Here is a 55379-nt window from a genome sequence, read left to right as displayed (position 1 = left end):
ACCTCCGGCCCCTGCCTCCCGAAGGCAGTGCTCTACCAGGCTGAGCTACTCCCCGACGGAGCTTCGGACGACGGGTCGACCGACATGCTTGGACGGGTGTCCTTAACCAGCGCGCCCGAACCGCGCAAGCGTCATGCGCGCGCGCCCAGCAACGCTTTCACGCTTACGAACTTCTCACGCGGCGATCCGGGCCGCGCGGCGGCCACCTCCGCCTGATCGATCCGCCGCCAATCGCGAAAGGTGACGACCTCGACGCCGCGCCCGGCCAATAGCTCGTCTAGCCCGGCGCGGCCCCGCTTCCCGCCGTCCGTGCGGAGGTCCGCCACGACATGGTCGATGATCATGAAGCCGTCGGGCCGGTTGGTGCCGATCGTGCCCGTTGGTCCCCGCCTTGCCCAACCGACCGCATACAGCCCCGGCGCGATCCGCCCCTCGTCGTTGGCGAAGCGGCCCAGCTTCGCGTCATACGGAACGCCATCGATGGGTGGCGTGCGATAGCCGATGCAGCCCACCACCAGATCGGCCGGAACGGCGTAGGTCGCCCCGGTCGGCACGACCGCGCCGTGCGCGTCCAGGCGGGTACGCTCGACCACCACGCGCTCTGCGCGTCCGTCCCCCTCGATGCGGAGCGGAGACGCGTAGAAGTCGAACACCAGCCGGATCGGCTTGCCACCGATCCGGGTCGCGAACCGACGCAGGTGCCCGACCGACTTGCGCTGCCCGGGATCGAGCGCCGCATCGGCTTCGATGGGCGGCAGGTCGGCGGGATCGACCACAGGAATGGCGCGGGCAAGGTGATCCAGCTCGCCCAACTCCTTGGGTGTCATCGCAATCTGGTGCGGCCCGCGCCGCGCCAGGATCGTGATGGTTCCGAAGCCGCCGACGCTCAACCGGTCGAGCGCATGCCCGGCGATGTCCGATCCGCCGAACTCTCCTTTGGTCTTCGCCAGGACGCGCGCGACGTCGAGGGCGACGTTGCCCGCACCGACGACGACCGCGCCCAAGCCGCGCAGCGGCGGCGCCAGATCCGCGTGATCGGGATGACCGTTATACCAACCCACGAACGCCGCCGATCCCACCACGCCTGGAAGATCGTCACCGGGCAGGCCGAGCGGCTTGTCCGATGGCGCGCCCGTCGCGAGCACGACGGCGTCGTACTCGTCGCGCAGCTCGGCCACAGTCACGTCGCGACCGACCGTGACATTGCCCACGAAGCGTACATTGTCCGACAGCGCCGTCGCTTCGTACCGCCGCGATACGCCCTTGATCTGCTGATGATCCGGCGCGACGCCCGTGCGGATCAACCCGTAAGGAACCGGCAGACGATCGACGATATCGACCCGGACCTCGTTTCCCCAAAGCTTCTGCGCCGCCTCCGCGGTGTAATAGCCCGCCGGCCCCGAACCGATGATCGCGATGTGACGCATAGGCCGCTTCTCCCGTCGCGCCCGACCTTACGCCGCCGGGAGTACGAGTCCATGCTGCGGCACCGGATGCGTGCCACGGCGTCCACCGACGACCGCCCGCGCCAGCCTGTCGTAAAAGGCGCATACGTCATCCATCTGTTCGACGGATGGAGTGATGTCCTCGCCGAGGTCGTATGCGTATCGTTGCCGCGTGTTCGATCCCGCCTCGTTCGACCACCCTGCCGTCATGGACCCGCGTCCGCGCCGGTCGGCGTGATGAGCGCGGCCGTCATGGCGACGTAGGCAAACCGTCGATCGCAGCAACGCGCGCAGTCGTCCCTGGTCCCGATGCTCTCCACACAAGGCGGCGATGCCGACGGAGTTATTGCGCGACCGGGCGGGAAGCCTGATCCCCCGATCGAGCGCGACCTGCCTGATAAGGACATGCAGAAGCCGATCGAGTTCGGCCAGCGTATTGCCCGTTACCCTGGACGGCATCGTCGACCGGCATCCAATGGCTCCGGCCCGGACGAAGGACGTGCCACGTCGCAGCGCTGCGTAGGCGTCGGGTGCGCCCGACCGGCGGATCAGCCCTGCTCGGCCGCGCGTGCGGCCATGGCCTGCTCCACGGCGGTCAAACCCTCGGCGCTGGCGACCGCGAGGTCGAGCGGACGACCGCCCAACGCGTCGTCGTGCGTGTTCAAAAAAGCCACCACCGCATCACGATTGCCCAGCGCGGTCCAGGCACTGCGCGCGATCTGACCTTGACGATCGGCCTGTTCGGGCGACAGCTTGACCGCATTGAACTTGCTGCGGAAGCGCTTGAATTCGGGCTTCTTGGCCGTCGTCGCCGGCTGATCGGTGTCCAAGGACATTCCCCTCTGACGTAAGCGGGCGCTCAAGGACCCGCGGCCGTCGGCGCTTACGGAAGCGGAGCCGACGATGTCACATATATGGTGACCGTCGCCCGGATAGCCAGCTTGCCGCGACTGGGCCCCATCGCGTCAGGGCGGAGGGGCCGAGCGCTTGCCATCGATGACGAGCGTGCCCCGGACGAGCCGGTCGCGAAAGCGCGAGCAGGGTTTCGGGCGGATCGGCATGTCCCTTGATCGGGCGCACGACTAGCACCCGGCTCCACCCTGGGCTAGGCGCGGGCGATCATGACGACACCGCTCGATCGCATCCGCAACTTCTCCATCATCGCCCATATCGACCATGGCAAGTCGACGCTGGCGGATCGGTTGATCCAGGAGACGGGGGGGCTGACCGCGCGCGAGATGTCGGCGCAAGTTCTTGACAACATGGATATCGAGCGCGAGCGGGGGATCACGATCAAGGCGCAGACCGTTCGGCTCGATTACAAGGGCTACGTCTTGAACCTGATGGACACGCCGGGGCATGTCGACTTCGCCTACGAGGTGTCGCGAAGCCTGGCCGCGTGCGAGGGCGCGCTGCTGGTCGTCGACGCGGCGCAGGGGGTCGAGGCGCAGACGCTGGCCAACGTGTACCAGTCGATCGAGCACGACCATGAGATCGTGCCCGTCATCAACAAGATCGACCTGCCCGCCGCCGAGCCGGAGAAGGTGCGCGCCGAGATCGAGGAGGTGATCGGGCTCGACGCGTCGGAGGCGGTGCTGGCGTCGGCCAAGACGGGGATCGGGATCACCGAAATCCTGGACGCGATCGTCCGCCGTATCCCGCCCCCCAAGGGGGACGTGACCGCGCCGCTCAAGGCGATGCTGGTCGACAGCTGGTACGACCCGTATCTGGGCGTGGTCATTCTGGTGCGGGTGATCGACGGATCGCTGAGGAAGGGCCAGGAGATCCAGTTCATGCAGGCGGGCACCAAGCACCTGGTCGACCGGGTGGGATGCTTCCGGCCTAAGATCGAGCACCTGGCCGACCTTGGGCCGGGCGAGATCGGCTTCATCACCGCGCAGATCAAGGACGTGGCGCAGGCGCGTGTGGGCGACACGCTGACCGACGCGAAGAAGCCGGCCGCGCAGGCGCTGCCGGGGTTCAAGGAGGTGCAGCCGGTCGTGTTCTGCGGGATGTTCCCGGTCGATGCCAATGACTTCGAGAAGCTGCGGGAGAGCATCTCGAAGCTCCGGCTGAATGACGCGTCCTTCTCGTTCGAGACGGAAACGTCGGCGGCGCTGGGCTTCGGGTACCGGTGCGGGTTCCTGGGGCTGCTGCATCTGGAGATCATCCAGGAGCGGCTGACGCGGGAGTACGACCTGGACCTGATCACCACCGCGCCGAGCGTGGTGTACGAGATCGAGCTAACGCACGGAGAGGGGCATCTGGAGCTCCACAACCCGGCCGACATGCCCGACCCCAACAAGATCGCGACCATCGCCGAGCCGTGGATCGAGGCGACGATCTATGTCCCCGACGAGTATCTCGGCTCCATCCTGAAACTGTGCCAGGACCGGCGCGGGATCCAGAAGAACCTGACCTATGTGGCGGGGCGGGCGCAGGCGACATACGAGCTGCCGCTGAACGAGGTGGTGTTCGACTTTTATGACAGATTAAAGTCCATCAGCCGGGGTTACGCCTCGTTCGACTATCACCAGATCGGCTACCGCGAGGGTGACCTGGTCAAGATGGGCATTCTGGTCAACGCCGAGCCGGTCGACGCATTGTCGATGATCGTCCACCGGGCGACCGCCGAGATACGTGGGCGGGGGATGTGCGAGCGGTTGAAGGACCTGATCCCGCGCCATCTGTTCAAGATCCCGATCCAGGCGGCGATCGGCGGCAAGGTGATCGCGCGCGAGACGATCGCGGCGATGAGAAAGGACGTCACCGCAAAGTGTTACGGCGGGGACATATCACGCAAGAAGAAGCTGCTCGACAAGCAGAAGGAAGGCAAGAAGCGGATGCGGGAATACGGATCGGTGCAGATCCCGCAGGAAGCCTTCATCGCCGCGCTCAGGATGGGCGACGACGCCTGAGCATCGGCCGTTGAACCGGTCCCGTATACATGCCATGTCCCGGGCATGGCGACGAGGCTTTGGGACTTCTGGCGGACTGACGGTGCCGTAGAGCGCGCCGAACGCGCGGAGTTGAAATCGTTGATGGCGCAGTTGGAGGAGTCCGAGCGCGCGCGTCGCGCGGTTTTGGACCGCATAGTCGCAATGGCGAAGCGCGAGAGCGTCAAGAGCGCCGAGCTGAAGCGGCAGTTGCCCGACCTGTTCGACTAGGTGCCAATCGAAAGCGTCGGGCTGTGGATCGTCAGGACGGTCGGCGGCCAATTCTTCAAAGAGCTGTTCGCGCGGAACGGACTTCGGACGCAGCTGCGTTCGATCAACAAGGCGTTGGTCGACAGTCAGGACGAACGGGAGCGGCTGGCGGGCGTCGAGACGCTTTACGCCAACATCAGCGCGGAGCGCGACCAACTTCAGGCGGAGGTGATACGTCTGCGCGTCGAGAACGTCGCCCTTCGTCAACGGCTGGACGGCGGGAAATAGGATGGTTGAATCTTTCAAGCCGCTGCTGGAGCGCAGCTTCCTCCGCGCCGAGTTCGAGTTCGAATACCAGGCGTTCCGGGGCGGGGACGACGAGCGGTCGCTCCGCGAGCGGCTGACTGCGTGGGCGGCGCGCAGCACGTTGGGCGAGACGGAAATCGAGGGCGCGTTCATCCAGACGTTCTTCCAGGAGACGTGGGGGTACCGGGCCGACTGCAGGGGGCCGAGCTGGACGTTGAAGCAACAGTTCGCCGTACCGGGCGCGGGGCAGGGCGGGCAGGGCGGCAGCGCCGACCTGGCGCTCGGCAATTTCGGTGAGGGTGGGACGGCCGTTCCGCAGGTCCTGTGCGAATTCAAGGGGATCGGAGCCGATCTGGACAAACCGCAGAACCGGAAGGGCAACGATCGGTCGCCGGCGCGCCAGGCGCTGGACTATCTACTATTCGCGAGACGGGGCTTCTTCGACGGGGTGGCGGTGCTGCCGCGTTTCGCGATCGTGACCGACATGAACCAGTTCCGGCTCTACTGGTACGACCGCGCGCCGCAGAGCTATCTGACGTTCCGGCTGACGGGAGGCGACCTGTTCGACGGGTCGTCGCTGCTGAGCGACAGCGAGGAGGATCGGTTCGACCGGTTCCTGTTCTGGCGGTTGTTCCGACCCGACATGCTGCTGAGCGAGTATGGCCGCACCCGGCTGGAGCGGCTGATCGAGCGGCAGGGGGCCAACCAGAAGCGGTTGGAGGACCGGTTCTATGACGAATATCGGGACTATCGCGTCCGGCTGTTCAACGTCATCAAGCTCCAGCCACTGGAGGGGGTGAGCGAGCGCGACAAGCTCAGGGTGGCGCAAAAGCTGCTCGACCGGCTGATCTTCGTGATGTTCACCGAGGACATGGGCGGGCGCGTGGCGTTTCCGCCGCATCTGCTGCGCGACATGCTGAAGCGCGAGAGCCTGGACCGGTTCTTCGATCCCGAGGACACGCGCATCTGGTCCAACATGAAGCGGCTGTTCCGGACGATGGACGCGGGCGGGACGATCGGCGAGGACGCGATCCACCGCTTTAACGGTGGCTTGTTCGAACCGGATCCGCTGATCGACCGGCTGGAACTGCCCAACCACCTGTTCTGCCGGTTGCGGCGCGGGTTGAGCGAGCGGCTGTCCACCTTGTCGCGGCGCAAGCGGCCGCATGAGTGGTTGTTGCCCGAAGTCCGGTCGAAGCGCGAGATCGAGGCGGACGCGCCGTCCCGCATGACCGCCGAGGCGCGGCGACGGCACGCCGACAAGCTGCAGGCGGAGCAAGTCGAGGCGGCGGTCGCGCGGGTGGACGAGGCGCTGCGCGTCGACAGCCGCCTGGATGCGCGGTTCGAGGACGGCGAGCTGATGCTCCTGATCGACGGCGCGCCCGCCGCGCGCGGGATCTATGCCGACGCCGACCAGGGAGCATTCTGGCTGGCGCAGTGGCTGGCGACGGCGCTCGCCTTTGAACCCAACGGGCGGGACAATGGCCGCCGGTTGATCGACGCCCTGCGCGCGGTCGCGGACGAGGCCCCGCCGTCGGTGCGCGCGCAGGTGATCGAGCGGCAGGAAGCGTTGTCGGCACTGGCGGCGACGCTGCGCGCGGGCGAGGCGGCGCTGCACGAGATCACCTGCCGCCTGTTCGCGCTGACCCCGGCGGAGCGGCGGCTGGTGGAGGCGCGGTAGGAGGTCGTCCAACATTCGTCACCCCGGGCTCGACCCGGGGTCCCGCTCCTTCTCGGGCTAGGTGCGGGTCCATGCGTAGCGAGACCCCGGATCAAGTCGGGGGTGACGAGGGGGTTCTGGTGGCGAGTTGGTTGGGGTGACGGGGCGGTGGTCATGGCAATGGAACGGATTGCGGGGCGTGGTCGATCGTCGCACTATGCATGCCATGCCTAGCGCCCGACCAGACCCCCGCGACCGCGCCGTCTCGGCGTTACTGTCGGCCGGGTTGGTCGCGTTGCTCGGCTGGCTGCTGGTGATCGGCTTGGCGGTACGGATGCCGACGGTCGGCGAGTCGCCGCTGGCGGTGTTCGAGGTCGCGCCACCCTCGCCACCGCCACCGGTGCGGATCGTGCCGGAACGGACGCGGAACCGGCGGCCGGAGGGGGAAGCCGCGCCGCCCAACCTGCGGTCGCGCGCGACCCCGGTCGTCGCGCCCTTGCCGATCATCCTGATCCCGACGCCGTCCCCGGTGATCGCCGCGCCGGTCGCGGGTCCGGGGAGCGATCCGTCGCAGGGGGCGGCGGCGGTGCCGGGGCCGGGAACGGGCGCGGGCGGCGTGGGGAACGGGACGGGGAGCGGTGGGAACGGCGATGGCGACGGTGGCGGCTGGGAGGACGAGACGCCGCCGCGGCGGATACGCGGACGACTGCGCGATTCGGATTATCCGGAAGCCGCGGCGGAGGCGGGAGCGTCGGGCGTGGTGTCGGTCCGATACGCCGTCGAGGTGAATGGGCGGGTCTCGGGATGCCGGGTGACGCGGTCGAGCGGGAACGCGGCGTTGGATGCGACGACGTGCCGGTTGATCACCGAGCGGTACCGCTACCGCCCGTCGCTGGACGCGGACGGCCAGCCGGTGCGGGTGACGATCGTGGTCGACCATGAATGGTCGCTGCAGGCGGTGCCGGCCGAGCCGACCGGATAGGGCAGGGTCCGGCCGGTCGCGCGGTCAGCGGCGCGTGCGGGTGGCCGCGTGACGTTCGGCGCGGCGGTCGGCCAGGCGCTTCTTCTCCGACTCGGCGAACGCCGCCTTGTCCGCGTCCAGCCTGGCCCTGACCGCCTCTTCGGAAAAGTCGTTCGACCTCAAGGCGGCGGCCGCCGCGACGCTCGCCTCCACGCTCGCCACGGCGGCGGCGATCTCGGCGGATCGGTCGGGTTCGTGGAGCGACTCCCAGCTATTCTCGCCTTCGGAAAGCGGGACGAAGTCCGTCACCAGGTCCATCGAGGGTTCGAGGGTGCCGGCATAACCGTTCGCCGTCTCGATCTCGCGGACGAAGGGCACCGTTGGGTCGTCCTCCGGCAGGGCGGCGGCGTTGCGGGCGGCGCAGGCCTGCAGCAGCGCCAGCATCTGCCCTTGCGCTTCCGCGTCGAGCGGCACGCCCGCGAAGTCGGCCAGGGTGGCGGCGGCCTCGGCCGGGGCGGGTAGCGCTGCGTGGCGGGCGTCCTCGATCACCGGGTCAGCTGCGTCCTTGGCGGAAAAATAGTTCAGCGTGACGCGCTTGCCGTTGGCGTCCTGGCCGTAATGGCGAAGCATGTACATGAGTAGGCGATCGTTCTTGACGCGCTTGTAGCCGATGACCTTGCCGGCGCTGATGACCGGATGGAGCTGGCCGTTCATCGCGCGGTCGAACGCCTCGTCGCGCAGCCGCTCGACGCCGCAGCGGAGCGCCGCTTCCCAGGCGCGGGCGAAGGACGACCCCTGCGCGTGATGACGCAGCGCATAGGCGGTCGCGAGCGACATGTTGACCATGCGGCAGGCGGTCGCGGCGGAACCGGTTTCCGCCAGCGCCTCGATGAAGGCGCGCTGGCGGTCGGGCGTCCAGCCGTCATGGCGCTTGCACAGGCGGGGGACGGGGGTGAAGTCGGGAGCCGGGCTCTGCTGGGCGGCGGCGGACGGGGCGGGGGTTCGGTTTCTCATCGGGCAGCGTGGAACAGAGCGCGCGCTTGTAGGACAGCGGAAAATCGTGTGGTGGGGCGAAGCGTGCGACCGCTCGTTGGACGCGCTGGATGGTTTCGGGAGCGTAGGCGTGAGGGCAGGGTGGTTGCTGGCGGTGATGTTGCTGGCGGGGTGCGGATCGACGGAGCCCAAGATCCCCGGCGCGGCGGAGCGCGCGGCGAAGGCGGAGCAGGCGAAAGCGCGGCGGCTGAAGCGCGCCTGCGGGTCGGCGGAGACGTACGACCGGCTGAAGGAGGTCGCGTTCGAACAGGCGGCGCGGGTGCGCAAGGCGGGTTCGCCCTCACTCGACAGGCTGGCGGCGCGAAGCGTGGTACGGATGGAACGCCCGGTGGTGAAGAGCCGCGACGAGGCGCTGAACGTGACGGTGTGCAGGGGACGGCTGGTGCTGGAACTGCCGCCGGGCGCGGAGGACGCGTTCGACGGCGACCGTCGCCTGGAGGCGGATGTGGAATATGCCGCGCAGGAGGCGGTCGACGGCAGCGGACTGGTGTACCAGATGGATGGCGCGGAGCCGATCGTGTACCGGCTGGCCGCGGTTGGGCTGGCGCGGGGCACCGGCCCGGATCAAGCCGAGGCGCGGACGGTGGCGGCGGCTCCGACGATCGCCGCGCCGGCCGTGGACGCGCCCGCGGAGCCGGTCGTTCGTACGCCCGCGCCTCGACCAACCCCACCGGTCGAGGCGGCGACCCGCGCGCGCGCGGTCGTCCCGCCCCGGGTCTTGCCCGCGCCGCGCGAGGTGGAGGCGAGGCCGCGCCCCGGATACGGCCGGCCGGCGGCCCCGGTCCGCGCGGCGGCGCGACCGAGCTTCGGCTGCGGCGGCAGGCGAAGCCGGGTGGAGCGGATGGTATGCGGGAGCGATGAGCTGGCGCGCGCCGATCGGGCGATGAGCTCGACCTTCTACGCGGCGCTGGCGGAGGCGGACGGGGAGACACGCGCCGACCTTCGGGAAAGCCGCGACCGGTTCCTGCGCTTTCGCGACCGGTGCGGGAGCGAGGCCTGCGTCGCGCGGGCCTATGCCGACCGGACGGCGGAGATCCGCGACATGATGGACGGGTACTGACGCGCGTTTCGGGTGGCGCTCGGCCGATGGCCGGGGCATGGCGTCGGGGGTGACAGGGGCGACCTTCGAGTTCACGTCGGGGGCGACGCCGACGGCCGGTCCGGGACGACCGCGCGTCGCGCTGGCGAACAGGGCGTTGCTGCGCGCCTGGGACAAGGGCTGGTCGCCCGTGCCAGTGCTGGAGCCGGACGCGCTGGTCGCGGCGGCCCGGGTGTCGACGGGGCTGCACGATCTGGGTGATGCGTCGGTCTGGCGGGAGCGGCTGGAGGTTCTCTGCCGTTCCTTGGCGGAAGAAGCCGAACTGTCGCCGCTCGGGCGGACGATGGCGTGGGGGCAGTTGACCGCCGCGCTGCGCGACCGGTTGCGCGTGCATGCGCTGTGGACTCGGCATCCCGAGATCGCGGACATGCCGTTCCACGCGCCGGTGCTGGTGCTTGGGCAGATGCGGTCGGGGACGACGCGGATGCAGCGATTGCTGGCGTGCGATCGGCGGCTGGGCTGGACGCGGTTTTATGAGAGCTGGTGCCCGGTACCCGCCACGCGCTGGCCGGTGGACGATCGGCGGGTGCGGGCGGGCGCGATGCTGGCGGCGATGCGCGCGCTCAATCCGGAGTTCACGGTCATCCATCCGGCGAGCGTCGCGGGGCCGGACGAGGAGATCGGGCTGCATGCCCTATCCGTTCACGGGTCGGTGTTCGAGGCGCAGTGGCGCGTGCCGAGCTTCGCGCGATATTGCGAAGGGGCGGACTCCTCGAGGGTTTACCGTGAGTTCCGACTGTTGCTTCAGACCGTGGCTTGGCAGCGACGGGACCGGACTGCGCGGCCCTGGGTACTGAAGGTGCCGCAGCTGACGCAGGACCTGGAGGCGGTGCTGGCGACGTTTCCCGATGCGCGCGTGGTGCGGGTCGAGCGCGAGCCGGTGGCGGTGGTCGCGTCGGCGGCGTCGCTGGTGCGTAATCAGATGCGGGTGCAGTCGGACGCGGTCGACGACCGGTGGATCGGGCGGGAATGGCTGCGCAAGGTCGTCCTGAGGCGCGCGCGGGTCGAGGCGGGGCTGGCGGCGCGGCCGGACGTCCCGCAGGTCACGGTCGCGTTCGATGCGATGAACCGCGACTGGCGAGGCGAAATGCGACGCGTTTACGGGGTGTTGGGGCTGGGACTCGACACCGGGTTGGAGGCGCGGATGGCGGCATATCTGGCGCGCGCGCGCAGGGGATTGGAGCGGCACCGCTACGGTGTCGAGGAGTTTGGCCTGACGCCTGCGGAGATACGGGCCGCGGCCTAGAAGACGGCGGCGACGAGCTGTTCAAAAGCCAGGGCGCGGTGGCTGACGCCATGCTTATGGTCGGGATCGATCTCGCCGAAGGTCTCCGTCATGCCGTTCAGGACGAACATGGGGTCGTAGCCGAAGCCCAGGTCGCCGCGGGGCGGGTGGACGAGCGTACCATCCACCCGCCCCTCGAACGATTCGGCGTGGCCGTCGGGCCAGGCGAGCGAAAGGACGCAAATGAAATGCGCGTCGCGGGAGGCGTCGGGGCCGGTCGCGGCGATCGCCGCCTCGACGCGGCGCATCGCCTCGCCGAAGTCCTTGTCCTCGCCGCCCCAGCGGGCGGAGAAGATGCCGGGGTCGCCGCCCAGCGCCTCGACGCACAGGCCGCTGTCGTCGGCGAGCGCGGGGAGCCCGGACAGGTCGGCGGCCGCCCGCGCCTTGAGCTCGGCGTTGGCCACGAAACTGGTGCCAGTCTCCTCGGGCTCGGGCAGGTCGAGCTCGGCGGCGGAGACGGGCTCGACGCCGTGAGGGCCGAGCAGCGCCCTGATCTCGCGCACCTTGCCGGGGTTGTGGCTGGCGATAACGAGCTTGCCGGGCTGGAGCTTGCGGACGGTCTGTGGGCCGGGGACGTCGCAGGTCATCCCAGCGCGCGTGCCTGGGCGGCGAAGATGTCGGTGCAGCCGATGCGGGCGAGGCGGAGCAGGCGGAGCAGCGCCTCCTCGTCGTAGGTCGCGCCCTCGGCGGTCGCCTGCGCCTCGGCGATGTGGCCGTTCTCGAGCAGGACGAAGTTGGCGTCGGCGTCGGCGGCGGAGTCCTCGGGATAGTCGAGGTCGAGGACCGGCGCGCCCTCGAAGATGCCGCAGGAGACGGCCGCGACCTTTTGGCGGATCGGGTCGGCGGTCAGCTTGCCGCTCTTGAGCAGGCCGTCGACCGCCAAGCGGAGCGCGACCCATGCGCCGGAGATGGAGGCGGTGCGGGTGCCGCCGTCGGCCTGGAGCACGTCGCAATCGAGCGTGATCTGGCGCTCGCCAAGCAGCTTCATATCGGTGACGGCGCGCAAGGATCGGCCGATAAGGCGTTGTATCTCCTGGGTGCGGCCCGACTGCTTGCCCTTGGCCGCCTCGCGGTTCGAGCGGGTATGGGTGGCGCGGGGAAGCATGCCGTATTCGGCGGTGACCCAGCCTTCGCCCTTGCCGCGCAGGAACGGGGGCACGCGCTCCTCCACCGACGCGGTGACGAGGACGCGGGTGTCGCCGAAGCCGATCAGGACGGATCCCTCGGCGTGGCGGGTATAGCCGGCCTCGATGGTGATCGGGCGCATCTGGTCGGGGGCGCGGCCACTGGGGCGCATGGGAAGGCTCCTGTTGTTCGGGGCGGCCCGTAGCTGGGTTGTCCGGCACGGGGAAGGCTTTCGCTCGCGCGCGCTACCTCATAGACATCTTCTGGTGACCGCTTCCGTCCCCGAACTGAGCGACCGCGCGCGGGAGATATTCCGGGCGGTGGTGGACGGGTATGTGGCGACGGGCGGCCCGGTCGGGTCGAAGACGATCGCGTCGGCGTCGGGAATGAACCTTTCGCCCGCGTCGATCCGGAACGTCATGCAGGAGCTGGAGGAGCGCGGGCTGCTCAGCTCCCCGCATGTCAGCGCCGGGCGGATGCCGACGGACCAGGGCCTGAGGCTGTTCGTCGACGGCATGATGCAGGCGCTGGAGCCGTCGGCGGAGGAGCGGGCGGCGCTGGAGGTCGGGATCGGGGCATCGACGGCGGGTGGGCGCGGTCCGGTCGAGCAGGCGTTGGCGGCGACCACGGCGGCGCTGTCGGGGCTGTCGGCGTGCGCGGGGCTGGTGATGGTCGCGAAACGCGAGGCGCGGTTGCGGTCGATCGGCTTCGTACCGCTTGGCGACGGGCAGGCGATGGCGGTGCTGGTGAGCGAGGACGGGGCGGTCGAGAACCGGGTCATCGCGCTGTCAGGCGGCATGACTTCATCCGCGCTGGTCGAGGCGGGAAACTACATGTCCGCGACGCTGTCCGGACTGACCCTGGCGGAGGCGCGCGCGCGGATCGAGCGCGAGTTGGCGGACGGACGCGCGGCTATCCAGGGCGCGGCGCGCGACCTGGTCGAGCGCGGCATCGCGGTCTGGAGCGAGGATGGCGACCGGCGGCCGGTGCTGATCGTGCGCGGTCAGTCGCGGCTGATCGACGAGGGCGCGACGGCGGACCTGGACAGGGTGCGCGAGCTGCTGGACGACCTGGAGGGCAAGCAGGAGGTGGCGGGACTGCTGGAGGCGGCGCGGGCGGGCGACGCGACGCGCATCTTTATTGGGGCGGAGAACAAGCTGTTCGCGCTCAGCGGCTCCTCGGTGATCGCCAGGCCCTTCCGCGGGCTGGACGGGCGCGTGGTTGGCGTAGTGGGGGTGATCGGGCCGACGCGGCTGAACTATGCGCGGGTGGTGCCGATGGTGGATTTCACCGCGGCGACGCTTGCGCGCTTGATGGGTCCTTGAAGCCGACCTAACTGTGGCCGCCATGGATGACATCAGCCCCACCGACGCCGAGGCCCTGCGCGAGGAAACCGCGCAGGCCTCCCCCGAACTCGCCGAGCACGACCGCGCGGCCCAGCTGGAGGGCGAGCTGGCGGAGGCGCGCCAGGCGACGCTGTACGCGCAGGCCGAGGTGCAAAACGTGCGCCGCCGCGCGGAAAAGGAGGCGGTGGACGCGCGCACCTATGCGGCGACGGCGTTCGCGCGCGACATCCTGTCGGTGGCGGACAACCTTGCGCGCGCGCTCCAGTCGATCCCGGAGGAGCTTCGCGGCGACGATAAATTTAAGGGGCTCGTCGTCGGTCTCGACGCGACCGGGCGCGAGATCGAAAGCGTGTTCCAGCGGCACGGCATCACCAAGATCGCGGCGATGGGCGAACCGCTCGACCCCAACCGCCACCAGGCGATGCTGGAAATGCCCAGCGACGCCGCGCCTGGGACGATCATCCAGGAGATGCAGACGGGTTACATGATCCGCGACCGGCTGCTGCGTCCGGCGATGGTCGGGGTGGCGCGCGGGCCGGAGTAGGCGTGATGAATCCGAACGCCACCGCCGATCGCCCGACCTTCGTGTCGCACCTGGAATGCTCGATGACGGGCGAGCGATACGAGGCCGACGCGCTTCACGGCCTGTCGCGCGTGGGGCGGCCGTTGCTGGTGCGGTACGACCTGGACGCGGTTGGGGCGGCCCTGTCGCGCGACGCGCTCGGAGCGCGGAAGACCGACCTGTGGCGGTGGCGCGAACTGCTGCCGGTGCGGCGGACGGAGTCGATCGTCTCGCTCGGCGAGATCGAGACGCCGCTGGTGCCGATCCCACGGTCGGGTGGACCGAACGTGCTCGTGAAGGACGAGGGACGGTTGCCGACGGGCTCGTTCAAGGCGCGCGGGCTGGTGATGGCGGTGGCGATGGCGCGCGAGTTGGGCGTGACGCGGATCGCGATGCCAACCAACGGCAACGCCGGCGCGGCGCTCGCGGCCTATGCGACGCGCTGCGGGATCGAGACGATCGTGTTCTGCCCGGAGGAGACGCCCGAGATTAACGTGCGCGAGATCGCGGCGCAGGGCGCGCGCGTGTGGCGCGTCAACGGGCAGATCGACGATTGCGGCGCGATCGTGGGCCGAGGGGCGGCCGAGGGGCGGTGGTTCGACTTCTCGACGCTGAAGGAACCGTACCGGATCGAGGGCAAGAAGACGATGGGGCTGGAGCTGGCGACCCAGTTTGGCTGGGAGCTGCCCGACGCGATCTTCTATCCGACGGGCGGCGGCACGGGCCTGATCGGGATGTGGAAGGCGTTCGACGAACTGGAGCGGCTTGGCTGGATAGGTCCGAAACGCCCGCGCATGTACGCGGTGCAGGCTTCCGGCTGCGCGCCGATCGTGCGCGCGTTCGAGGCGGGGCAGGAGCATGCCGAACGTTGGGAGGACGCGGCGACCGTCGCGGCGGGCATCCGGGTGCCGCGCGCGGTCGGCGACTTCCTGATCCTGCGCGCCGTTAGGGAATCCGGCGGTCGGGCGCTGGGCGTCGGCGACCCGGCGATCCTGCGCGCGGTGGACGAGTGCGCCGCCCAAGACGGGTTGTTGATGTGTCCGGAGGGCGGGGCGACGCTGGCCGCCTACGGGCAGGCGGTGCGCGACGGGCTGGTCGACGAGGAGGAGCGAGTGGTGCTCTTCAATTGTGCGACGGGATTGAAATATCCATTGCCGGAAGCGCCCCAATGGCTGGACCGGCACGGAACGATCGACTTCGACCTATTCAACTAACCCTCTCCCGCGAAGGCGGGAGAGGGTTGGGACCTCGGTCGTTGGGAAAGAAGCGGTCGACGACGCTCGTCGCCAGCCGTGCGGGACGGAGCGTTCGGGCGTCGAGGCAGCACCAGCTCGACTTGACCTCGGCCAGGACTTCCTCGCCGCGGCGGATGATCGTTTCGTAGAAGGCGCGTGCGCCCTGCACCTTTTCGAGCAGGACGGTGGCGATCACGTCGTCGCCCGGGAAGGTCGGCTTGCGGTAGATGATCTCGTGCTTGAGCGCGACCCAAAGGTGCGCGGCGACGGCGTCGGCGGGGGCGATCCGTTGCCAATGATTGATCACCGCCTCCTGCACCCACTTGAGATAGCTGGCGTTGTTCACATGGCCCATGAAGTCGATATCGGCGGGATCGATGCCGATCCGGTAGCTGTGCGGGGGGCTGGCGGTCACGCGGTCGCTCGTACCATTGGGCGCAACGACTGGAAACAACAGAATAACTTGCCGGGCCGGCCGATCCGGTTCACCGCATTTCCGTTGCGCAGCAGGAACAATCTAGCGGGGCCCATCGTTCGGGAGCGCAGATCAACAGGAGGATCGCGATGACGGACTATCGGGGTAACGGAACGGGTAACGACAACGGCGCGCGCCGCGTGGACGGCCGCACGGATCATGTGGTCGGTGAGCGCAAGCGCGGCGGGATCGGCCGGACGCTGCTGATCCTGCTGGCGATCGCCGCCATCATCGCGGCCATCCTGTTCGCGACGGGCTTCTTCCGCGCCGACATGAACGGCGGCGCGCTGCCGAACGTCGATGTCAGCGTCAAGGGCGGCGCGCTGCCTGATGTCGATGTCGATTCCAAGAGCGTCGACCTGACGACCGAGAAGGAGACCATCGAGGTTCCCAAGCTGAAGGTCACCGAGGGCGCGAGCGACAAGGACGGCGCCGACAAGAACTGATCGGCTCGCCTTTCGGCGCCGTGAGGAGAAGCCGTCGATCGGGCCCCGTGGCGCTCGATCGACGGCTTTTTTCGTTTCGACTGTGAACGGCACCGCGCCGCTCAGAGGGTGCGGAACGGAATCAACGTGTCATATTGCGCGAGCGCCGGAGCGGCCGCGACGGTCGCGCCTCGATGGAGCAGGAAGGCGTGGCGGACGATCTCCGCTTGCTGCTCGAGACCGTAGCGCGCGAAGGCTTGGCCAGGTTTCAGGCTGTATCGGTAGCGGCAGAAGGGGTGGCGGGCGAGGGGTAGACAGACGCCGCGCTGGTGCTGCCAGACGTGCGTCATCTCGTGGATGAACAGCCCCTGGTCTCCGAGCGAGGCGACCGCGAAATCATCGCGCCACAAATCCCCCTTCGGGTGGAAATGGATGCAGCCGAGCGGGGCCATGACGACGCGGCGTGGCTGGAAGAACGCCCATTTGGTGCGGGACAACGTCACGGCGGCGTAGTCGACCGCGTCACCGAAGACGGAGCGGGCGAGGTCGGTTTCGCCGGGGGTCAGCGGGCGACGGGCGGTCGCGTAAACGTTGCTCACCCCGGAGCCGGATCGCCCGGCCCGATGATATAGGCCTTGCGGTACAGGCGTTCACCGTTCTCGAAGGTCAGGGTCAGGAGCGTGCTGGTGCCGGGCTTGGCGCGTGGATCGAGGTCGTACAGCATGAGATGCCGGCCGCCGGGCGTGAAGGCGACCTCGTCGCCGGCGGGAACGGGAACGGAGGCTAGCGGGCGCATCGTCATGCGACCGCCCGTCGTCGACGTTTCGTGCATCTCCGATCGAAGCGCGTAGTCGGCGGTGACGCGGACGAGGGTACGGTCGGTGGCACCGCCCCGGACGGTCAGGTAGCCCGCGCCTGGACGGCCCGGCGCGGCGGGCAGGCGGACCCAGGCGTCATCGACCGTCACCTCGGCGGGTCCCGAACAGCCGAGCAGCAGCAGCGCCGCCGATCCCGAAACGATCCGTCCTCGCAACGCGCACGCACTCCTCGAGCGGGGCCGTCGCTCGGCGACCGCGCCTAGCCCCGCCCAAATCTTGTCGCAAGCCGAACCCAACCTATATCGCCGCCGTCATCATCGAAGGTTGCGCCTCCGTAACGGGGTGCGATCATGTATTTAATATCCAGGGGCATTCAGGAAACATGGCTAAAGTCATCGGCATCGATCTGGGCACCACCAACAGCTGCGTCTCCGTCATGGAGGGCGGCAAGCCCAAGGTGATCGAGAATGCGGAGGGCGCGCGCACGACGCCGTCGATCGTCGCCTTCGCCAAGGACGGCGAGCGGTTGGTCGGCCAGCCGGCGAAGCGCCAGGCGGTCACCAACGGCGACAACACCATCTTCGCGGTGAAGCGGCTGATCGGGCGGCGGTTCGACGATCCGATCACCAAGAAGGACACCGAATTGGTCCCGTACAAGATCACGCGCGGCGGCAACGGCGATGCGTGGGTGTCGGCGGGCGGCAAGGATTATTCACCGTCGCAGATTAGCGCCTTCACGCTCCAGAAGATGAAGGAGACCGCCGAGTCCTATCTGGGCGAGACGGTAACGCAGGCGGTGATCACCGTGCCGGCGTACTTCAACGACGCCCAGCGCCAGGCGACCAAGGACGCCGGCCAGATCGCGGGACTGGAGGTGCTGCGCATCATCAACGAGCCGACGGCGGCGGCGCTGGCTTATGGCCTGGAGAAGCAGGACGGCAAGACGATCGCGGTCTACGACCTGGGCGGCGGGACGTTCGACGTGTCGATCCTGGAGATTGGCGACGGCGTGTTCGAGGTGAAGGCGACCAACGGCGACACCTTCCTGGGCGGTGAGGATTTCGACAACAAGATCGTCGAGTTCCTGGCGGAAGGCTTCAAGAAGAACGAGGGCATCGACCTGTCCAAGGACAAGCTGGCGCTTCAGCGGCTGAAGGAGGCGGCCGAAAAGGCGAAGATAGAGCTGAGCTCGGCCGCGACGACCGAGGTCAACCTGCCCTTCATCACCGCCGACCAGAACGGGCCGAAACATCTGGTCAAGGCGATCAACCGCGCCGACCTGGAGCGGTTGGTCGACGATCTGATCAAGCGCACCATCGAGCCAATGAAGAAGGCCCTGGCCGACGCCGGGATCAAGAACGACGACATCAGCGAAGTGGTGATGGTGGGCGGCATGACGCGCATGCCCAAGGTCCGCGAGGCGGTGAAGGCCTTCTTCGGCAAGGAGCCGCATACGGGCGTCAACCCGGACGAGGTCGTCGCCATGGGCGCGGCGATCCAGGCGGGCGTGCTGCAGGGCGATGTCAAGGACGTGCTGCTGCTCGACGTCACGCCCCTATCGCTCGGCATCGAGACGCTGGGCGGCGTGTTCACGCGGATGATCGACCGCAACACGACCATCCCGACCAAGAAATCGCAGACCTATTCGACCGCCGAGGACAATCAGGGCGCGGTGACGATCCGCGTGTTTCAGGGTGAGCGCGAGATGGCGGCGGACAACAAGATGCTTGGCCAATTCGACCTGGTCGGCATCCCCCCCGCGCCGCGCGGCGTGCCGCAGGTCGAGGTCACGTTCGACATCGACGCGAACGGCATCGTCAACGTGTCCGCCAAGGACAAGGGCACGGGCAAGGAGCAGCAGATCCGCATCCAGGCCTCGGGCGGCTTGTCGGACGCGGACATCGACCAGATGGTCCGCGACGCCGAGCGCTTCGCCGAAGAGGACAAGAAGCGCCGCGCGGGCGCGGAGGCGAAGAACAACGCCGAGTCGTTGATCCACACGACCGAGCGCCAACTGGCCGATAACGGCGACAAGATCGACGCGTCGCTGAAGGGCGAGATCGAGGCGGCGATCGCCGAGGCCAAGACGGCCGTAGAGAGCGGCGACGCGGACCGCATGTCCGAAAAGTCGCAGGCGCTGGCAACGGCGGCGATGAAGATGGGGCAGGCGATCTACGAGAAGCAGGCCCAGGATGACGCGTCTCCCAAGGCCGACGGCGAAGCGCCCAAGGACGACGTGGTCGACGCCGAGTTCTCGGAAGTCGACGACAACCAGAAGGCGTAACCTCCTCCCCCTCTCTCCTCGGGGAGAGGGTCGGGGAGAGGGACCGGGCAGAGGACGGCGATTCATGCAGCCCCTCCCCCGACCCTGTCCCGCAAGCGGGGAGAGGGAGTAGAAGCAAGTGACGGCCGATATCGATTTCTACGAGTTGCTCGAATGCGAACGGACCGCCGATGCGGGGACGGTCAAGGCGTCCTATCGCCGGCTCGCGATGAAGTTCCACCCGGACAAGAATGCCGGGTGCAAGGACAGCGAAGCCAAGTTCAAGGCGGTCAGCGAGGCGTACGACATCCTCAAGGACCCGCAGAAGCGCGCGGCCTATGACCGGTTCGGGCACGCCGCCTTCCGCCAAGGCGGCGGTGGCGGCAACGGGCAGGACTTCTCGGGCTTCTCCGACATCTTCGAATCAGTGTTCGGGGAGTTCATGGGCGGCCAGCGCGGCGGCGGTGGGCGTGCGTCGCAGCGTCGTGGCGCCGACCTACGTTACGACATGGAGATCGGGCTGGAGGAGGCCTATCACGGTAAGGCGACCGAGATCACGGTCGATGTGTCGGCGCAGTGCGATACCTGCCGCGGATCGGGTGCGAAGCCGGGCACCAACGCCAAGGCGTGCGGGACGTGCGCGGGCCACGGCAAGGTGCGCGCGCAGCAGGGCTTCTTCGTGGTCGAGCGCGCCTGCCCGACCTGCCAGGGGGCGGGGCGGGTGATCGCCGATCCGTGCGCCGAGTGCCGCGGCGACGGCCGTGTCGAGCGGACCAAGACGCTGGAGGTCAACGTGCCACCCGGTGTCGACGAAGGTACGCGCATCCGCCTGTCGGGCGAGGGTGAGGCGGGCGCGCGAGGTTCACCGGCGGGCGACCTCTACATCTTCCTCCACATCAAGCGGCATGCGATCTTCGAGCGCGAGGGCACCACCCTGTTCGCGCGCGCGCCAATAAGCTTCACGACGGCGGCGCTGGGCGGGACGCTCCAGATTCCCGGGCTCGACGGCGAGCATCACGAGATCCGCATCCCGGTCGGCATCCAGTCGGGCAAGCAGTTGCGCCAACGCGGGGCGGGCATGCCCGTCCTCCAGGGCCGGGGCGCGGGCGACCTGGTCGTCCAGATCGAGGTGGAGACGCCGACCAAGCTGTCCGTCCGCCAGCGCGAGCTGCTGGAGATGTTCCGCGAAACGGAGACGGGCGACGAGTGCCCGGCCAGCCAAGGCTTCTTCGCGAAGCTGAAGGCGGCGATCGCGGGATGATCGGCCGTACTGGATACTGGTGATCGGCGACATGGCGGGCTAGCAAGGTCGCGATGCGATTGGCGACCAAGCTCGACGAATGGCAGGCCGCCGGTCTGATCGATGGCGCGGCCGCCTCGGCGATCCGCTCGCATGAGGACGGTGCGCATCGACCGATAGCGTTGTTCGCCGTCGCGGGTCTTGGGCTGTTGGCACTGGCGCTCGGCATCCTGTCGCTGGTCGCGGCGAACTGGGACGAGCTACCCGCGGGGCTCAAACTCTCGGTGCATATCGCGCTGACGGCGATCGCGGCCGTCACCGCGGTCCTGTGCGCCCGCCGCGACTGGGTGTGGGCGGGCGAGGGCGCTCTGTTCCTGCTCGCCGCGCTCACGCTGGCGGGCATCGCGCTGCAATCGCAAGTCTATCAGCTGACCGGGGCGTTGTGGCAGGCGCTGGCCTGGTGGGCGATCCTCGTCTCCCCGGTGATCCTACTGCTCGGGCGTACCCGGCTGGTCGCCTATGGCTACGGCGCGATGCTGGCCGCGCTCGCCGTCGCTTACGGGACCGCGGAGTTCGAGAGGCTCGGGGAAGCTCTCGCCATGGCGCTTCCTACCGCGCTCGTGCTGGCGGCGCTCGCTCTACCGGACGAGGAGCGCAACGCCGCTTTCCGGGCCGGGCTGTTCGAGTTCGGCTTTGCGGCGACACTCTTCGCCGGTACTCTGGCGCATATCGGCTGGTCGTCCAAGGTCTCCGGCGCGGAGGCCTGGCGCATGCTGACGCAGCTTCCGATCGCGGCGGCGGTCGTCGCAGGTGTCTGCCTGCTCGCGTTTCGGAGCCGTCCTCACGCGGATGCGTCGGTGATCGCGGCGGCGCTGATCGGCTCGCTGCTCGCGGGCCTGTTTGCGCTCGGAATCCCGCATGGCGGCGGACCCACGCCGCGCTTCGTCGGCGTGCTGTCCTATCTGGTGTTCTGGGGCGTGCTCGCCATGCTGGCGACGCGCGCGGGATGGCATCGGTTGTTCCGCGTCGCGATCGCCGCACTCGCAGTGCGGTTGTTCGCAGTCTATTTCGAGCTGTTCTATAGCCTCGCCTTCACGGGCGTCGGTCTGATCATCGGCGGGGCGTTGCTGATCGCATTGGCCTGGGTCTGGACGCGCATCGTGCGCCGGGAAGCACGGTGAACCGCCTCCTGATCATCATGGCCGCCGCCGCGTTGCCGGTTGCGGGATCGCTGGGGAGCATCGCCCTTCGCGAGGCGGATCTGCGCGACGCCATCGAATGGCGCATCCCCATCGCGGGCTATAACCCGCGCGATCCGCTGCGTGGTCGCTACATCACCTTCCAATATATCTGGTCGGTCGAGGGCGACCGAAGAGCATGCGGCGGCGGCGACGACTGCCGTCCATGCCTGGAAGGTCGCGGCGAACGCCTGCGGATAGCGCCGGAGGGAGCAAGCTGCGCCGCGCCCGTCGATCTGAAGGCGAGCGGATTGCGTGTCGCGAACCTCTCCGGTGTGCGAACGGACCCGCTCACGTCGACCACGCGCCTGTGGGTTTCTGAGTCGCGAGCGCCGATGCTCGAGCTTCAGCTTCGTATGCGACCGATGGTCGCGGTCGCGCGCCTGTCGAAGACCGGCCGCCTCACCCCGATCAGATTGGAGCCGGCCAAATAGTGGCAAGGTGAAAAGCCCGATCCCGCCCCCTCGCGAGAAGGGGCGGACGGGCGGGTGGATTAGAAGGTGGTGACGACCACCCCGACCACCAGCGCCTGCGCCGCGAGCGCCAGCAGGCTGCTGGCCACGGTTTCCAGGGTACGCATGGTTGGCTCTCCATGCCGGAAAGGTCCGGCACGGAGCCATGTGGTTTTTATTTCGGTTCGGCGCAATTTTATTACGGGCCATCGCGAGTGCAACGGATGCACTCATAAATAGCCCGCCTTAGTTTTCCGGCCCGAATACGCGCGCGAAGATCGTGTCCACGTGCTTGAGGTGATACTCGAGATCGAACTTGTCCCCAATCTCGACGGCCGAGAGCAGGGCGGTGACGTCCGGATCGGCCAGCAGCAGGTCGCGCAGCGAGAGCGCGCCGTCGGACTCCCATACCCTCATCGCGTTGCGTTGAACCAAGCGATAGGCGTCCTCGCGCGGCGCGCCCGCCTGGGTCAGCGCCAGGAGCACGCGCTGCGAGTGGATCAAGCCGCCCATGCTGTCCATGTTGCGTCGCATCCGGTCGGGATAGATGAGGAGTTTGTCGACCACGCCCGTTAGCCGGGTGAGCGCGAAGTCGAGGGTAATCGTCGCGTCGGGGGCGATGTAGCGTTCGACCGACGAATGGCTGATGTCGCGCTCGTGCCAGAGCGCGACGTTCTCCAAGGCGGGGGTGACGTAGCCACGGACCATGCGGGCGAGGCCGGTCAGGTTCTCGGTCAGCACCGGGTTGCGCTTGTGCGGCATCGCCGAGCTGCCCTTCTGGCCGGGGGCGAAATACTCCTCGGCCTCCAGCACCTCGGTGCGCTGGAGGTGGCGGATCTCGGTGGCGAGGCGCTCAACCGACCCGGCGATGACGCCGAGCGTGGCGAAGAACATCGCGTGGCGGTCGCGCGGGATCACTTGGGTCGAGACGGGCTCGGAGGTGAGGCCAAGCTTGCCGGCGACATATTCTTCCACGAACGGGTCGATATTGGCGAAGGTGCCAACCGCCCCGGAAATGGCGCAGGTGGCGATGTCGGCGCGGGCGTGGACCAGTCGGGCACGGTGGCGGGCGAACTCGGCGTGCGCCTGGGCGAGTTTCAGGCCGAAGGTGACCGGTTCGGCGTGGATGCCGTGGCTGCGGCCGATGGTGGGGGTCAGTTTATGCTCGCGCGCGCGGCGTTCGAGGACGGCGAGGAGCTGGTCGATATCGGCGAGGAGGATGTCGGACGCGCGGGCGAGTTGGACCGCGAGGCAGGTGTCGAGCACGTCGGACGAGGTCATGCCCTGATGCAGGAAGCGCGCGGGCTCGCCTGTCCGCTCGGCGACATGCGTCAGGAACGCGATCACGTCGTGCTTGGTCTCCGCCTCGATCGCGTCGATGCGGGCGATGTCGAACGGCCCGGCCTGCGCATCGGCGTCCCAGATCGCCCGGGCGGCCTCGCGCGGGACTACGCCCAACTCGGCGAGCGCGTCGGTGGCGTGGGCCTCGATCTCGAACCAGATGCGCAGGCGTGTTTCGGGTGTCCAGATCGCGGCCATGTCGGGGCGGGAGTAGCGGGGGATCATGAAAGGCTTTCGAGGTGAGGATGCGCGATCGGGACGGAGCGGGCGTTAGCAGGGACGGGCGGCCGGCTGCAAACGGCGCGCGCACGCGACGATGTGTTAGGCTTGCGCGTAGCTGTCGGGGTTATGCGGCCTGATGCCGTGGTTGTCGAAAGAGCGTTCGGGGCTGACCCGGACGGAAAGGTTTGAATATGAGAAAGCTTTTGCTTGCGGCCGCGACCCTGTTCGTCGCGCCCGCTTCGGCGCAGACCGCCGCGTCCGTCGCCCCGCCGGTGCCTACGCCTTCGCCGGTCGCGCCCATGACTTCCGCGCCCGTTCCGACGACTAACGGGCCGCGACCCGCGACGAGTGCGGGTGAGGTGGCGTCGATCGTCGCGCGCGAGTTCCCGGCCTATGACAAGGACGCGAATGGCGGGCTGAGCGCGAAGGAGTTCGACGACTGGATGGTCAGGCTGAGGGCGATCGCCGATCCGACGGTGACGGCGGACGCGCCCTCGACCAGGACCTGGCTGGGCGCGGCGTTCGCGCAGGCGGACATCGATCGGTCGCGTCTGGTGACGCTACAGGAGCTGACCGGCTTCCTGTCGCCCGCGCGCTCCTAGAGCAGGCCTTGCGCGCGCAGGCTGACATGCCCGTTCGCGCCGATGATCAGGTGATCATGGACCGCGATGTTCAGCGGTTTGCCCGCGCTCGCGATGGCGCGGGTCAGGTCGATGTCGGCACGGCTGGGCGACGGGTCGCCGCTCGGGTGGTTGTGGACCAGGATGATCGCCGCCGAGCCGAGGTCGATCGCGCGGCGGATCACCTCGCGGACATGCACCGCCGCCTGGTCCACCGTGCCGCGGCTCATCAGCTCGTCGCGGATCAGCATGTTCCTGGTGTTCAGGTGCAGCACGCGGACATGCTCCACCGCCTCGTGCGCCATGCGGCCGCGTAGATAATCGAGCAGCGACTGCCAGTTGGCGAGCACCGGGCGGTCCGCGACGGGCGCGGCGAGCAGGCGGATCGCGGCGGCCTGGGCGATCTTGATCGCCGCCACCGAGGTCTCGCCCATTCCCGGCACGCGCGCGAGCTGATCGCCCTCGGCGGTCAGGACGCCGCCGATCCCGCCAAACTCGCGCAGCAGCGCCTTGGCGAGCGGCTTGGTGTCGCGGCGCGGAATGGCGAGCGCGAGAAGATATTCGATCAGCTCGTGATCGAGGAGCGCGTCGCCGCCGCCGGTCGCGAGGCGATGGCGGAGGCGGGCGCGGTGGCCCGCGCCGTCATTGTCGCTGGGGTCGCTGTCGGCCATCGCCGGCGAGGGTAGGGCGGCGGTTCACGCATTTGCAAGCCGAGAAGCGGCATGCCTATGAACACGGATAGCGAGCAGGGTGGAGCAGGGCGGTGACGGAGGAGAGCGACGGGCCGTCCGGCCGCCCAGCCCGTCGCGCCCGGCGCGTGGGCGTGGTGATGCTCGGCCTCCTCGCGCTCCTGCTGCTCGGGACTTGGATCGCCAGGCGGCCGATCGCGAGCGAGGTGATCGACCGGGAGCTCGCGGCGGCCGGCGTCCCGGCGCGGTACGAGGTCGCCGATCTCGGCTTTGGGCGGCAACGGCTGATCGACGTCTCGATCGGCGATCCGGAGCGGCCCGACCTGGTCGCCGACTGGATCGAGACGGGGACGCGGCTGACCTGGAGCGGGGCGAGCGTCACCGCGATCCGGGCGGGACGGGTGCGGATGCGCGGGCGGCTGGTGGACGGGCGCTTGTCGCTGGGCGCGATCGACCGGCTGCTTCCCGCGCCCTCGGGCAAACCCTTCGCCCTTCCACGCCTGTTCGTGGACGTGGCGGACGCGCGGATGCGGCTGGAGATGCCCGCGGGATCGGTCGGGCTAAGACTGGCGGGGCGCGGGCGGCTCGATGACGGGTTCGACGGGCGGTTGGCGGCGGTGAGCCGACGGATCACGGCGGGCGGCTGTGTGGCCGAGGGGATGACGGCGATGGTGCGCGTGCGGATCACGGATGCCGCGCCCGCGATCACCGGTCCGGTCAGGGCGGCCCGGATCGTGTGTGCGAACGGCGGCGCGCGGCGGGTCCGGACGGAGTTGAAGGCGGCGTTCACCCCGGCGCTCGATCGCTGGCGCGGCATGGCTCGGCTGGCGACCGGCGCGGCGGAAGGCTCGGGCGCGGGAGCGGCGGCGCTGGCGGGAACGGTGACTTTCGCAGGCGGGGCGCGCGCCACGGCCGGGTGGGCGGAGCTTCGGTCGACCGAGGCGCGGCTCGTCGGTGCGAGCGCTCGTCGGCTGGACCTGGTGGGCGAGTACCGGGTCGATGACGGCCTGCGTTTTGCTGGACGCGCGCGAGCGGAGGGTGCGGCGATGGCGCGTATCAGCCTGGATGCGGCGGCGCTGGCGGGAACGCCGCTCGCTCCAATCGCCGAGCGCGTCGCGGGGGCGGTCGGGCAGGCGGCGCGCGGGTTCGCGTTCGACGCGGCGCTCGCGGTCGACACGCGTCGGGGTGGGGCGATTCGCGTCACCGAGCTGAACGGCCGGTCGCAAAGCGGCGCTCGCTTGACGCTCGGCGGAGGCGACGGCGTCGCGTGGTCACGGGCGGGCCTCACGATCGACACCGACGCCGCGGTGAGCGGGGGCGGGTTGCCCACGATGCGCGTCATGCTTGATCAGGCCGCGGCGCGCGCGCCCATTCGTGGGCTCGCGCATGTCGAGCGATACTCGGCCGGAGGCGCGGGCCTCGCCCTGACGCCGGTCGCGTTCACCGCGACGCCGGGCGACGCGACGCGCATCTCGACGGTGGCGACCGTGTCGGGCCCGCTCGGCGACGGGCGGATCGACGGGTTGCGGGTACCGATCATGCTCGATTGGGACGGCCGTACACGCCTGGCGCTCGATCCGGGATGCGCGCCCGTCGCATTCGAGCGGTTGGCGCTGGCGGGGCTGGTGCTCTCGTCGACGCGGCTCAGGCTTTGCCCGACCGGCGGCGCGCTGATCCGGATCGCGGACGGGCGGGTTAGCGGGGGCGCTCGGATCGACGCGCCGCGCGTAACGGGATTTCTTGGGGGCACGCCCGTGACGCTCGCGGCCAGGGGAGCGGAGGTGGCGCTCGGCGCGCGCGGCTTCACGTTGCGCGACGTCGCGGCGCGACTGGGCCGGACAGGGCGGGAGACATCGATTGGGGTTGAGCGGCTTGACGGCCGGATCGACGGGAATGCGGTCGTGGGTCGTTTCGCGGGAACGAGCGGACGGACCGCGAACGTGCCGCTGCTGCTGTCCGATGCCGCAGGTGCGTGGCGGCTGGCGGGCGGCGCGCTGACGCTGGGCGGCGCGACGACGGTGAGCGACGCGACGGCACGCCGGTTCGAGCCGCTGCGGAGCGACGACATGGCGTTCCGTCTCGAAGGCGGGCGCATCGCGGTAACGGGATCGCTGGTCGAGCCCGCGACGCGAACGCTCGTTACACGCGCGCGGATCGGGCACGAGCTGGCGCGCGGCGCGGGCGAGGCGTCGTTGAGCGTGCCGGGGATCGTGTTCGATGAACGGCTGCAGCCCGACGCGCTAACGCGGACCACGTTCGGCGTGATCGCCGACGTGCGCGGCCGGGTGGCGGGCGAGGGTAGGATTGTATGGAGCCCCGACGGCGTGACGAGCACCGGCGCGTTCGCGACCGAGGGCATCGACCTGGCGGCGGCATTCGGGCCGGTGACGGGGCTGAAGGGGCGGATCGTGTTCGACGACCTGCTCGCACTCCGCAGCGCGCCGGGGCAGGTGGCGACGATTGCGACAATCAACTCCGGCATCCCGGTGAACGACGGGGTGTTGCGATACCAAACCTTGCCCGGATCGCGCGTGTCCGTGGAGGGTGGGCGTTGGCCCTTCGCGGGCGGGACTTTGCTGCTCGCGTCGACCACGCTCGACTTCTCGCGGCCGGTCGACCGGCGACTGACCTTCCGCATTGACGGCATGCAGGCGGACCGATTCCTCCAGCAGTTCGATTTCGACAATCTGAGCGCGACGGGCGTGTTCGACGGCGAGCTGCCGATGATCTTCGACGAGCGCGGCGGGCGGATCGAGAACGGGCGGTTGCGGGTGCGCGCGGGCGGCGGCACGCTCGCCTATGTCGGCGCGATCAGCCAGGAGAAGCTCGGCACCTGGGGCGATTTCGCATTTCAGTCGCTCAAGTCGCTGCGCTACCGACAGTTCGGCATCGTGATGAACGGACCGCTCGCGGGCGAGATGGTCACCGACGTCCGGTTCGAGGGAGTGAGCCAGGGGGCGGGCACGAGATCGAACTTCATCATCCGCCGGCTCCAACGACTGCCGTTGGTGTTCAACATCCGCATCAAGGCGCCGTTTCGCGGGCTGATCGACTCGGCGCGCAGCTTCTACGACCCCGCGCGGCTGATCGAGCGCAACCTGCCCGCCTTGCTCGACGAGCAGGAGCGGCGGGCCGCTCCGCCCGCCATCCCGCCGCCCGTTATTCAGCCACCCGTAAGCAGGAACACGCCATGAGATCGATAATGCCAGTCGCGCCGATGTTGGCGGTCGGCCTGCTCGGGGGATGCGTCAGCGTGTCCGCCCCGGATAAGCCGATCGTGGTCAACCTGAACATCAACGTGACGCAGGAAGTGGTGTACAGGCTGGATAACGACGCCAAGTCGGTGATCAAGCGGAATCCGGGGATATTCTGATGCGCAAGATATGGATGGCGGCGGCGATGTTGATGCTGATCGGCGGCGCGGCGGGCGCGGCGTGGGCTCAGCGCGATCCGGCCTATGCGGCGGCACGGTCGGCGGGGCAGGTCGGCGAACAGCCCGACGGCTATCTGGGCGCGGTCGGCGGCGGCGGCGAGTTGCGGGCGCTGGTCAGCAACATCAACATCCAGCGCAAGTCCGCCTACACGCGGCAGGCCGCCGAGAGCGGCGCGACGGTGGAGCAGTTCGCCTTCACCAGCGGCTGCAACCTCGTCGCGGCGACCGCGCCCGGCGAGAAGTACCGGACGCCCGGCGGTGCCTGGCGGACACGCGATGCGGGCCAGCCTGAGCGCGATCCGCGCTGCGTCTGAGGTGACGCGCGCCAGGCGGGAATCATCCTGCCGGTCGGGACGGTTCCGGCGCCGACGCCCGCGATGAGCGCGTATGCGTGTCGGTTGACACAAGGTCGACCCCTGCTAAACGGACCGCGCCTTGGCGGGGTCTGTCGCCGCTCGCGCGTTCCCTTGTTCGAAGTTGTCCATAGGAGCGCGGCGTGGCGGAGTTCGATCCCGACCGGGACAATCACGGCGTGGACGATCCACGGCTGACCGCGCTCGACGCCAAGCTGCGCGATGCCAAGGCTCGCGAAGCGACGCGCACGGGATCGGTGCCGGCGGGTGGTGGCGATGGCGGCTATTCGCTCGGCAACCGCGTGTTGTCGGCGATGATCGGCAGCCTGGTCGGCGGTGCGTTGATCGGCTGGGTCATCGATCGTCTGGCCGGGACCGCGCCGTGGGGGTTGATCGTGATGCTGTTTCTTGGGATCGGCGTCGCGTTCAGGCAGATCATCAAGATGTCAGGCGAACGCCCGGAATAATCGGGTTTTCGCGCATCGTAAGAACAAGGGGCGGCCAAGTGGCGGCGGAAGCGGTGACGGCGGAAGGGGGCAGCAGGATAGACCCCATGCACCAGTTCCTGATCGAGCCCGTGCTCGGTCAGCGCTGGATGGTAGGCGGGTACGACCTGTCCTTCACCAATTCGGCCTTGTGGATGGTGCTGACGCTCGGCGCGCTGTGGCTGTTCATGCTGGCGGGGATGAAGCGCGAGCTGATCCCGGGCCGCGCGCAGATGGCCGTCGAGACCTTCACCGGCTTCATCCAGACGATGCTGATCTCGAACATCGGGCCGGAGGGCAAGCGGTTCCTACCTTACGTGTTCTCGCTATTCATGTTCATCCTGTTCGCCAACATACTGGGATTGCTGCCTTTTGGCGTGATCCCGGGCGTTCATCCGTTCACCGTCACCAGTCACATCACCGTCACGGGCGTGCTCGCGATCATCTCGTTCGCGATCGTGCTGATCGTCGGGTTCGGGCGGCACGGGTTCCACTTCTTTTCGCTTTTCGTGCCGCACGGTACGCCCAAGCTGATGATCCCGCTGATCTTCGTGGTCGAGCTGATGAGCTTCCTGGTCCGGCCGTTCAGTCTCGGGCTACGACTGTTCGTCGCGATGACCGCCGGGCATATCCTGCTCAAGGTGCTGGCCGCGTTCGTGATCAACGGGATCAACTTGGTTGACGGCCCCAACGCCTCGGTCGCTTACATCGCGATCGTCAGCGTGCCGTCCTTCATCCTGATGGTCGGGATCACGCTGCTCGAGCTGCTGGTCGCGGCGATCCAGGCCTATGTATTCGCGTTGCTGACGTCGGTCTATCTGAACGACGCCGTCAACCTGCATTGAGTGTTACCTACCGTTACCTTCTTTTGATGTGGAGTGAATGATGATGGACGCAGAAGCCGCCAAGATGATCGGCGCCGGCCTCGCCGCGATCGGCATGGGCATCGCCGCGCTGGGCGTGGGCAACGTGTTCGCCAAGTTCCTGGAAGGCGCGCTGCGTAATCCGGGCGCGGCGGACAGCCAGCAGGGTCGGTTGTTCATCGGTTTCGCGGGCGCCGAGCTGCTCGGCCTGCTCGCCTTCGTGACCATGATCATCCTGCTGTTCGTGGCCTGACAAGCGCTTCGTGACGGCCGGGCGGTCGCGCCCGGCCGTTTACGGGACGGGAACCCGCATGCCTCAAATCGAACAGCTCGCCTCGACCTACGCGTCGCAGATCTTCTGGCTGCTGATCACCTTCGGCCTCCTGTATTTCGGAATCGGCAAGTCGATGGTGCCCAGGATCCAGGCGACCGTCGACCTTCGCGACGCGCGTATCGCGGACGACCTGCACGCGGCGGAGTCCGCGCGCGCCTCCGCCGACGCGACGGAGGAGGCGTGGAGGACCGAGATGGAGGCCGCGCGTATGGCGGCTCAGGCTGAGACCGTCGCGGCCAAGGCGCGCGCGACCGCCGCGTTCGAGACGCAGGTGCGCCAGGCCGACGCCGACCTGGCGTTGCGCTTCTCGCATCACGACCGCGCGGTCGCCGAAGCGAAGTCGGCGGCGATGGGGAATGTCCAATCGATCGCGGCGGACGCCGCGCGCGACCTGGTCGTCAAACTGTCCGGCGCGCAGGTCAGCGCCGACGCCGCGTCCGCGGCGGTGCGCGAGGTGATGACGAATGGCTGACCGATCCGGCGATATAGCCGTCGCCGCCAACTTGTCGCACGCGACCGGGAACGAGCCGCTCGCCGCGGCGGACGTGCGCGACGGCAGCGCGCTAATCGAAGAAGTTCATGAGCCGGGCGGGGCGGAGCATGTCGTCGAACCCACCGCGCTCGGCTTCAACACCACCGGTTGGGTCGGGATCGCCGCGCTGGTGGTGCTGCTCATCATGCTGGTCCGCGGCGTGCCCGCTATGATCGGGCGCTCGCTCGACGGCCGCATCGCCGACATCCGCCGTCAGCTCGACGATGCCGCGCGGCTACGCGCCGAGGCGGAGGCGCTTCGGGCGGAATACGAAGCCAAGGCCGCGTCCGCGCACGGCGAGGCCGAGACCATCCGCGCGCATGCGCATCAGGAGGCGCACGCCATCATCACGAAGGCCAAGGCGGATGCCGAGGCGCTGATGGATCGCCGTGCGCGCATGGCCGAGGACAAGATCGCCGCCGCCGAGCGGACCGCGCTCGCCGAGGTCCGCGCCACCGCCGCCGAGGCCGCGGTGAAGGCGGCCGCGTTGTTGATGCGCGACGGCGTCGATGCGGGGTTGGACCGTTCGCTGGTCAACCGCACGATCGCCGGGATTGGACGACCGAACTAGGCCCTGCCCTCCAGATGTTCCCGTAACTCGGCGCTTTCCGAGGACCAACCCCATGTCCTGGCTCATCCTCGCGCTCGCGATCGTCGCCGAGATCTGCTGGGCGCTCAGCCTGAAATGGGCGTCGAACGTCGGCACCTTGGTCGCCGGCGCGGTGCCGATCGCGCTCAGCTTCGTGACGATGGGCATGCTCGCGCTGGCGATGCGAGGCCTGGCGGCGGGGACCGCCTATTCGATCTGGAGCGGGTTGGGCGCGGTCGGCGTGATCGTCGGCGGTGTCGTCCTGTTCGGCGAGCGTGTCACGTTCGTCCAGGGCTGCTTCATGGCGCTGACGGTGGTCGGCGTGGTCGGGACCAAGCTGTTCTCGCCGGGCTAGGCGGACGGACCCGATTGGACAGCCGCCGACCGCACTCTTATCGCGACCCACACAACGGTTTCGAGGGAGCGGGGCGGTATGGATCGTCGTCAATTCATGGCGGGCGCGGGCGCGACGGCGCTGGCGTCCACGAACGTCGCGCAGGTCGCCCCGGGCACGGCGGCGGACGTGCCGCTGCGCGCGCTGCTCGACCGCTTCTTCTATGATCGATTGGCCGACAACCCGGAAGGCGCGACCAGCCTTGGGCTCGATACGGGCGAGCGGGCGGGGCTCCGCTCGCAGCTGTCCGACCGCTCGGCCGCCGGGCGCGGGCGCGAACTGAGCAGGGCCAAGGCGGAGCGTGCCGAACTGCGCCGGATCAACCGGGCGCGCCTGTCGGCCGCCGCCAGGGTCGATCACGACGTCGTCGCGTATCAGCTCGACCGCGCCGTCACCGGCGGCGAACGTTTCGCCTACGGCTCCGGCTCGGGTCGGTACGCGCCGTATGTGCTCAGCCAGTTGACCGGCGCATATCGCGACGTGCCCGACTTCCTGGACGGGCAGCATCCCGTGAAGACCACGACCGATGCCGATGCGTATCTGGCACGGCTGTCCGCCTTTCCCAAGGCGATCGACGACAACAGCGCGAGCCAGCGGGCGGACGCTTCGCGCGGCGTGTTCGCGCCCGACTTCCTGCTCGACACCACGCTCAAGCAGATGGCGGCGCTCCGTGACCAACCCGCCGCGAGCACGACCCTGGTCACGTCGTTCGCCGCCAAGCTCGCGGCGGCGGGCTTGCCGGGCGACCGCGCCGCACGCGCGGCGGCGATCGTCGAGCGCGAAGTGTATCCCGCGCTCGACCGTCAGCGTGCGCTGGTGACCGCGCTGCGCGCCAAGGCCACGCACGATGCGGGCGCGTGGCGTCTGCCCGACGGCGACGCCTATTACGCGGCGGCGGCTGAGGCGGCGAGCACGGTGGCGATGAGCGGCGACGCGATCCACCGTATGGGGCTGGACCAGGTCGCCGAGATCACCGGCCGGATCGATGCCATCCTGAGGACGCAAGGGATGACGCAGGGGACCGTCGGTGACCGCCTGGTCGCGCTCAACAAGCGTCCGGATCAGCTGTTCCCCAACACCGATCCGGGGCGCGAGGCGTTGCTCGCCGAACTCAACCGTCAGGTGCGCGCGATGCAGGCGCGCCTGCCGGAGGCGTTTTCGGTCGTGCCGAAGGCCCCGGTCGAGGTCCGCCGCGTCCCGCCCTCGATCCAGGCAGGGGCGCCCGGCGGCTACTACCAGAACGCGACCCTCGACGGGTCGCGGCCGGGCATCTACTTCATCAATCTACGCGATACGTTCGACCGGCCGAAGTTCGGGCTGGCGACGCTCTCCTACCACGAGGCCGTGCCGGGGCACCACCACCAGGTCATGACCGCGCTCGAATCGGACGCCATTCCGCTCATTCGGCGGCGCGGCGGGTTCAGCGGCTATTCGGAGGGATGGGCGCTTTATTCCGAGCAGTTGGTCGATGAGATGGGCGTGTATGACCGGAACCCGCTCGGACGGATCGGCTACCTCCAGTCGCTGCTGTTCCGTGCGACGCGGTTGGTGGTCGATAGCGGCCTGCATGCCAAGCGATGGAGCAGGGAGAGGGCGACCGACTATCTGATCGCCACGACCGGCATCGCGCGCGGGCGCAGCCAGGGCGAGATCGATCGCTATTGCGCATGGCCGGGGCAGGCGACGAGCTACAAGATCGGCCATTCGGTCTGGGTGCGGCTGCGCGACGAGGCGAGGAGGCGGCCGGGGTTCGACCTGAAGCGTTTCCATGACGTGCTATCGCTCGGCGCCATGCCGTTGACGGTGCTGGAGCAGGTCGTGCGCGAACGGATGGCATAGCGTCTCATGAACACCTAGATTCGACTGACCATGGCGACCTCCACCACCGACCGCTTCAACGAAGAGAAATCCAGCTTCACCGTACGTGGTACCGACACGCCCGACCTCGATGCGGGCGTAGCCGCGATCCGCAACGTGCTCAAAACGCTGCCCTTGCATCCCGGCGTCTATCGTATGCAGGACGCGCGCGGCGAGGTGCTGTATGTCGGCAAGGCGCGCCAGTTGAAGCAGCGCGTGGCGAATTATTGCCAGGTGACCGCGCTTCCGCGCCGGCTGCAGCGGATGGTGTCGCAGACGCGGTCGATGACGATCGTCACGACCAATAACGAGGCGGAGGCGCTGCTGCTCGAGGCGCAGCTGGTCAAGCGGTACCGCCCGCCCTACAACGTGCTGCTCCGTGACGATAAGTCGTTCCCGTTCATCCTGCTGCGCTCCGACCACGACTTCCCGCGCGTCCAGAAGCATCGGGGAGCGCGGCGCGCGGTCGGCGACTATTACGGCCCGTTCGCGAGTGCCGGGTCCGTCACCAGCACGTTGAACGCGCTGCAGAAGCTGTTCCTTCTCCGCTCCTGCACCGACCCGTTCTTCAAGACGCGCGACCGGCCGTGCCTACTCCACCAGATCAAGCGTTGCTCGGCCCCCTGCACCGGCCGGATCGACAAGGAGGGTTATGCCGAGCTCGTCGAGGACGCGCGCAGCTTTCTCGCGGGCAAGTCGACGCAGGTGCAGGCAAAGCTCGGCGCGCAGATGCAGGCCGCGGCCGAGAACATGGATTTCGAGCTCGCGGCGCTGCTCCGCGACCGGTTGAAGGCGCTGACCTTCGTGCAAGGGACGCAGGCGATCAACGCGGAGGGCATGGGCGACGCCGACATCTTCGCGCTGGCCGCGCGCGAGGGCGTCACGGGCATCCAAGCCTTCTTCATCCGCGGCGGCCAGAATTGGGGGCATCGCAGCTTTTTCCCGCAGCACGCCGTCGACGTGCCGGAAGACGAGGTGCTGGCGAGCTTCCTGATGCAATTCTATGAGGAGGTGCCGCCGCCCAAGACCATCCTGCTCGACCGCGACCTGTCCGAGGGCGAGCTGCTCGGCCAGGCGCTCGGCGAGCGGGCGGGGCACAAGGTGACGCTGTGCATGCCCCAGCGCGGCGACCGGCGGCGGCTGATGGAGCAGGCGCGACGCAACGCGACCGAGGCGCTGGAGCGTCGCGCGGCCGAGTCGACCACGCAGGCCAAGCTGCTGCGCGAGGTCGCCGACCTGTTCGACCTACCCGAGCCGCCGAACCGCATCGAGGTATACGATAATAGCCACATCCAAGGGACGAACGCGCTCGGCGCGATGGTCGTCGCGGGGGCGGAGGGGTTTCGGAAGGGGCAGTATCGCAAGTTCAATATCAAGAATGACAAGATCGCGCCCGGCGACGATTTCGCCATGTTGCGCGAGGTGTTCGAGCGGCGGTTCGCGCGCGCGCAAGCGGAGGACCCCGACCGCGACGGCGAGTCCTGGCCCGACCTGGTGCTGATCGACGGCGGGCGAGGGCACCTGAACGCCGCCAAGGCGACGCTGGAGCGGATGGGCATCGAGGACGTCTGCCTCGTCGGCATCGCCAAGGGTCCGCATCACGGCCGCGACGGGCGCGAGGTGTTCCACATGCTGGACGGCCGCGAGTTCCAGCTGCCCGTCGGCGCCCCCGTGCTGTTCTACCTCCAGCGCCTGCGCGACGAGGTCCACCGGTTCGCGATCGGCGCGCATCGCGAGAAGCGCGCCAAGGCGATCGGCGCGAGCCCGCTCGACGAGGTGCCGGGCATCGGTCCCGCGCGCAAGAAGGCGCTGCTCATGCATTTCGGCACGGGCCGCGCCGTCCGAAACGCCAGCCTGGAAGATCTGCAGCGTGCGCCGGGCGTATCGGCGGCCGTCGCGCAGCAAGTATACGACTTCTACCATGCGCGCTAAGGCAGGCGCGACGGCGTTGCGGTCCCGGGTGGGATACGCCACCTTGCCCCAATGCACATCCGTGCCGACGCGATCATCCTGTCCACCCGCAATCACGGCGAGCATGGCGTGGTAGCGCGCGCGCTCACGCGGGACCACGGCGTCCAGCCCGGCTATGTCCGGGGCGGGCGTTCCAGGCGCTTGCGCCCGGTGCTCCAGCCCGCCAACCTCGTGCTCGGCGAATGGCGCGCGCGGACGGGCGAGCAGCTGGCGGGACTGACGGTCGAGCTCGTCGCCAGCCGGGCCGCGCTCCATGACCAGCCGCTCGCCGCCGCCGCGCTGCAATGGGCCACGACGCTCGCCGCCGTCGCCCTGCCCGAGGCGCAGCCTTATCCGCACATCCACGACGCGCTCGGCGGCGTGCTCGATGCGATCGAGGCGGCGCCGTCGGCGCGCGGCTGGGCGGCGGCGCTGGCCCGGTACGAGCTGGTCGTGCTGGCCGAACTGGGTTTCGGCCTGGACCTCGACCGATGCGCGGTGACGGGCGTGGAGGAACCGCTCGCCTATGTAAGCCCACGAAGCGGTGCCGGCGTCTCGCGAGCGGGCGCAACGGGTTACGAGGCGAAGCTCCTGCCGCTCCCACGCTTCCTGATCGAAGGCGGAGAGGCGGAGTGGGACGACATCTTCGCCGCCTTGCGGCTGACCGAGCATTTCCTGTCGCGCACCGTGCTCGTCGACCGCGCCGCCGACACGCTCGCGGCCCGGACGCGGCTGGTGGACCGGCTGCGAAGGGCGGTTGCATGACCGAACGACGAGCGGCAAGGCGGCCCGCGAAGGTGGGGATGATGACGACCAGGTTGATCGCGTTGTGCGCCGGCGACGGTATCGGGCCCGAGGTCATCGCCGAAGCGCGGCGCGTGCTCGAGGCGCTGGATCTTGGACTGACGTTCGAGGAGGGACTGGTCGGCGGCGTCGCCTATAGCAGGGCGGGCCATCCCCTGCCGCCCGAGACGCTCGCGCTCGCCAAGCGTTCGGACGCGGTGCTGTTCGGCGCGGTCGGCGCTCCCGAATATGACGCGCTGGAACGCGCGCTCCGTCCGGAACAGGCGATCCTGGGATTGCGCAAGGAATTGGGGCTGTTCGCCAACATCCGTCCGGCACGGCTGTTCGCCGGGTTGGAGGACGCTTCCGCGCTCAAGCCAGAGGTGTCGCGCGACATCGACCTGGTGATCGTCCGCGAACTGACTGGCGACGTGTATTTCGGCGACAAGGGCCGGCGACGGACCAAGAAGGGTCTGCGCGAGGGATACGACCTGATGCGCTATGACGAGGCGGAGGTCGCGCGGATCGCGCGGGTTGGCTTCGAGACGGCGGCCAGGCGGTCGGGGCGGCTGTTGTCGGTCGACAAGGCCAACGTGCTCGACACGTCGCAATTATGGCGCGACGTCGTCAACGAAGTCGCGCGCGACTATCCGGCGGTCAGGCTACAGCACATGTATGTCGATAACTGCGCGATGCAGCTGGTGCGCGCGCCGGGTCAGTTCGACGTGATCGTGACGGGCAATCTGTTCGGGGACATCCTTTCCGATCAGGCGGCGATGTGCGTGGGATCGATCGGGATGCTGCCTTCCGCCGCGCTCGGCGAGACGGGGGTGGGGCTGTACGAACCCGTCCACGGCTCCGCCCCCGACATCGCCGGACAGGGCCGCGCCAATCCATGCGCGGCGATCCTGTCGGCGGCGATGATGCTGCGCCATTCGCTGCGCCTGCCCGAACCCGCCGAGCGGATCGAGCGCGCGGTCGGCGCGGCGATCGCGGCCGGCGCGCGGACGCCCGACCTGGGGGGCGATTGCTCGACGCGGGGCATGGGCGACGCGGTGCTCGCCGCCCTGTGACGACCGGACCGTGACGACGGCGTCGCTCGAGCTGGCGGTGGTGGTGCCCGTCTTCAACGAGCGGGCCAACGTGCCGCTGCTGGTCGACAAGCTCGCGCAAGCACTTGCCGGCGTTTCCTGGGAGGCGATCTTCGTCGACGACGACAGCCCCGACGGCACCGCGGACGCCGCGCGCGAGCTGGCGCGCACCGACGCGCGGGTGCGCGTGATCCAGCGGATCGGCCGGCGGGGGCTGTCGTCCGCCTGCGTCGAGGGCATGTGCGCGACCGCCGCTCCCGTGGTCGCCGTGATCGACGGTGACCTGCAGCATGACGAGGCGCTGCTGCCACGTATGCTCGCGGCGTTCAGGGCCGACGCGACGCTCGAGCTGGTGGTCGGATCGCGCTTCGTCGCGGGCGGCGGGACCGGCGCGTGGGACCGCGATCGCGTCGCGAAGTCCGCCCTCGCGACAAGGCTTTCGAGGCGGGTGCTCAAAGCCGATCTCAGCGATCCGATGAGCGGCTACTTCGCGATCCGCACCGACATCGTCCGGCGGCTGGCCCCCGACCTGTCGGCGATCGGCTTCAAGATCCTGCTCGACCTGATGACCACCGCGACGCGGCCGTTGCGCTTCATCGAGCTGCCCTACACCTTTCGCGTCCGCACGGCGGGCGAGAGCAAGCTCGATCACGTGGTCGCGATGGAATATCTGATCGCGCTGTATGATCGCATGGTCGGACGCGTGGTGCCGGCGCGCTTCGCGCTGTTCTGCGTCATCGGGCTGATCGGCGTGCTGCCGCACATGGCGGTGCTCAGCCTGCTCTTCCTTATCCTGGATGCCGAGTTTCGGGCGGCGCAAATCGCCGCGACCGGCGTGGCGATGACGTTCAATTTCTTCCTGAACAACGCGCTGACCTATCGCGATCGACGGCTGAAGGGCGGGCGCCAACTCCTAGACGGTTGGGTGTCGTTCTGCGCCGCCTGCTCGGTCGGCGCGGTAGCGAATGTCGGCGTCTCCGAATTCCTGTATGATGCGCGAGAGGGCGTGTGGGTGGTTCCCGCGCTGGTCGGGATCGCGGTCAGCGCGGTGTGGAACTACGCGCTCTCGTCGCGCTTCGTGTGGGGGCGATATTAGACCCAGCCATCGAACCAGGTCCAGCGGCGGAACGAGTTCGCGTTCGCGAGCGGCGTGGCGGCCAGGATCGGATAGAAATACAGGAACGTGGCGACCGCCACGATTAGCAGGGTCTCGTCGATCCCGTCGAGGCGGTCGCGCGCGTATCGTTGGAACGCGGCGGCGATCGCGACCGAAAGCCAAATGCTTGGAACATAATAATAATAGAAGAACCCCAGCGACTTGGGGATGATCGCCCACACCGCGTATGAACCGATCCACAACATCGCCACGCCGCCGAGCCGCTGGTCGCCGCAGCGGACGAAGGCCCACAGGCACGCCGCCACCGCGACCAGCCCGCCCCACATCACCGCCGGGTTGCCGACCAGCAGCACGCCGCGCCGCGCGCCGTCGACAGGCTCGTACAGGTACCAGATCGGGCGGAGCAGTAGCGGCCAGCTCCACCATTCCGACTGGTAGGTGTGCGCGGGGAGCACCTGTGTCTGCAGGCGGTACATCTCGAGCTGGAGCGGGAATAGCGCCGGGAGCGTCAATGGACGGTCGGCGTAGAAGAAGGCGGGAGCGAAGGTGAGCAGGTACGCCGTCGCGCTCGCCAGACCCAGGATGACAAGCGCCGCCACCCGGCCGAGCCCCGGCCAGCGATCCGGCCGTCGCCGCTTGAGCAGGAGGAACGCCGCCCCGGCATAGGCGACGTACGGCGCGGCCGCCCATTTCACGCCGACCGCCAGGCCCAGCAGCACGCAGCCGAGCGCCCACCAGGCGACCGCGCGCCCCCGCATCCCCCACACCATCGCCGCGACCGCGCCGACGACGAACGCCGCCATGAAGCCGTCGAGCATCCCGATCCGCGCCTGCACGAACACCGTGCCGTTCACGATCGTCAGCGCGGCCCCGATCGCGGCGGTGCGGACGCCGCCGAACAGCCGCCATACTATGGCGTACACCCCCAGCACCGTCGCGGTGCCCGCCAGCGTCGACAACGCCCGCCACCCGATCGCGTTATCGCCGAACAGCGCGATGCCGAGCGCGATCAGCGTCTTGCCGAGCAGCGGGTGCTCGGCGTTGATAGGGTGCGACAACGCCAGGATCGCGCGGGCGGCGGGGACGTAATGCACCTCGTCGAACATCAGCTTGGAGGGTGTTCCCAGCCGGAACGCGAACAGCGCCTGTGCGACGAGGCCGACGAGCAGGGCCATGGGCAGGGGACGGATGAGCGCGCGCACGGTCATCTCCTTTCCCGATGGGGGCGTAACCCGCAAGGCTATGGGCTTGCCCCTGGCGTCCCGCCCCGGCATAAGGCGATATCGATGAAGCGTACGACCGGACAGGACCGCGCGACCACCGCCGGGTGGCGTCCCGCGACGCGCGCGATACGCGGCGGTACCGCGCGCACCGAATATGGCGAGACGTCCGAGGCGTTGTTCCTGACGTCCGGCTATAGCTACGATCGCGCCGCCGACGCCGCCGCGCGCTTCGCGGGCGAGCAGGCGGGGATGACCTATTCCCGGCTGCAGAACCCGACGGTCGAGATGCTGGAACAGCGGATCGCGCTGATGGAGGGCGCGGAGGCGTGCCGGACGATGGCGACGGGCATGGCGGCGATGACGGCCGCGCTGCTCTGCCAGCTGGGCGCGGGCGATCACCTGGTCGGCGGACGCGCGGCGTTCGGGTCATGCCGGTGGCTGACCGACACGCTGCTCCCGAAATTCGGGATCGAGACCACGATCGTCGATGCGCGCGAGCCGCAACAATTCGCCGACGCGATCCGGCCGAACACCAAGGTGTTCTTCTTCGAAACGCCCGCGAACCCGACGATGGATGTCGTTGATCTCCGCGCGGTTTGCGACCTGGCGCGCTCGCACGGGATCACCTCGGTGGTCGACAACGCGTTCGCCACGCCCGCGCTCCAGCGGCCGATGGAGTGGGGCGCGGACGTGACCGCCTATTCCGCGACCAAGATGATGGACGGGCAGGGCCGCGTGCTCGCGGGCGCGGTGTGCGGGACGGACGATTTCATCACGAACACGCTGCTGCCCTTCACGCGGAACACCGGGCCGACCCTGTCGCCGTTCAACGCGTGGGTGGTGCTGAAAGGCCTCGAGACGCTCGACCTGCGCATCCGCCGCCAGTCGGAGAACGCGCTGGCGGTCGGGCGCTTCCTGGAGGGCCGGGTGCCGCGCATGCTCCATCCCGGATTGCCGAGCCATCCGCAGCATAATCTGGCGATGTCCCAGATGGATGCGTGCGGACCCATCTTCGCCTTCGAGGTCGAGGGGCGCGGGCAGGCGCACGCGTTGCTCGACGGGATGACGCTGATCGACATCTCGAACAATATCGGCGACTCGCGCTCGCTCATGACGCATCCCGCCTCGACGACGCATGCGAGCGTTTCCGCCGACAAGCGCGCGGAGATGGGCGTCACCGAGGGCCTGCTGCGCCTCAATGTCGGTCTCGAGGATCCCGCCGACCTGATCGAGGACCTCGACCGGGCACTCGCCGGGGCGGGGCTGTGAAGGCGTTCTTCCCGCATTCGGCCACGACGCGCGGCGTGACGGTGCGCGTGTCGGTCAACTACCTGCCCGAACAGTCCGAGCCCGACCGGGGCCGGTGGTTCTGGGCGTACCATATCCGCATCGAGAACGAGGGCGACGACGTCGTCCAACTCCTCACCCGGCACTGGATCATCACGGACGGGCGCGGCGCCCGGCACACGGTGGAGGGCGAGGGCGTCGTCGGCGAACAGCCCCAGATCGAGCCTGGTTCCAGCTACGACTATGTCTCGGGCTGCCCGCTCGCGACGCCGACCGGGACGATGCAGGGCAGCTATCACGTGATCGCGGGCGACGGGGAGACGTTCGACGTGGCGATCCCCCGCTTCCCCCTGACCGCCCCGGCGGTGGCCCGATAGGCGTGGATCTTTGAAGCGGACCCACCTGCCGCTCAACGGGCTGCGCGTGCTCGACGCGGCCGCGCGCCACCTGTCCTTCACGCGCGCCGCCGACGAGCTGGCGGTGACGCCGGCCGCAGTCGGCCAGCAGATACGCGCGCTGGAGGATACATTGGGCGTGGTCCTGTTCCGCCGCACCGCGCGCGGGCTGGAGCTGACCGCGGAGGGCGGGGCGGGGCTGGCGGCGCTGCGCGGCGGGTTCCTCCAGTTCGAGGACGCCGTGCTCGCGATGCAGGCGGGACAATCGTCCAAGGCGCTGACGATCGCCGCGCCGCGCGACCTCACGGCCAAATGGCTGCTGCCCCGTCTGGCGGCCATCGCGGCGGCGGACGGCGAGATGCGGTTCGCGGTGATGACGTCGGACGAGGGATCGGGCGGGCCGGTCGACTTCACCGAGGCCAATCTCGATCTCGCGATCCGCTGGGGAGAGGGTCCGGGTAACCTGGAGGGCGAGGCGCTCGAGTCGGACGGCTTCGTGCGCGTCGCGCGGCCGGGCAGCGAAGCGGCGCTGGAGATCGGTTGGCCGGGTTGTCCGGGCGATGACGCCACCATGCCGATCCGGGTGGCGGACGCCGGACTCGCGATCGACGCGGCCGCGGCCGGGCTCGGCCGCGCGACGGTGCCGGAACTGCTCGCGAGCGGCGACATAGCGGCCGGACGCATCGAGGTGATCGGCGAGGCGGGCGCGTCGCGCGTCGGTTACTGGATCGTCGCCCCGCTTCCGCAATGGCGGCAGAAGAAGGTGCGGGCGCTGGTGGACGCGCTGACCGCCTGAAGCGGGGCCCTAGTTCTTGAGCTTCCACCCGCGCTTGAGCAGCGTGTAGCAGAGCAGGCCGAGCGCCGCGTCGAGCGCCAGGATGACCGAGCTGCCGAGCAGGACGGGCGAGTCGGCGATGCCGAGGAAGCCGTAGCGGAAGCCGGAGATCACGTAGAAGAACGGGTTGGCGTGGCTGATCGCGCGAAAGGTCGGGGCGAGCAGGTCGACCGAGTAGAAGGTGCCCGACAGCAGCGCGAGCGGCGCCACCACGAAATTCTGGACGGCGGCGGCGTGGTCGAACTTCTTCGCCCAGATCGATGTAAGTACGCCGACGAGCGCCAGGAACGTCGATCCGAGCAACCCGAACCACAGCGCCACGAGCGGATGGGCGGGGGTCACGTTCACGCCGGGCCATAGCGCCATCGCCAGCCACACCGCGCCGCCCACGCAGAACGCGCGCGTGACCGCTCCGCCGACCATCGCCGCGAGCAACTCGGCGGTGGAAAGCGGCGGCATCAGATAGTCGACGATCGTACCCTGGATCTTGCCGACGAGGAGCGAGAAGCTGGCATTGGCGAAGGCGTTGGTGATCATGCCCATGATGATCAGCCCGGGCGCGATGAAATCGGCGAACGGCACCGCGCGACCGTCGAGCGTCACCGCATGCCGCGCGCCGAGCGCGACGGTGAAGATGACGAGGTACAACAGCGTGGTGATCGCCGGTGCCCAGACCGTCTGGAGCTGCACCTTGAAGAAACGGCGCACTTCCTTCACATAGAGCGTCTTCAGACCGCCCCAATTGATGTTCCGGATGACGGGCACGCCCGGGGCGCTCCGCACCATGGACTCCGTCGGGGGTTGGCTGCTCATCGGCATCGGCGTAACCGCTGCCACCCCGGGCCGCAACCGCCGACGCCAGAACCGAAAGACCGTGAGATGAGCTGGACCGACGAGCGTATCGAGACGCTGAAGGCGATGTGGGAGGCGGGGCAGACCGCGAGCCAGATCGCCGAGGCGCTGGGCGGGGTCAGCCGCAACGCGGTGATCGGCAAGGCGCACCGGCTGGAGCTGCAGGCGCGACCGTCGCCGGTCCGGTCGAACGAACCGATGGCGGCGGCCGTCGAGCCGGAGCCCGAAACCGCGGTCGAGGCGGCGGTCACGACGACCGTCAAGCCTGAGTCCGTCGACGAGCCGGTCGCGGCGATCGAGCCCGAACCGGAACCCGAACCCGAACCGGCGGTGCTGGACGAGGATGAAGACGAGCCCGAGATGGCATCGGCCGCTCCTGCCGCCCCGCAACCGATCTTGCGTTCGGTCGGGCCGGGCGGCTTCCTGCGCCAGACGCCGGGCGAGCAGCAGGCGCCGCTGACGCCCGCCCCGCCGCGCCGATTGGTTCCGGCCAAGCCGGCGCCGGAGATCGCAGGCAAGACGGGCTTGCTCGATCTCAGTGATCGCGTGTGCAAATGGCCGCTCGGGCATCCAGGCGAGGCGGATTTTCACTTTTGCGGGGACAAGGTGAATCCGGGGTTTCCGTATTGTGTCGCGCATTGCGGGCATGCGTATCAGGCGCAGCTGCCCAGGCGCGACCGGCGGGCAGGGCCGCCGATGCCGTTCGGCGGACCGCGCGCGCGGTAGTCGGGGAAGTCGACGCGCGCGGCCTGTAGCCCGCCCGGCCGGCGCGGCTATAGCCGCGTTCGACGTCGCGGGTTTCGCCCGTGACCGGGGCCGGGTACTTTCCGGCTTGGTAGAGAAAAGGCCCGCCTGTCTCGTGACCGGCGGGCCTTTCCTTGTCTGCGCCGCGGCAAAGCCGCGTCGTCGGTCGTAAGCTTCGCTACGCCGGCCGAGCTGGTGCGGGTCTTGCGGCACAAAGTGCCGCAAGCCGCTCGGCGCTAGAACCTAAACGCCGCCGTGCCGCGGATGCTGTGCCAACGGAACTTCTCGTCCGAACGACGGAAGTCGACGCCGCGCGCCAGGACGAACGGATTGGTCGCGGGCGCGGTGCCCGTGCCGACGCGGACGCGCGCGCGGTCGTCGTCATACTGGTGGAACATGTATTCCATGCCGATCGAGAAGTTGTTCCCGATCATCTGCTCGACACCGCCGCCGCCGGTGATGCCGAACTGGCGGCGCTTGCCGCGCTGCTCGAACGAGTTGGCGGTGTTGGTCGACCGGAAGCTACGATCCAGGTTGATGTAGCCCGGGCCGAACGCGCCGTAGAACAGCGTGGAGCGGCCGGCGACGAAACCGGCGCGGCCGCGGATCGAAGCCTCCCACTCGACCTCGCGCGTCATGACGTAATTGGCGGGGGTGGTCGAGAACGCGCTGATGCTGTCGCTGATCTTGGACTTGCCGAATTCGCCCATCACGCCGACGACGATCTTGCTCACCTGATAGTCCGCGCCGACGCGGCCGTAATAACCAATCCCGTCCCGATCGTTGGCGCAACCCGGTGCTGACGTCGCGCCGCGCGCCGCGCCGTTGCAGAAACCGGTCGAGAAAGCGTCCGCGCCAGCGCCCGTGCGAACGAAATCGCCGAAGCCGCCATTCAACCCGGCGTCGAACAGGATACGCGAGCCGACGTCATTCTGCTGGACGTCATAGCCGAACGAGCCGCCGACATACACACCGCTGAACGGGAACTCATCGGTGGCCGGATCCTGAACGGTCGTCGTCGCGGGTGCCTGGTCGTCCATCATCGGCGCGGGCTCGTCGGGGGCGGGCGCGGGCGTGGTCTGCGCCGCGGGATCGGCGACGGCGGTCCCCGTGTCCTGAGCCGCGGCGGGTGCGCCGAGCGCGAATGATAGACCGGCCAAGCCGGTCAGCAAGGTATGGCGCATGAGCGAGTCTCCTGGGGTTGTTTCGGGAGCAGTAACGGCAAAATACGGTTTTGGGTGCGTCTGCGAACTGATTCAATGCGACTGTGTCCCGGGGGCAACAAGCTCGGTTCCGCCCATCGCTTGGCACGGCAGCGAGTCTCGCCTACTAAGTTCCCGATATGTCCGCCGACCTGTTCTCGACCGCTTCCCGCTCCGCCGACGGATATGACGCGTCGTCGATCGAAGTGCTGGAAGGTCTGGAGCCGGTGCGTCGCCGCCCGGGGATGTATGTGGGCGGCACCGACGAGCGAGCGCTCCACCACCTCGCCGCCGAGGTGCTCGACAACGCAATGGACGAGGCCGTCGCGGGCTACGCGACCCGCATCGAGGTCGTGCTCGAGCCGGGTGACCGTTTGACGATCGTTGATAACGGCCGCGGCATCCCGGTCGACCCCCATCCCAAATTCCCGGACAAGTCCGCGCTCGAGGTGATCCTGTCGACGCTCCATTCCGGCGGCAAGTTTGCTGGAAAGGCGTATGCCACCAGCGGCGGGCTGCACGGGGTCGGCGTCAGCGTCGTCAACGCGCTGTCGTCCGATACGGTGGTGGAGGTCGCGCGCGAGCGGAAGCTTTATCGCCAGCGCTTCGCGCGCGGGCAGACGCTCGGGCCCCTCGAACAGTTGGGCGCCGCGCCCAACCGGCGCGGTACGTCGGTCGCCTTCACTCCCGACGCCGAAATCTTCGGGCCGGAGCTGCATTTCAAGCCCGGGCGGCTGCACAAATTGGCGCGTTCCAAGGCCTATCTGTTCGCGGGCGTCGAGATCAGGTGGCGGTGCGCGCCCGAGCTTATCGGGGACGAAACGCCAGCGGAGGCGGTGTTCCAGTTTCCGGGCGGGCTCGCCGATCACCTGCGCGAACAGGTCGGTGAGCGGGATTGCGCCACGGCGGAGTTCTTCGCGGGGAGTCAGGATTTCCCCGGCGATCAGGGCCGTGTCGAATGGGCCGTCGCATGGCCGCTCTGGAGCGACGGCAGCTATAGCTGGTACTGCAACACCATCCCGACCCCCGATGGCGGCACGCACGAGCAGGGGTTGCGCCAAGCGCTGGTTCGCAGCCTTCGGCAGTTCGGCGAGCTGGTGAAGGACAAGCGCGTCAAGGACCTGACCGCCGACGACGTCATGACGGGATCCGAGCTGATGCTCTCCGTCTTCATCCGCGAGCCGCAATTCCAGTCGCAGACCAAGGACCGGTTGACCTCGCCCGAGGCCGCCGGGCTCGTCGAAAAGGCTGTGCGCGACCATTTCGACCATTGGCTCGGCCACAATATGGAGCGCGGCCGCGCGTTGCTCGGCTACGTGCTCGAGCGGATGGACGACCGCTTGCGCCGCAAGCAGGAGCGCGAGGTCAAGCGCAAGACCGCGACCTCGGCGCGCAAGCTGCGCCTGCCCGGCAAGCTGACCGACTGCTCCGCCGACAATCCGGCGGGCACCGAGCTGTTCATCGTCGAGGGCGACTCGGCGGGCGGATCGGCCAAGCAGGCGCGCGACCGCAAGACGCAGGCGATCCTGCCGATCCGGGGCAAGATCCTGAATGTCGCGTCGGCGACCAGCGCCAAGATCCTGGCGAACCAGGAGATCGCCGACCTGATCCAGGCGCTGGGCTGCGGCACGCGCAAGGACTGCGACGCCAGCCTGCTGCGGTACGAGCGGATCGTCATCATGACCGACGCCGACGTCGACGGCGCGCATATCGCGACGTTGCTGATGACGTTCTTCTTCCAGGAGATGCCCGACCTCGTCCGCCGCGGGCACCTGCACCTGGCTCAACCGCCGCTCTATCGCCTGACCGTCGGGGCCAAGTCGCTCTACGCCCGCGACGACGCGCACCGCGCCGAGATCGAGCGAACGGCGTTCCGGGGCAAGAAGATCGAGGTTTCGCGCTTCAAGGGCCTGGGCGAGATGAACCCGATCCAGCTCCGCGAGACGACGATGGACCCGGCCACGCGCGGCATGATCCGCATCACCCTGCCGCAGGAGTACGAGGAGCGGGTCGGGGTCAAGGACCTGGTCGACCGCCTGATGGGCAACAACCCCGCCCACCGCTTCGCCTTCATCCAGGAGAACGCGGCCCGGGTGGAGGACGAGGCGCTCGACGCGTGACGGGCGCGTCGCACCCGCTTTGGCGGGCGCGACGTGCGGGTTATCTGCGCCCGAACGCTCAGCGGCCTGCCAGGCGAACTCCTTCGCGCTCGCCCATCGCCCTTGCAAGCATCTGGTTGCGCGAACTGCCGGCCGTGATCCGGAGGGTGTCGGCCTCGCACTCCCGGCGATCGTTCATCCGCACGTCGCGGCATAGCTTGCGCGCCGCTTTTTCCACGCGGGCGAGAAAGGCGGCGCGGCCTCCGACGCTGTTCATGTCGAGGTCGGCGTAGTACAAGTGGATCTGGTGGTTACCGATGGGCCAGGCCCCAGATCGGGCTGAAGCGGGCGCGGCGGCGAGTGCCAAGAGACTGACGGTCAGGGCGGCAAAGAGCTTGGTCATGGCGGCGATCCTTGATGGGTGCACGGTCGGGGCGGGTTCGCTCCGACGCCTTCCCGTATCGCGCTCGCGCCGCCCGGTGGGCAGGATGAGCAACCGATGGTTCGCCGATGATCGCCTGATTTCAGGCCGATCGCGGTGATCACCGCCGACCGCCTCGCGCGCATCGACCTAGCGCACACCCCCGGGTTCCGGCTGGCCCGCCTGGCGGTGACGCCCGCCCTGCGGCAGGTCGTGCGCGACGACGGCGCGAGCGAAGTCGTCGAGCCGCGCGTGATGCAGGTGCTCGTGGCATTGGTCGAGGCCGACGGCGCGATCGTGTCGCGCGACGATCTGAGCCAATGCTGCTGGGAAGGGCGCGTCGTCGGCGACGACGCGATCAACCGCGTGATCTCGCGCCTGCGCCGGCTCGCCGAGGGTCTGGGCGAGGCGAGCTTCCGGATCGAGACGGTGACCAAGGTCGGGTATAGGCTGATCGCCAACGGACAGGCCGAACCCGCGACGCTCGTCGACCCATCCGTCGAGCGGACGTCGGTCGCCCCGCGCCCGACGCGAAGGTCGCTGATCGGCGGGATGGGTGCCCTGGCGGCGGCCGCCGGCGTGGGCGCCTGGGCGCTGCTCCGCGACGGCGAGGATCGATCGGCGAGCTCGCCCGAGGTCGAACAGCTCATGCAGCAAGGTATGATGGCGATTCGGCAGGTAACGAGCGACGGCTCCACCCAAGCCGTGGCGCTGTTCGAGCGCGCGACGGTGCTGGAACCCGGCAACGCGGATGCCTGGGGACTTCTGGCGGTGCTGTATGGGCTTGAATCCCATGCCCGAACCCGCAGCATGGCGGCGGGACTGCGCGACCGGTCACGGTCCGCCGCCGCGCGCGCGCTCGCGCTCGACCCGACGAATGTCTATGCGCGACAGTCCCGGACGACGCTGCCGCCGCTGATCGGCCATTGGCGCGAGAAGGAGCGGCTTGCGCGAGAGGTGCTCCGTGACGGGCCGACGAACGACTCTCTGATGGTCGGGCTGGGGCTCCTGCTCGGCTCCGTCGGGCGGATGCGCGAGTCCGCCGTGATGCTGGACAAGGTGATCGCCATCGCGCCGCCGGGTCCCGGGCCACGCTACGTGCACGCGTCGGCATTGTGGGGGGCGGGCCGCATGGTCGAGGCCGACCGCGCGTTCGCCGAGGCTTTTCAGCTATTCCCGCGTCACTTCGCCGTCTGGTACTCGCGGTTCTATTACCTGATGTACACGGGCCGGGCGACCGAGGCGATCGCCATGGGCGCGGATCGCGAGAACTGGCCAGCGGGCATGGACCCGGTCCAGACCGAATGGATCGTCGAAGTCGCCCGCGCGATCGATACCCGCGCGCCCGCGGCGGTCGGACGCGTGATCGAGAGGAGCTTGCCCTGGGCGCGAAAAGGCGCGGGCTACGCTGAGAACGTGATCCAGTTCGCGTCCGCGCTGGGCCGCCTCGACGAGGCGTTCGCCGTCGTCGAAGCTTTCTTTTTCGGCCGAGGCTTCGTGGTTCCCGATATCCGTTTCGTGGGAGGTCAGGGCACATACACCAGAGTGGAGGACCGCAGGACCAACATCCTGTTCATGCCGCCCGCCGCCACCATGCGTCGCGATCCGCGCTTTCGTCGGCTGACGGATGAGCTTGGGCTGGAACGCTATTGGCGGGAGAGCGGGATCCGGCCCGATTATCGCGCCTAGGTTGACGCGTTCCGGCGCGGGCCGGTATCAGGGGCGGCGGGCGGCTCGACGGGTCGCCCTTCGCATTTCAGGAGCACGCCCCGTGGCCATCACCGCCCTCATGCCCGTCTATCCGCGTTGCGGGGTGCGGCCGGTGCGAGGCGAGGGCTGTTATCTCTATGGGGAGGACGGGCGCAAGTTCCTCGATTTCGCCAGCGGCATCGCGGTGAACGCGCTCGGCCACGGCCATCCCAAACTGGTCGGCGCGATCGCGGAGCAGGCGGCGACGCTCATGCATGTGTCGAACCTGTACGGCTCGCCGCAGGGCGACCGCCTGGCGCAGCGGCTGGTCGACCACACCTTCGCCGACACGGTGTTCTTCACCAACTCGGGCGCGGAGGCGGTCGAGTGCGCGATCAAGACGGCGCGGCGGTACCATTTCGCGAACGGCCATCCCGAGCGGCATGAGCTCATCACGTTCGACATGGCGTTCCACGGCCGCACCATCGGCACGATCTCCGCGACCAACCAGGACAAGCTCAGGAACGGGTTCGAGCCGCTGTTGCCCGGTTTCGCCTACGCGCCGTTCGACGACCTGGACGCGGCGCTGGCGCTGGTCGGCCCGCACACCGCCGGGTTCCTGGTCGAGCCGATCCAGGGCGAGGGCGGGGTGCGGCCCGCGTCGGAGGCGTTCCTGCGCGGCTTGCGCGCCGCCTGCGACGAGCACGGCCTGCTGCTCGTGCTCGACGAGGTGCAGTGCGGCTATGGGCGCACCGGCCGGTTCTTCGCGCACGAGCTGTACGGGGTCACCCCCGACATCATGGCGGTGGCGAAGGGCATCGGCGGCGGCTTCCCGCTCGGCGCGTGCCTCGCGACCGAGGAGGCGGCCAAGGGCATGATCGCGGGCACCCACGGCTCGACCTATGGCGGCAACCCGCTGGCGATGGCGGCGGGGGGGGCGGTGCTCGACGTGATCCTGGAACCCGGCTTCCTGGAGCATGTGGGCGACATGGGCCGACGGCTCCGCTCCTCGCTCGAGCAGATGATCCCCAATCACGACGGTCTTTTCGACCACGTGCGCGGTCATGGCCTCATGCTCGGGTTGAAGCTCAAGAGCGACAGCCGCGCCTTCGTGGCGCATGTCCGCGACCATCACGACCTGCTGCTCGTCGCGGCGGGCGAGAACGTCGTGCGCGTGCTGCCGCCGCTCGTCGTCGATGAAACTCACATCGCCGAATGCGTGGAGAAGCTGAGCGAGGCCGCGCGGGTGTACGTGCCGGCGGCGGATGACTGAGATCCGTCATTTCCTGTCCCTCTCCGACGCGGGCGGGGACGGGCTCGCCGCGATCCTCGCCGACGCGCTGGACCGCAAGGCCGCGCGGGCCGGCTGGCCGAAGGGCCGCGTCGACGCCGACGCCCCGCTTCGCGACCGCGTGCTGGCGATGGTGTTCGAAAAGAACTCGACCCGTACCCGCGTGTCGTTCGACGTGGGCATGCGCCAGCTCGGTGGTCAGTCGATCGTGCTGGAGGCCGGGCAGATGCAGCTCGGCCGCGGCGAGCCGGTGTCCGACACCGCGCGCGTCCTGTCCGGCTATGTCGATGCGGTGATGCTGCGCACCGACGACCATGCCAAGATCGAGGAATTGGCGGCGCACGCGACCGTGCCCGTGATCAACGGGCTGACCGACCGTTCGCACCCCTGCCAGATCGTGGCCGACCTGCTCACCATCCTGGAGACGGGCCGCGCCTTGCCGGGGCTGAAGGTCGCGTGGCTCGGCGACGGCAACAACGTGCTCGCCTCGCTGATCGAGGCGGCGGGGCTGATGCGCTTCGACGTGATGGCCGCCTGTCCGCAGGGGTTCCAGCCCGACGACGCCGATGTCGAGGCGGGAGGAGGCCGCGCGCGCGTGGTCGCCTCGCCGCACGAGGCGGTCGAGGGTGCCGACGTCATCGTGACCGACAGCTGGATCTCGATGGGTCAGGCGCATGCCGACACCAAGCTCGCCGCGCTGACGCCGTACCAGGTCACGTCCGACCTCATGGCGCGGGCCAAGCCCGACGCCGCCTTCCTTCATTGCCTTCCCGCGCACCGCGGCGAAGAGGTGACCGCCGATGTCATCGACGGCCCACGGTCGCTCGTCTGGGCGGAGGCGGAGAACCGCCTCCATGCGCAGAAGTCGATATTGCGCTGGTGCTTCGGGCAGATCGGCTGAACCCGGCGCGGCGTTGATCAGGCGGGTCCGCGCCTTATCTTCCACCGATGCAGGACCTCAAGATCCATGACCTGGACCGTGCGCTCGGCTTCGCGATCCCTTCGCGGAGCGCGCGCGGTCGCATGGTGCGGCTCGGCCCCGTGCTCGACATCGTGCTCGCCGCGCACGCCTATCCGCCCGCGATCAAGGCGTTGCTCGCGGAGGCGCTGACGCTGGCCGCCCTGATCGGCTCGACGCTGAAGGACGCGGACGGCCAACTCACCATGCAGGCACAGAACAAGGGCGGTGTCGTCGACCTGCTGGTGTGCGACTATCGGGGCGGCGAACTTCGCGGTTACGTCCAGTATGATGCCGAACGGCTGGCGACGCTGCCCGCCGACCCGACGCTCGACCAGCTGTTCGGCCAGGGGTATCTCGCCATCACGTTCGACCTCGCCATGACCAAGGAGCGGTATCAGGGCATCGTCCCGCTCGACGGCGAGACGCTGTCGCAGGCCGCCGAGAGCTACTTCGTCCAGTCCGAACAGATACCCAGCCTTGTGCGCGTCGCTGTCCGCAAGGACGCTCGGGAGCGGACCGTCGCGGGTGGGCTGTTCCTGCAGCACCTGCCCGAAGGCGAGGATGGGCGCGAGCGGCTTCACACCCGGCTCGACCATCCCGAATGGGAGCATGTCGCGGCGCTGGGCGGCACGATGGGCGCGGACGAGCTCGCCGAACCCGCGCTTCCGCTCGAGACGCTCGTCTGGCGATTGTTCAACGAGGAAACCGAGGTCCGCGTGCTCGCCTCGACCCCGCTCGTTCAGGGCTGTCGCTGTACGGCTGAGCATATCGAGAGCGTGATCGCCAAGTTCCCGGTCGCGGAGCGGCGCGAGTTGGCGGACGAGAGCGGCGCGATCATCGTCGATTGCAAATTCTGCGCGCGGAGCTTTCCGGTCGCGGTCGGGGCCGAGCTGGTCTGACGATGCACGTTTACCGACTCTTCACGCACGCGGATGTAGACGCATCCGGTACCCGCTCGGTACATTTCTCCCTTGTCGGCGGTATCGTCGTCCTCGGCCGTCCCACGGGACGGCCGTTTTGTCGGCCGGTTGCGCGCGCGCCCAGCCCGGCTTAGCGCGCAAGGACAATGCATACGCAGGAACTGGCGGTCGCCCTGGTCTCGGGCGGCCTCGACTCGATGGTGTCGGCCGCGCTCGCGCGCGAGGGCGGCTACCGGCTGCTCGCGCTGTCGATCGATTACAACCAGCGCCACAGGATCGAACTAGCCGCCGCCGCGCGCGTCGCGGGCGCGCTGGGCGCCGAGCGGCACGTCGTCCTATCCCTCGACCTGTCGCGCTTCGGCGGATCGGCGCTGACCGATGCGACGCCCGTGCCCAAGGATGGGGTGGGGGAAGGTATTCCCGTCACTTACGTGCCCGCGCGCAATACGATCTTCCTGTCGCTCGCGCTCGGCTGGGCGGAGGCGGCGGGCGCGCGTGATCTGTTCATCGGCGTCAACGCGCTCGATTATTCGGGCTACCCCGATTGCCGCCCCGAGTTCGTCCGGGCCTTCGAGAGCTTGGCCGAACTCGCGACCAAGGCAGGCGTGGAAGGCGCGCCCTTCAAGGTCCGCGCACCGCTCCAGCATATGACCAAGGCGGACATTGTGCGCGAGGGGGCACGGCTCGGACTCGACATGGGGCTGAGCTGGTCGTGCTACGACCCGACCGCGGACGAGCTGCATTGCGGCCTGTGCGACTCGTGTCGCCTGCGCGCGAAGGGTTTCGGCGAGGCGAGCGTGCCCGACCCGACCCGCTACGCCGCTCGTCCTTGAGGTTCTTGTCATGACCTACGCCGTCAAGGAGATGTTCCTGACGCTCCAGGGTGAGGGGGTAAACGCGGGCTCGCGCGCCGTGTTCGTGCGTTTTTCCGGATGTAATCTGTGGTCGGGCCGCGAACGCGACCGGGCGACCGCCGTATGCCGATTTTGCGATACCGACTTCGTCGGCGTTGACGGGGTTGGCGGCGGCCGCTTCGCGAGTGCCGATATGTTGGCCGCCGCGGTGGAGGGGTATTGGGGCGATGGCCGCGATGGCCGCTTCGTCGTCCTGACCGGCGGCGAACCGATGCTGCAGATCGACGATGCGGTCGTGGACGCCCTACACGCCGCTGATTTCCGTATCGCGGTCGAGAGCAACGGCACGCTGCCGACGCACCCGCGCATCGATTGGGTGTGCATCAGTCCCAAAGCCGGAAGTCACGTCGTCCAACGTCGAGGCGACGAGTTGAAGCTCGTCTGGCCGCAAGCCGGTATCGATCCGGCCGCGTTGGAGCCTTGGGACTTCACGCACCGCCTGGTCCAGCCGCTCGACGACGCGGACGCCGCGGCGAATCGCACGGCGGCGGTCGCGCTCGTCATGGACCGCCCGCGCTGGCGGCTGAGCCTTCAGACCCACAAGCTGCTGGGCATGCGCTGACCGGCGATCAACGCGACGCGACGTCCACCGCGAGCCCTGTAGGCGATGTCGCGGGCCAGCTCGACACGCCGCATTTGTTGGCCCGCCATTCGCCCTTCTTGTTCCAGCACATCGCATCCAGCCGCGGCCGAACCACCGCGATCTCGCGCCAATCGTTGCGCGGGAAACGCTGCTCGCCGAACGGGACCAGGCTGTTGCGCACTTCCTGCATCCGCGCTTCGGCCAGCTCGAAGAAATGCCCTCGCGGCGTAAAGTTCGCGTCAGTGCCGATCGTGTTCGCCGTCTGACAAAAGCCGCGCTGCGCACCCACCGTCGCGTAGCTCGAATAGATGCGGGTTCCGAACTGATCGAGCGCGGTCTGTCCCTCCTTCTTGGTCTTGCCCGTCCTGACGAAGTACTTGGTCAGGACGTCGAACGAATTCTTCAACTCGTCGCGGTGGTCGACCAGCAGCGCGTTGTAGTTGCGCACCGTACCCAGCGTCGGCTCGAATTGGCACTGCAGGGCCGCGACGTTGAGCGCGGCGCGCATCGTCCAGACCAGCCCGGCGCGCAACTCGTCCGGCGTCGCCCCGGGCAGCGGTGAGCCGATGATACCCGGTTCGTCGCCCTTCACCGGCTGCCCGGCCAACGGCTTGGACTGAAGATAGAACTGGGCGGAGAGCGGGGCCGCACCGGACGCGTACATCGCCAACACCGCGCCCGCGGCCACACGCAACACCCTCATCACACCCTCCCGGTCGGTAACATTCGGATTCTACGGGATAACGCGCCGGCGCCCTAACGCTTTTTAACCATTCCGCCGCGTTCGTGTCCGGTTGGGCGTGAAGCGCGCCGGGTCGATCGGACAGGAACGAGAAAGGGGCCGCCCGGTATCCCGGACGGCCCCTTCCAAATCGGGTCGATGACGACCCAGCGATTACATCGCGTTGGTGGTCGTCGTCGTGGTGGTGGTGTTCGACATCATGGTGTCGTTGCCCATCATCATCGAATCGTTCGACATCATCGTGGAGTCGTTGGCCATCATGCCGCCGTTCATGGCGCCGTCGACGGCGGTCATGTTGTCGGTCATGGTGTCCATGCCCTCGGTCGCGTTCAGGTCGGTGACCATCGTGTTCTCGGTCGCCGCTTCGTTGTTGCTGCCGCACGCGGAGACCATGAGCGCCGCACCGGCGATCATCGAGCCCGTCAGGACCTTGG

General features: G+C 68.8%; 58 protein-coding genes and 1 tRNA gene (1 of these 59 running past the window's edge). 41 read left to right on the top strand and 18 right to left on the bottom strand.

The features are described 5' to 3' along the window. The 4 genes from ACFE71_RS01450 to ACFE71_RS01435 form a co-directional block, all read right to left on the bottom strand. Nucleotides 1-55, bottom strand: a tRNA-Pro gene (locus tag ACFE71_RS01450) (it extends 22 nt beyond the left edge of the window). A gap of 76 nt (nt 56-131) precedes the next feature. Beyond that, complete coding sequence (locus ACFE71_RS01445) at nt 132-1427, bottom strand: FAD-dependent oxidoreductase (protein ID WP_375427040.1); 1296 nt, start codon at nt 1425-1427, stop codon at nt 132-134. A gap of 27 nt (nt 1428-1454) precedes the next feature. After that, complete coding sequence (locus ACFE71_RS01440) at nt 1455-1904, bottom strand: hypothetical protein (RefSeq protein ID WP_375427039.1); 450 nt, start codon at nt 1902-1904, stop codon at nt 1455-1457. 89 nt (nt 1905-1993) lie between these two features. Beyond that, nucleotides 1994-2275 (bottom strand): hypothetical protein, encoded by a 282-nt coding sequence (locus tag ACFE71_RS01435; RefSeq protein WP_375427038.1) that lies wholly within the window; start codon nt 2273-2275, stop codon nt 1994-1996. A gap of 291 nt (nt 2276-2566) precedes the next feature. Here ACFE71_RS01435 and lepA point away from each other — a divergent pair, with 291 nt between their 5' ends. From lepA to ACFE71_RS01410, 5 genes are all read left to right on the top strand, one after another. Then, nucleotides 2567-4363, top strand: a complete 1797-nt coding sequence (lepA, locus tag ACFE71_RS01430; protein WP_375427037.1) for a translation elongation factor 4 — start codon at nt 2567-2569, stop codon at nt 4361-4363. Between the two features lie 45 nt (nt 4364-4408). Further along, the gene (locus tag ACFE71_RS01425; RefSeq protein WP_375427036.1) at nt 4409-4612 is read left to right on the top strand and encodes a hypothetical protein; all 204 of its coding nucleotides are present in this window, start codon (nt 4409-4411) and stop codon (nt 4610-4612) included. Beyond that, the gene (locus ACFE71_RS01420; protein ID WP_375427035.1) at nt 4613-4879 is read left to right on the top strand and encodes a hypothetical protein; all 267 of its coding nucleotides are present in this window, start codon (nt 4613-4615) and stop codon (nt 4877-4879) included. Between the two features lies 1 nt (nt 4880). Continuing rightward, entirely contained in the window at nt 4881-6578 is a 1698-nt protein-coding gene (locus tag ACFE71_RS01415; protein WP_375427034.1) for a type IIL restriction-modification enzyme MmeI, read from the top strand. A gap of 205 nt (nt 6579-6783) precedes the next feature. Then, nucleotides 6784-7539, top strand: coding sequence for an energy transducer TonB (locus ACFE71_RS01410; protein WP_375427033.1), 756 nt, complete (start codon nt 6784-6786; stop codon nt 7537-7539). 24 nt (nt 7540-7563) lie between these two features. On the opposite strand, the gene ACFE71_RS01405 is transcribed toward ACFE71_RS01410, so the two are convergent. Further along, on the bottom strand, nt 7564-8532 hold the full coding sequence (locus ACFE71_RS01405) for a hypothetical protein (protein WP_375427032.1): 969 nt from the start codon (nt 8530-8532) through the stop codon (nt 7564-7566). 109 nt (nt 8533-8641) lie between these two features. Between ACFE71_RS01405 and ACFE71_RS01400 the strand changes: the two genes are divergently transcribed. After that, a complete protein-coding gene (locus ACFE71_RS01400) occupies nt 8642-9631 on the top strand; it encodes a hypothetical protein (RefSeq protein WP_375427031.1) in 990 nt (329 codons plus the stop codon). A 37-nt stretch (nt 9632-9668) separates the two neighbouring features. Beyond that, on the top strand, nt 9669-10916 hold the full coding sequence (locus ACFE71_RS01395; protein ID WP_375427030.1) for a sulfotransferase: 1248 nt from the start codon (nt 9669-9671) through the stop codon (nt 10914-10916). Here ACFE71_RS01395 and rdgB read toward each other — a convergent pair. Together rdgB and rph are read right to left on the bottom strand one after the other, a co-directional pair. Continuing rightward, on the bottom strand, nt 10913-11542 hold the full coding sequence (gene rdgB / locus ACFE71_RS01390; RefSeq protein ID WP_375427029.1) for an RdgB/HAM1 family non-canonical purine NTP pyrophosphatase: 630 nt from the start codon (nt 11540-11542) through the stop codon (nt 10913-10915). The genes ACFE71_RS01395 and rdgB overlap by 4 nt on opposite strands. Beyond that, a complete protein-coding gene (rph, locus tag ACFE71_RS01385) occupies nt 11539-12252 on the bottom strand; it encodes a ribonuclease PH (RefSeq protein ID WP_375427028.1) in 714 nt (237 codons plus the stop codon). Before rph ends, rdgB begins: the two co-directional genes overlap by 4 nt. A gap of 91 nt (nt 12253-12343) precedes the next feature. Between rph and hrcA the strand changes: the two genes are divergently transcribed. The 3 genes from hrcA to ACFE71_RS01370 are packed head-to-tail and all read left to right on the top strand — an operon-like array spanning nt 12344 to nt 15202. Continuing rightward, nucleotides 12344-13405 (top strand): heat-inducible transcriptional repressor HrcA, encoded by a 1062-nt coding sequence (gene hrcA / locus ACFE71_RS01380; RefSeq protein WP_375427093.1) that lies wholly within the window; start codon nt 12344-12346, stop codon nt 13403-13405. Between the two features lie 22 nt (nt 13406-13427). Then, complete coding sequence (grpE, locus tag ACFE71_RS01375; RefSeq protein ID WP_375427027.1) at nt 13428-13970, top strand: nucleotide exchange factor GrpE; 543 nt, start codon at nt 13428-13430, stop codon at nt 13968-13970. Nucleotides 13971-13975: 5 nt separating this feature from the next. Next, nucleotides 13976-15202 carry a threonine synthase gene (locus tag ACFE71_RS01370; RefSeq protein WP_375427026.1) on the top strand — a complete coding sequence of 409 codons (1227 nt, stop codon included), beginning with the start codon at nt 13976-13978 and terminating at the stop codon, nt 15200-15202. Here the strand turns inward: ACFE71_RS01370 and ACFE71_RS01365 are convergent. After that, nucleotides 15195-15638, bottom strand: coding sequence for an acyl-CoA thioesterase (locus ACFE71_RS01365; RefSeq protein WP_375427025.1), 444 nt, complete (start codon nt 15636-15638; stop codon nt 15195-15197). The two genes, ACFE71_RS01370 and ACFE71_RS01365, sit on opposite strands and share 8 nt — an antisense overlap. A 149-nt stretch (nt 15639-15787) precedes the next feature. Here ACFE71_RS01365 and ACFE71_RS01360 point away from each other — a divergent pair, with 149 nt between their 5' ends. Then, nucleotides 15788-16144, top strand: a complete 357-nt coding sequence (locus ACFE71_RS01360; protein ID WP_375427024.1) for a hypothetical protein — start codon at nt 15788-15790, stop codon at nt 16142-16144. Nucleotides 16145-16245: 101 nt separating this feature from the next. Here ACFE71_RS01360 and ACFE71_RS01355 read toward each other — a convergent pair whose 3' ends face one another. After that, nucleotides 16246-16722: a vgr related protein gene (locus ACFE71_RS01355; protein WP_375427023.1), complete on the bottom strand. Its 477-nt coding sequence runs from the start codon at nt 16720-16722 to the stop codon at nt 16246-16248. Continuing rightward, on the bottom strand, nt 16719-17156 hold the full coding sequence (locus ACFE71_RS01350) for a copper chaperone PCu(A)C (RefSeq protein WP_375427022.1): 438 nt from the start codon (nt 17154-17156) through the stop codon (nt 16719-16721). The genes ACFE71_RS01355 and ACFE71_RS01350 overlap by 4 nt, the downstream gene beginning before the upstream one ends. 167 nt (nt 17157-17323) lie before the next feature. Between ACFE71_RS01350 and dnaK the strand changes: the two genes are divergently transcribed. From dnaK to ACFE71_RS01330, 4 genes are all read left to right on the top strand, one after another. Then, nucleotides 17324-19225: a molecular chaperone DnaK gene (dnaK, locus tag ACFE71_RS01345; RefSeq protein WP_375427021.1), complete on the top strand. Its 1902-nt coding sequence runs from the start codon at nt 17324-17326 to the stop codon at nt 19223-19225. A gap of 118 nt (nt 19226-19343) precedes the next feature. Then, nucleotides 19344-20465: a molecular chaperone DnaJ gene (dnaJ, locus tag ACFE71_RS01340; protein WP_375427020.1), complete on the top strand. Its 1122-nt coding sequence runs from the start codon at nt 19344-19346 to the stop codon at nt 20463-20465. A 59-nt stretch (nt 20466-20524) separates the two neighbouring features. Then, nucleotides 20525-21625 carry a DUF2157 domain-containing protein gene (locus ACFE71_RS01335; RefSeq protein ID WP_375427019.1) on the top strand — a complete coding sequence of 367 codons (1101 nt, stop codon included), beginning with the start codon at nt 20525-20527 and terminating at the stop codon, nt 21623-21625. After that, the gene (locus tag ACFE71_RS01330) at nt 21622-22116 is read left to right on the top strand and encodes a GDYXXLXY domain-containing protein (RefSeq protein WP_375427018.1); all 495 of its coding nucleotides are present in this window, start codon (nt 21622-21624) and stop codon (nt 22114-22116) included. The genes ACFE71_RS01335 and ACFE71_RS01330 overlap by 4 nt, the downstream gene beginning before the upstream one ends. A gap of 264 nt (nt 22117-22380) precedes the next feature. On the opposite strand, the gene purB is transcribed toward ACFE71_RS01330, so the two are convergent. Next, nucleotides 22381-23700: an adenylosuccinate lyase gene (gene purB / locus ACFE71_RS01325; protein ID WP_375427017.1), complete on the bottom strand. Its 1320-nt coding sequence runs from the start codon at nt 23698-23700 to the stop codon at nt 22381-22383. A 188-nt stretch (nt 23701-23888) separates the two neighbouring features. Between purB and ACFE71_RS01320 the strand changes: the two genes are divergently transcribed. Continuing rightward, nucleotides 23889-24299, top strand: a complete 411-nt coding sequence (locus ACFE71_RS01320) for an EF-hand domain-containing protein (protein ID WP_375427016.1) — start codon at nt 23889-23891, stop codon at nt 24297-24299. On the opposite strand, the gene radC is transcribed toward ACFE71_RS01320, so the two are convergent. Then, the gene (gene radC, locus ACFE71_RS01315; protein ID WP_375427015.1) at nt 24296-24988 is read right to left on the bottom strand and encodes a DNA repair protein RadC; all 693 of its coding nucleotides are present in this window, start codon (nt 24986-24988) and stop codon (nt 24296-24298) included. The genes ACFE71_RS01320 and radC overlap by 4 nt on opposite strands. A 92-nt stretch (nt 24989-25080) precedes the next feature. Here radC and ACFE71_RS01310 point away from each other — a divergent pair, with 92 nt between their 5' ends. The 14 genes from ACFE71_RS01310 to ACFE71_RS01245 all read left to right on the top strand — a co-directional run bounded on the left by ACFE71_RS01310 (nt 25081) and on the right by ACFE71_RS01245 (nt 38766). Next, the gene (locus ACFE71_RS01310) at nt 25081-28200 is read left to right on the top strand and encodes a YdbH domain-containing protein (protein ID WP_375427014.1); all 3120 of its coding nucleotides are present in this window, start codon (nt 25081-25083) and stop codon (nt 28198-28200) included. 8 nt (nt 28201-28208) lie between these two features. Then, the gene (locus ACFE71_RS01305; RefSeq protein WP_375427013.1) at nt 28209-28379 is read left to right on the top strand and encodes a YnbE family lipoprotein; all 171 of its coding nucleotides are present in this window, start codon (nt 28209-28211) and stop codon (nt 28377-28379) included. Next, complete coding sequence (locus tag ACFE71_RS01300) at nt 28379-28753, top strand: YdbL family protein (RefSeq protein ID WP_375427012.1); 375 nt, start codon at nt 28379-28381, stop codon at nt 28751-28753. Before ACFE71_RS01305 ends, ACFE71_RS01300 begins: the two co-directional genes overlap by 1 nt. A 182-nt stretch (nt 28754-28935) precedes the next feature. Next, nucleotides 28936-29259 carry an AtpZ/AtpI family protein gene (locus ACFE71_RS01295; protein ID WP_375427011.1) on the top strand — a complete coding sequence of 108 codons (324 nt, stop codon included), beginning with the start codon at nt 28936-28938 and terminating at the stop codon, nt 29257-29259. Between the two features lie 53 nt (nt 29260-29312). Continuing rightward, the gene (locus ACFE71_RS01290) at nt 29313-30122 is read left to right on the top strand and encodes a F0F1 ATP synthase subunit A (RefSeq protein ID WP_375427092.1); all 810 of its coding nucleotides are present in this window, start codon (nt 29313-29315) and stop codon (nt 30120-30122) included. A gap of 43 nt (nt 30123-30165) precedes the next feature. After that, nucleotides 30166-30393: a F0F1 ATP synthase subunit C gene (locus tag ACFE71_RS01285; protein WP_375427091.1), complete on the top strand. Its 228-nt coding sequence runs from the start codon at nt 30166-30168 to the stop codon at nt 30391-30393. A 58-nt stretch (nt 30394-30451) separates the two neighbouring features. Next, complete coding sequence (locus ACFE71_RS01280) at nt 30452-30946, top strand: ATPase (RefSeq protein ID WP_375427010.1); 495 nt, start codon at nt 30452-30454, stop codon at nt 30944-30946. Continuing rightward, nucleotides 30939-31577: a hypothetical protein gene (locus ACFE71_RS01275; RefSeq protein WP_375427009.1), complete on the top strand. Its 639-nt coding sequence runs from the start codon at nt 30939-30941 to the stop codon at nt 31575-31577. Before ACFE71_RS01280 ends, ACFE71_RS01275 begins: the two co-directional genes overlap by 8 nt. A 52-nt stretch (nt 31578-31629) precedes the next feature. Continuing rightward, nucleotides 31630-31950: a DMT family transporter gene (locus ACFE71_RS01270; RefSeq protein WP_375427008.1), complete on the top strand. Its 321-nt coding sequence runs from the start codon at nt 31630-31632 to the stop codon at nt 31948-31950. Nucleotides 31951-32028: 78 nt separating this feature from the next. Beyond that, nucleotides 32029-33828, top strand: coding sequence for a DUF885 family protein (locus ACFE71_RS01265; protein WP_375427007.1), 1800 nt, complete (start codon nt 32029-32031; stop codon nt 33826-33828). 30 nt (nt 33829-33858) lie between these two features. Continuing rightward, complete coding sequence (gene uvrC / locus ACFE71_RS01260) at nt 33859-35778, top strand: excinuclease ABC subunit UvrC (protein ID WP_375427006.1); 1920 nt, start codon at nt 33859-33861, stop codon at nt 35776-35778. A gap of 51 nt (nt 35779-35829) precedes the next feature. Further along, complete coding sequence (recO, locus tag ACFE71_RS01255; RefSeq protein ID WP_375427005.1) at nt 35830-36561, top strand: DNA repair protein RecO; 732 nt, start codon at nt 35830-35832, stop codon at nt 36559-36561. A gap of 41 nt (nt 36562-36602) precedes the next feature. Further along, complete coding sequence (gene leuB / locus ACFE71_RS01250) at nt 36603-37652, top strand: 3-isopropylmalate dehydrogenase (protein WP_375427004.1); 1050 nt, start codon at nt 36603-36605, stop codon at nt 37650-37652. Between the two features lie 10 nt (nt 37653-37662). After that, the gene (locus ACFE71_RS01245) at nt 37663-38766 is read left to right on the top strand and encodes a glycosyltransferase family 2 protein (protein WP_375427003.1); all 1104 of its coding nucleotides are present in this window, start codon (nt 37663-37665) and stop codon (nt 38764-38766) included. On the opposite strand, the gene ACFE71_RS01240 is transcribed toward ACFE71_RS01245, so the two are convergent. Then, entirely contained in the window at nt 38763-39995 is a 1233-nt protein-coding gene (locus tag ACFE71_RS01240) for a glycosyltransferase family 39 protein (protein ID WP_375427002.1), read from the bottom strand. The two genes, ACFE71_RS01245 and ACFE71_RS01240, sit on opposite strands and share 4 nt — an antisense overlap. A gap of 78 nt (nt 39996-40073) precedes the next feature. Between ACFE71_RS01240 and ACFE71_RS01235 the strand changes: the two genes are divergently transcribed. From ACFE71_RS01235 to ACFE71_RS01225, 3 genes are read left to right on the top strand one after another with little or no spacing between them, the layout of a single operon-like run. Continuing rightward, nucleotides 40074-41279 carry a trans-sulfuration enzyme family protein gene (locus tag ACFE71_RS01235; protein WP_375427001.1) on the top strand — a complete coding sequence of 402 codons (1206 nt, stop codon included), beginning with the start codon at nt 40074-40076 and terminating at the stop codon, nt 41277-41279. After that, nucleotides 41276-41674: a Co2+/Mg2+ efflux protein ApaG gene (apaG, locus tag ACFE71_RS01230; RefSeq protein ID WP_375427000.1), complete on the top strand. Its 399-nt coding sequence runs from the start codon at nt 41276-41278 to the stop codon at nt 41672-41674. The genes ACFE71_RS01235 and apaG overlap by 4 nt, the downstream gene beginning before the upstream one ends. A 10-nt stretch (nt 41675-41684) precedes the next feature. Then, entirely contained in the window at nt 41685-42488 is an 804-nt protein-coding gene (locus tag ACFE71_RS01225; protein ID WP_375426999.1) for a LysR family transcriptional regulator, read from the top strand. A 9-nt stretch (nt 42489-42497) separates the two neighbouring features. Here ACFE71_RS01225 and ACFE71_RS01220 read toward each other — a convergent pair whose 3' ends face one another. Next, complete coding sequence (locus ACFE71_RS01220; protein ID WP_375426998.1) at nt 42498-43340, bottom strand: ABC transporter permease; 843 nt, start codon at nt 43338-43340, stop codon at nt 42498-42500. Between the two features lie 66 nt (nt 43341-43406). Between ACFE71_RS01220 and ACFE71_RS01215 the strand changes: the two genes are divergently transcribed. After that, nucleotides 43407-44105: a GcrA family cell cycle regulator gene (locus ACFE71_RS01215; RefSeq protein WP_375426997.1), complete on the top strand. Its 699-nt coding sequence runs from the start codon at nt 43407-43409 to the stop codon at nt 44103-44105. A 254-nt stretch (nt 44106-44359) separates the two neighbouring features. On the opposite strand, the gene ACFE71_RS01210 is transcribed toward ACFE71_RS01215, so the two are convergent. Further along, entirely contained in the window at nt 44360-45307 is a 948-nt protein-coding gene (locus ACFE71_RS01210) for an outer membrane protein (RefSeq protein WP_375426996.1), read from the bottom strand. A gap of 158 nt (nt 45308-45465) precedes the next feature. On the opposite strand from ACFE71_RS01210, the gene parE reads away from it, so the two are divergent. Next, nucleotides 45466-47445, top strand: coding sequence for a DNA topoisomerase IV subunit B (gene parE / locus ACFE71_RS01205; protein WP_375426995.1), 1980 nt, complete (start codon nt 45466-45468; stop codon nt 47443-47445). 58 nt (nt 47446-47503) lie between these two features. Here parE and ACFE71_RS01200 read toward each other — a convergent pair whose 3' ends face one another. After that, nucleotides 47504-47827, bottom strand: a complete 324-nt coding sequence (locus tag ACFE71_RS01200) for a UrcA family protein (protein ID WP_375426994.1) — start codon at nt 47825-47827, stop codon at nt 47504-47506. Nucleotides 47828-47962: 135 nt separating this feature from the next. Here ACFE71_RS01200 and ACFE71_RS01195 point away from each other — a divergent pair, with 135 nt between their 5' ends. The 6 genes from ACFE71_RS01195 to queE all read left to right on the top strand — a co-directional run bounded on the left by ACFE71_RS01195 (nt 47963) and on the right by queE (nt 54182). Continuing rightward, on the top strand, nt 47963-49534 hold the full coding sequence (locus tag ACFE71_RS01195; RefSeq protein ID WP_375426993.1) for a winged helix-turn-helix domain-containing protein: 1572 nt from the start codon (nt 47963-47965) through the stop codon (nt 49532-49534). A gap of 82 nt (nt 49535-49616) precedes the next feature. Next, entirely contained in the window at nt 49617-50807 is a 1191-nt protein-coding gene (locus ACFE71_RS01190; protein WP_375426992.1) for an aspartate aminotransferase family protein, read from the top strand. Continuing rightward, on the top strand, nt 50800-51726 hold the full coding sequence (argF, locus tag ACFE71_RS01185; RefSeq protein ID WP_375426991.1) for an ornithine carbamoyltransferase: 927 nt from the start codon (nt 50800-50802) through the stop codon (nt 51724-51726). The genes ACFE71_RS01190 and argF overlap by 8 nt, the downstream gene beginning before the upstream one ends. Before the next feature lie 47 nt (nt 51727-51773). Beyond that, entirely contained in the window at nt 51774-52685 is a 912-nt protein-coding gene (locus tag ACFE71_RS01180) for an Hsp33 family molecular chaperone HslO (protein ID WP_375426990.1), read from the top strand. A 167-nt stretch (nt 52686-52852) separates the two neighbouring features. Further along, entirely contained in the window at nt 52853-53539 is a 687-nt protein-coding gene (gene queC / locus ACFE71_RS01175) for a 7-cyano-7-deazaguanine synthase QueC (protein ID WP_375426989.1), read from the top strand. A gap of 10 nt (nt 53540-53549) precedes the next feature. Next, nucleotides 53550-54182, top strand: a complete 633-nt coding sequence (gene queE, locus ACFE71_RS01170; RefSeq protein WP_375426988.1) for a 7-carboxy-7-deazaguanine synthase — start codon at nt 53550-53552, stop codon at nt 54180-54182. A gap of 7 nt (nt 54183-54189) precedes the next feature. Here the strand turns inward: queE and ACFE71_RS01165 are convergent, their stop codons facing one another. Together ACFE71_RS01165 and ACFE71_RS01160 are read right to left on the bottom strand one after the other, a co-directional pair. Continuing rightward, nucleotides 54190-54906, bottom strand: coding sequence for a hypothetical protein (locus ACFE71_RS01165; RefSeq protein ID WP_375426987.1), 717 nt, complete (start codon nt 54904-54906; stop codon nt 54190-54192). A 192-nt stretch (nt 54907-55098) separates the two neighbouring features. Next, nucleotides 55099-55379, bottom strand: a 281-nt coding sequence (locus tag ACFE71_RS01160) for a hypothetical protein (RefSeq protein WP_375426986.1), incomplete at its 5' end; no start/stop codon positions are given.

It is taken from the genome of uncultured Sphingomonas sp., assembly GCF_964237155.1.
GTDB lineage: Bacteria > Pseudomonadota > Alphaproteobacteria > Sphingomonadales > Sphingomonadaceae > Sphingomonas.
The sequence above is the reverse complement of the archived record's forward strand: the minus strand, read 5'-3'. Positions and strand labels throughout refer to the sequence as shown.

What these genes read in the sequence shown, in the direction of transcription:
- ACFE71_RS01445 (WP_375427040.1), bottom strand. Translation starts at nt 1,427, where the DNA reads ATGCGTCACATCGCGATCATCGGTTCGGGGCCGGCGGGCTATTACACC.
- ACFE71_RS01440 (WP_375427039.1), bottom strand. Translation starts at nt 1,904, where the DNA reads ATGCCGTCCAGGGTAACGGGCAATACGCTGGCCGAACTCGATCGGCTT.
- lepA (WP_375427037.1), top strand. Translation starts at nt 2,567, where the DNA reads ATGACGACACCGCTCGATCGCATCCGCAACTTCTCCATCATCGCCCAT.
- ACFE71_RS01425 (WP_375427036.1), top strand. Translation starts at nt 4,409, where the DNA reads ATGGCGACGAGGCTTTGGGACTTCTGGCGGACTGACGGTGCCGTAGAG.
- ACFE71_RS01415 (WP_375427034.1), top strand. Translation starts at nt 4,881, where the DNA reads ATGGTTGAATCTTTCAAGCCGCTGCTGGAGCGCAGCTTCCTCCGCGCC.
- ACFE71_RS01410 (WP_375427033.1), top strand. Translation starts at nt 6,784, where the DNA reads ATGCCTAGCGCCCGACCAGACCCCCGCGACCGCGCCGTCTCGGCGTTA.
- ACFE71_RS01405 (WP_375427032.1), bottom strand. Translation starts at nt 8,532, where the DNA reads ATGAGAAACCGAACCCCCGCCCCGTCCGCCGCCGCCCAGCAGAGCCCG.
- ACFE71_RS01395 (WP_375427030.1), top strand. Translation starts at nt 9,669, where the DNA reads ATGGCGTCGGGGGTGACAGGGGCGACCTTCGAGTTCACGTCGGGGGCG.
- rdgB (WP_375427029.1), bottom strand. Translation starts at nt 11,542, where the DNA reads ATGACCTGCGACGTCCCCGGCCCACAGACCGTCCGCAAGCTCCAGCCC.
- rph (WP_375427028.1), bottom strand. Translation starts at nt 12,252, where the DNA reads ATGCGCCCCAGTGGCCGCGCCCCCGACCAGATGCGCCCGATCACCATC.
- grpE (WP_375427027.1), top strand. Translation starts at nt 13,428, where the DNA reads ATGGATGACATCAGCCCCACCGACGCCGAGGCCCTGCGCGAGGAAACC.
- ACFE71_RS01370 (WP_375427026.1), top strand. Translation starts at nt 13,976, where the DNA reads ATGAATCCGAACGCCACCGCCGATCGCCCGACCTTCGTGTCGCACCTG.
- ACFE71_RS01360 (WP_375427024.1), top strand. Translation starts at nt 15,788, where the DNA reads ATGACGGACTATCGGGGTAACGGAACGGGTAACGACAACGGCGCGCGC.
- dnaK (WP_375427021.1), top strand. Translation starts at nt 17,324, where the DNA reads ATGGCTAAAGTCATCGGCATCGATCTGGGCACCACCAACAGCTGCGTC.
- purB (WP_375427017.1), bottom strand. Translation starts at nt 23,700, where the DNA reads ATGATCCCCCGCTACTCCCGCCCCGACATGGCCGCGATCTGGACACCC.
- ACFE71_RS01320 (WP_375427016.1), top strand. Translation starts at nt 23,889, where the DNA reads ATGAGAAAGCTTTTGCTTGCGGCCGCGACCCTGTTCGTCGCGCCCGCT.
- radC (WP_375427015.1), bottom strand. Translation starts at nt 24,988, where the DNA reads ATGGCCGACAGCGACCCCAGCGACAATGACGGCGCGGGCCACCGCGCC.
- ACFE71_RS01305 (WP_375427013.1), top strand. Translation starts at nt 28,209, where the DNA reads ATGCCAGTCGCGCCGATGTTGGCGGTCGGCCTGCTCGGGGGATGCGTC.
- ACFE71_RS01300 (WP_375427012.1), top strand. Translation starts at nt 28,379, where the DNA reads ATGCGCAAGATATGGATGGCGGCGGCGATGTTGATGCTGATCGGCGGC.
- ACFE71_RS01285 (WP_375427091.1), top strand. Translation starts at nt 30,166, where the DNA reads ATGGACGCAGAAGCCGCCAAGATGATCGGCGCCGGCCTCGCCGCGATC.
- ACFE71_RS01280 (WP_375427010.1), top strand. Translation starts at nt 30,452, where the DNA reads ATGCCTCAAATCGAACAGCTCGCCTCGACCTACGCGTCGCAGATCTTC.
- ACFE71_RS01275 (WP_375427009.1), top strand. Translation starts at nt 30,939, where the DNA reads ATGGCTGACCGATCCGGCGATATAGCCGTCGCCGCCAACTTGTCGCAC.
- ACFE71_RS01270 (WP_375427008.1), top strand. Translation starts at nt 31,630, where the DNA reads ATGTCCTGGCTCATCCTCGCGCTCGCGATCGTCGCCGAGATCTGCTGG.
- ACFE71_RS01265 (WP_375427007.1), top strand. Translation starts at nt 32,029, where the DNA reads ATGGATCGTCGTCAATTCATGGCGGGCGCGGGCGCGACGGCGCTGGCG.
- uvrC (WP_375427006.1), top strand. Translation starts at nt 33,859, where the DNA reads ATGGCGACCTCCACCACCGACCGCTTCAACGAAGAGAAATCCAGCTTC.
- recO (WP_375427005.1), top strand. Translation starts at nt 35,830, where the DNA reads ATGCACATCCGTGCCGACGCGATCATCCTGTCCACCCGCAATCACGGC.
- leuB (WP_375427004.1), top strand. Translation starts at nt 36,603, where the DNA reads ATGACGACCAGGTTGATCGCGTTGTGCGCCGGCGACGGTATCGGGCCC.
- ACFE71_RS01240 (WP_375427002.1), bottom strand. Translation starts at nt 39,995, where the DNA reads ATGACCGTGCGCGCGCTCATCCGTCCCCTGCCCATGGCCCTGCTCGTC.
- ACFE71_RS01235 (WP_375427001.1), top strand. Translation starts at nt 40,074, where the DNA reads ATGAAGCGTACGACCGGACAGGACCGCGCGACCACCGCCGGGTGGCGT.
- ACFE71_RS01220 (WP_375426998.1), bottom strand. Translation starts at nt 43,340, where the DNA reads ATGAGCAGCCAACCCCCGACGGAGTCCATGGTGCGGAGCGCCCCGGGC.
- ACFE71_RS01215 (WP_375426997.1), top strand. Translation starts at nt 43,407, where the DNA reads ATGAGCTGGACCGACGAGCGTATCGAGACGCTGAAGGCGATGTGGGAG.
- ACFE71_RS01210 (WP_375426996.1), bottom strand. Translation starts at nt 45,307, where the DNA reads ATGCGCCATACCTTGCTGACCGGCTTGGCCGGTCTATCATTCGCGCTC.
- parE (WP_375426995.1), top strand. Translation starts at nt 45,466, where the DNA reads ATGTCCGCCGACCTGTTCTCGACCGCTTCCCGCTCCGCCGACGGATAT.
- ACFE71_RS01200 (WP_375426994.1), bottom strand. Translation starts at nt 47,827, where the DNA reads ATGACCAAGCTCTTTGCCGCCCTGACCGTCAGTCTCTTGGCACTCGCC.
- argF (WP_375426991.1), top strand. Translation starts at nt 50,800, where the DNA reads ATGACTGAGATCCGTCATTTCCTGTCCCTCTCCGACGCGGGCGGGGAC.
- ACFE71_RS01180 (WP_375426990.1), top strand. Translation starts at nt 51,774, where the DNA reads ATGCAGGACCTCAAGATCCATGACCTGGACCGTGCGCTCGGCTTCGCG.
- queC (WP_375426989.1), top strand. Translation starts at nt 52,853, where the DNA reads ATGCATACGCAGGAACTGGCGGTCGCCCTGGTCTCGGGCGGCCTCGAC.
- queE (WP_375426988.1), top strand. Translation starts at nt 53,550, where the DNA reads ATGACCTACGCCGTCAAGGAGATGTTCCTGACGCTCCAGGGTGAGGGG.
- ACFE71_RS01165 (WP_375426987.1), bottom strand. Translation starts at nt 54,906, where the DNA reads ATGAGGGTGTTGCGTGTGGCCGCGGGCGCGGTGTTGGCGATGTACGCG.